Source organism: Clostridium sp. 1001271st1 H5 (assembly GCF_005845215.1).
Taxonomy (GTDB): Bacteria; Bacillota; Clostridia; order Lachnospirales; family Lachnospiraceae; genus Enterocloster.
The window spans coordinates 115344-173014 of sequence record NZ_SPHO01000008.1; the positions used below are offsets into that span (position 1 = coordinate 115344).

Sequence of the window (57671 nt, forward strand, 5' to 3'; positions counted from 1 at the left end):
CCCGTTCCTGATTGCGGGTTTTGCGGCCCTTGCAGTCATTACATATGTGGAACCGCTTTCTCTCTGGCTTCCGGGTATCTTGGGAATGTAACTATGCAGCTGGTAATGTAACTGTGTGGCAACTGTTTAATGTATAACTAGAAGGAGGATTAAGGTTTGAAAAAACAATTGATTTCGATGGTTCTTATGGCTGCAATGACAGTATCCATGATGACGGGCTGCGGTTCGTCTGATGGAAAAAAGGCAGAGGAACCATCCTCTGGGAATCAACAAGCTGCAGAGGCAAAGACAGGGGATGAGGGAAAAGCTGCTGAAGGAGGTGCGGATTATTCGTATCACTGGAAACTGGCAACCACGGAGAGCAGTGATTACTACATGACCCAGCTCTCCCAGGAATTCCTGGATATTGTGGAGGAAAAGACAGGCGGCAAAGTGACCGGCGAAGTCTTTGCCTCAGGACAGCTGGGAGGCCTGGTGGATGCGCTGGAAGGCCTGGAAATGGGAAATATTGATATAGTCATGGATGGTGTAAGCTCCCTGAGCGCTGTAAACGATATATTTAACGTGTGGTGTCTTCCGTTCCTGTATGACAACAAGGAACATCAGTACAGGTTCTGGGACAACCATTTTGATGAGGTATCGGATATGGTGGCGGAGCAAAGCGGCTTCCGTCTGGTGTCTGTCATTGACGGCATGAACCGGGAACTGGCATGTACGGTTCCGGTTGAATCCCTGGAGGACCTGAAGGGACTGAAAATACGCGTACCGAATATTCCGGGCTACGTGAGAATCTGGGAATGTCTTGGCGCGGCGCCCATACCAATGTCACTGAGCGAGGTATACACATCCATTCAGACCGGGGTGGTGCAGGGGCAGGAAAATGATATTGCCCTGACGCTGAGCCTGAAGTTCTATGAAGTGGCGCCTTACTGTGTCATGACGGACCACGTTGCCTATGAAGGCTCCTTCTATTTTAATGAGGAAGAGTACCAGTCCTATCCGGATGAACTGAAACAAATCATCCAGGAGGCCGGAGAGGAAATCAAGTTAAAGAGCCGCAGCATGATAAAAGAACAGGAAGCGGAGTGCATGAAGCAGATTGAGGACATGGGTGTCACCATATGCCGCCCGGATCTGGAGGAGTTTAAGAAAGCAACAGCTGTCATGTACGATGAGTATGATATGTGCGCGCCCATCATTGAGCTGGTGGATAAGGCAAGGAACGAATAGGATACGTGTATATAGAGTCCGTGAGCTTACGGGCTCTATATTTAACAGAAACTCTTTGAACGGAGGGATAAATGATGGGGAGAGATTTTTACATTGGCTGTGTTGCGGATGATTTTACGGGAGCCGGTGATGTGGCGTCCTTTTTTGTAAAAGCAGGGCTGGTGACTGTCCTTTACAACGGAGTTCCGGAAGAGGGACAGACCGTGAGGGAGGGAACCCAGGCCGTGGTGATTGCATTGAAATCCAGGACCCAGGACAGGGGCAAGGCGGTTGCTGATTCCCTGCGGGCATTCCGGTGGCTGCTGCAGGAGGGAGCCAGGAAACTGTATTTCAAATACTGTTCCACCTTTGACTCCACCAAAGAGGGGAATATCGGGCCGGTGGCGGATGCCGTGATGGAGGAATTTAATTATCCCTATACAATTCTGTGTCCCGCGCTTCCGGTCAATGGAAGGACGGTACGGGGAGGAAAGCTTTATGTCAACGGTGTCCTTTTGGAGGAAAGCTCCATGCGCAGCCATCCCCTGACACCCATGGAGGAGTCGGAGATTAGCCGGCTCATTGAAATGCAGAGCCGCTATAAGGGAATCAGCATGGCAGGAAAGACCAGGGAACAGTGGAAGCGGGAGCAGGAGAATCTGTGCAGGCAGGAGGGCCATTGCTATCTTATACCGGATTATTATGAGGAGTCCCATGGAGAGGCGATTGCACGGGAGTTTGGCCATATTGCTTTTTACACCGGTGGTTCCGGGTTGGCAGAGCATGTGGGAAGGCTGATGGCGGAAACAGCTGCGGCGGACCGGAGAGAAGGCTTGGACGGGAGCGGGGATGTGCTCAGAGAGAAGGCAGCTGATGGAAAGGAGGAAACATGCAGCAGGCAGGAATCCTTACTGCTGGCGGGAAGCTGTTCCGAGGCAACATTGAGGCAGATTGACAGTTATAAGGAGAAGAATTATCCGTGCTACCGGATAGAGGCCGGGCGCGTCCTTGCAGGTGAGGAGACAGCAGAGCATATATGGGGCTTTGTGGAAATGCATCGGGGGGAGAATGTGCTGGTGTACAGCTCGGACCGTCCGGAGCAGGTGCGAAAGATTCAGGCAGAGGGCAGGGAAAGAGTTTCCTCTATGCTGGAACAGCTGGCAGCAGAGCTGGCAGCAAGGGCGGCTGCCAGCGGGTACCGCAGGATTATCGTGGCAGGAGGGGAGACCTCAGGCGCAGTCATCCAGCGTCTGGGATATCAGGGGTTCTGGATAGGACGCAGCATTGCCCCAGGGGTGCCGGTGATGATTCCGCTGGAGGATACCACTATGCGCCTGGTACTGAAATCAGGAAATTTTGGCCAGGATGATTTCTTTAGCCGGGCAGTAAATGAGTTGGAGGGATAATTATGGATATTAACACAGAACGTCAGTTGGAGGCAGCCGTGGAGATTGCCCATTCTTTGTTTGCCAGGGGCAGAGTGAGCGGTTCAACTGCAAACATCAGCGTCAGGTCAGGAGATTTTATCTATATTTCCGGCAGCGGCACCAGCTTTGGAACCCTGGAAAAGGAACAGTTTTCCACGCTTACGCTGGATGGGGCTTATGTGGAGGGGGTAAAGCCCAGCAAGGAGTATCCGCTTCACGCCATGATTTACCGGCACAGGCCGGAGATGACAGGGGTGGTACACACACATGGTTTTTACTCAGTCCTCTGGTCCTGCCTGGAACATGAAAAGGAGACAGATGTGATACCGTCCTACACGCCGTATCTTAAAATGAAGGTGGGGACCGTAGGGATGATTCCCTATGCAAAGCCGGGAAGCCAGGAGCTTTTCCGGTACATGGAAGAACGGATAATGGACAGTGACGCCTATCTTCTGAAACAGCACGGCCCTGTAGTGGCAGGCAAGACGGTTCTGGATGCCTTTTACGGATTGGAGGAACTGGAGGAAAGCGCAAAGACAGCCTGGTATCTGAGGGGAGAACATGTTCCGGAATGCTGATGGCTGGATTTCCTGATGGGGGACCGGGGGGAAGACAGTCGCCTGGGAGGGCGGGAACCATACGGATATTCCCGCCCAGGCGCGCCTGATTATGAAATACCTACTTCTTTCCGTAAAGGATTCCCAGCCCATTTAAAAGCCATGGGGCGCGGACATAGGCAGGAATGCAGGAAAGCTGTTCCGTGTGCGGTTCATAGTGAACTTCGCTAATCCCTTCCCTGCGCAGCTGTTCTGCAAATTCCTGCATATCTCCATAGATGGCATGCTGTTCAAAGAGGTCGTGGAACGCGAAAACACTGCCTTTTTTCACTACACGGAGCGCTTCACGGACAACCAGGCGTTTATCGGGCTGGGTTTTTACCTCATGGAAAACAAAGTTGCTGACAGCAGCATCAAAGTGCCCCGCTTCAAATGGAAGCCCGGAGGCATCGCCCTGCAGAAAGCAGATGGGTCCGGCCTGCTCCAGCCTGGCGTTTTCTTCGCATTGTTCCCTGGCGTAATTCCATTCCCTGCCCCAATAATCAATTCCCGTGAACGCGGCATCAGGCCATGTCTTTGCACACCGGATTGTCAGGGCTCCGGAGCCGCAGCCGATGTCCAGCAGCCTTCCTTTGCCGTTTCATGAAAGCTTTGAGAGCAGGTATTGGTGAATCTGTCCCATGACCCCTCCGCCTTCAAAGGAAAAGGCCCTTCTGCAGAGCTGCATATAGACGGTTATTCCGCCCATGAGAAGGAAGAGAAGGAAGGCGAACGCGGATATAATCCGGCTTTTCCAGATAAGGGCGGCTGCCAGGGTGAGGCCGGTGATACCCCACAAAACCTGCATCATTGTTTTGGGAATCCAGTTCCCATAGTTTGGTGTCTGATGTTTCATACTATTTCTTACCTCCTGCTTGGTTGTTTTATCCGGTCTGTACATAACAGCGGATATGTTTTGTTATGCAAAAGCCCGAAGGCGTCTGCCTCCGGGCTTTATAATACATCTTTTAAATTGTGAACCAGACTGTTGAAACCTCCGTCTGCATAGTGAGCCATTACATTATTTAAGATAAAGGCCTGTTCCATTGTCTCTGCTCCTTTCAGTATGTCCATGGCGGATGCAATGCGGATTTGCACCAGCATCCGGATTACGTCCGCCCGGGGCTGCCTGCCGATGGCAGCTGCAAAGGCATCATTAAAATATGAGACCATGGTGTCAAACAGCCGGCAGGGAAAATCTTCACGGCTGCTTCCCTGGGATTTTTCCATCAAAACCAGCATTTCCCTGCGGTGCTTCAGCAGGAAATCCATAGTCATAAGGTCGTTCCCACTGAAGCTGGAGGGATTTGACAGCTCTCTTTCACACAGCTGGCTGGTCAGGCCGTTAAGCATCTGAATGACAGGGTCAACAATGGCGCAGAAAAGGGCGTCTTTATTTTCAAAGAAAAAGTAAAATGCTCCTGTGGTGACGCCGCAGTCAGCACAAATCTGCCGCAGGTCAGCGTACCGGTAACCTTTTTGGTCAATCCCATTTGTGCTGCTGTTATGGATTATATTTCTCAAAGCCAATCCTCTATGAAACACAGGCCAGGGTGGGATTGTGTTCCTCTTCCAGTATCCCTATCAGCATGTCCACATCCCTTTGCTGGGTTGCCCAATCCGTGACGAACCGTACCAGGGTGTGGTTGTCATCGTATTTTTCCCATAAGGATATCTCTGCTTTCCGGGCCAGCCGGGCTGCTGCCTCATGTTCCATTATAATAAATATCTGATTCGTGGGGGAATCAAGGAACAGGCGGTATCCGCATTTTGTCAGGGCGTCCCTGATTTGGTCGGCTGCCTCTATAGCTGAAGCACCGATTTTCAGGTAAAGGTCATTTTCAAACAGGGTGTCAAACTGTATGCCCAGCATCCTTCCCTTGGCAAGGAGGGCGCCGTTCTGCTTAATGACAGTGAAGAAATGGGGTATCAGATTCGGCTGTGTTATCACAACCGCTTCTCCAAACAGGGCCCCGCATTTGGTTCCTCCGATGTAGAATACATCGCATAGCCTGGCAATATCCCTGAGCGTTAGTTCATTCCTGGGGCAGGAGAGCGCATAGGCCAGCCGTGCGCCGTCCATGAACAGCGGAAGGCCGTTCTTGCGGCATACACGGCTGATTTCCTGCAGTTCACTGAGCGAGTACAGCGTCCCGTATTCGGTTGGGTGAGAAATATAAACCATGCCGGGCATGACCATATGACCGCTGTTTGTATCCCTTCTGTAATCTGTAACCAGGCCCTCGATGTCCGCTGCCCTGAGTTTTCCGGACGTATGGGGCAGTGTAAGCACCTTATGGCCTCCCAGTTCAATTGCGCCGGCCTCATGGACACTGATATGCCCGGAACCAGCTGCAATTACGCCTTCATAGGAGTGCAGGATTCCGCGTATGACAGTGGCATTGGTCTGGGTGCCTCCGACGAGAAAATGTATTTCGGCCTCCGGGCAGCCGCATACCGCGCGGATTTTTTCACGGGCTGATTGGGAAAAAGGGTCGCTTCCATATCCCTGGGTCTTAAGCATGTTTGTCTCCATGAGACGTGTCAGAATAGCCGGGTGTGCGCCTTCCATATAATCGGAAGCAAAAGATGGTCTGCTGTGCATACAAAGTTCCATTTCGTTATCCTCTTTTCTCAGCTCCGGTGTGTAAAGGCAGCGGTTCTTTGCAGGGAACCGTTTCGTCCGGGAAGAAATCCTTATGGGGAGGTATTTCTTTTACACACCGAAGGCAGTATGTTCTGTTGTGTTTGACATGTCATTAGCACTATTGTACAATGTTTTTATGTATGACACAAAACCTGATTTATCATATTAATCATGATAAACTGTCATGGATGGAGAAAAATATGGATGTTACGAAATGCGAAGCCTTTCTTGCGGCTATTGACCATGGAAGCCTGACTGCTGCAGGTGTTTTCCTGGGATATACACAGTCCGGAATCACCAGGATGGTGAACGCCCTGGAGGAGGAAGTGGGTTTTCCTCTTTTTATACGTACAAAAAAGGGGGTGTCTCCCACGGAAAACGGAAAGGCCATGATTCCGGCCTTCCGGGAGATTGTCCGCGCCCATAACCATGCCCTGGAGATTGGGGCTGATATCCGCGGGATTTTAAGCGGCGCCCTGACCATTGGGAGCTATTACAGTGTTTCGGCCATGTGGCTGCCTCCCATACTGAAGCGGTTCCGGCAGCTGTATCCCAATGTCAGGATTAACATGAAGGAGGGCGGCAACCGCGAGATGACCCGCTGGCTCAATGAGATGTCCGTGGACTGCTGCTTTTTCGCGGAGCCTTCCGCCGGGACAATCTGCGACTGGATTCCCATCCGCCAGGATGAGCTGCTGGCCTGGCTGCCGAAGAATCATCCCAGGGCAGGGGATGGTTCATTTCCGCTGTGCGGGCTGGAAAATGAACCATTTATCATAACCATGCCAAATCAGGACACGGAAATAGACCGCCTTCTTCGGGCCAGGCACCTGACGCCGGACATCCGTTTCTCCACAGCAGATGCATATACAACCTACTGTATGGTGGAGGCCGGGCTGGGCATGAGCCTGAATAACAGACTCATCACCCTCAGCTGGTCCGGGGATGTGGTTACCCTGCCCTTTGACCCGCCGCAGTTTGTCTCCCTTGGAATCGGAGTGCCGTCATTAAAGGAGGCATCCCCTGCCATGAAGAAATTCATTGAATGCGTGAAGGATATGATGGGGGAACTGCCGTAGGAACTATAGGTATTAGGGTCCGATGATGATTTTACGCCGTCCCTTATCCCCCCCATTCCTTGATTTCGCGTTAAGATTTTGTTATAATATGTCTGTATACAAGGTATAAAGCGCTTTCATGCGTGCTGATGGACCGCTTTAAGGGTCGAAAGGAGATAATGTTCTCCATGTTGGATATTCTGTACCGCCCCAAGAAAAACAAGTCCTATAAGAACATAGACGGTAAGGTGAGATTCACGCGTTCCCTTCGGTTTAAGCTAATTGCAATAAATGTAATATGCACCTTGATACCAACTATCATTATAACTCTTTTCTGCATTTCATATTTTAAGCAGCAGACGCAGATTGAAGCAGATGTATTGGTAAGCAATACTCTGAAATCTGTATCTCAGAATATTTATTCTTATATCTCCGAACTAGAAAGATTGATGACAACAGTTGGATATGATAAAAAGGTACTAAACACATTAGAAGAAAATAATCTGGATGATGTCAGAGCCTTTTCCGGTGGAAACGACTGTTTTAAGTCCCATGATATCGAAAACTATTTAAAAACTTCAGGAAAAAATCTGCTGAGTATTATTGTGCAAAACCAGGATGGGGGGCTGCAGTACTTTAATAAAAATGTAAATGTAGACCTGGACCTCAGCCGTATATACCCATCTTCCCCCTATGATGATTTGGTTTCCCAAATCGCGTTTTCCAAGGAACCGTTTACCTTCATTGGTGCTCATGAACCGGATTATTTTACTTACTCTGCTAATAAGCAGGTGTTTTCGGTTGTCCAGTCCATGAAGCATCCGTATAAGGCCGGCAGTAAGATATTTATCATGGCAGATACGGATATTGCTTTTTTTCAGGATTTGTTTACTGATTTGAAGTTTAACGGTCCTTCCATGTCGTTGGTTTTAGATGAAGGCGGTGAAGTTGTCTATTCAGACAGTCCTGTTTCCAGTGAAATACAGGGACTGATTCAGCAGGGTGAACGTGTAATCAGCGTGGAAGGAACAACCTACAGGGTCTTTTTACAGGCCATTATTCCTTCGGGTTGGAAAGTGGTTATTTTGCTCAGTGACAGCACGCTCAGGGAGAAGATACGGTGGATTTGTACCATTAATACCATGGTGGCTGTTCTTGTGATTATAATTACATCATTAATGTTTACGACGCTGTCTAATAGCATAACGAATTCGTTTCGGGAAATGACTCATGTTATGCGGCACGTTAAAAATGGCAATTTAAATATTAGCTGCACCGTGTATGGAGAAGATGAATTATCTGAACTGAAACGTTCCCTGAACAATATGATTCAGAAGTTGAATAATTATATTGATAAAGAATATAAACTTTTATTGAGCCAGCGCAATGCAGAATATCGCGCATTGCAGTCCCAGATTCAGCCGCACTTTTTATATAACGTTCTGAACGGATTTTTATGGCTCAATCGAGAGGGACAGCGGGATGTTCTGGAAAACTCAATTATAAATCTGTCAGGACTTATGAGATATACTTTGGGAAATGATACCATGGTTACCATTGAACAGGAGTTCAACTTTTTGCATAATTACTGTGAGCTTCAAAAACTCCGCTTTGAGGAAAGAATGAATTTTAGTATTTTTTGTGCTGACACTGTATCAGACTTTAAAATTCCCAAATTAATGCTTCAGCCATTAGTTGAAAACTCGGTGATACATGCTGTGGAACCATCAGACAGAACGTGCAGTATCATAATTAATGCCTGTATGGTCAAAGGAGAAGAGGATTCTTATGTACATATCACTATTGCTGATGATGGAGAAGGATTTGATATAAGTCAAGTAAACCAGGGGAACAGTGTTGGTATTTCAAATGTAAGGGAAAGATTAAAGCTGGCATATGCCCGCAGTTCATTTGATATAGACAGCAGGCCGAAGTCAGGTACTTGCATCAGTATTAAAGTATTTATGGACGATATTCATACACTTGATTAAAAAGGGATATATAATTATGAATATTTTGATAGCAGATGATGAAAAGAAAGTAAGATTGACCCTCATAAGTATGCTTCAGGAAATGAATATGTACTTTGAAAAAATTATGGAGGCAGAAAATGGAGAAAAATTAATTAAGGCATTAGACGATTTTAAACCGGATATTGCTTTTGTTGACATTAAAATGCCTAAGCTTAACGGATTGGAGGCAATCAGGAGAGCGAAAGAGATATCTCCAAGCACGAAGTGGATTATATTGTCAGGTTTTCAGGAATTTGATTTCGCTCAGCAGGCCATTGAATTTGGTGTATCAAGATATCTGTTGAAACCCATAAACTGTAAGATTCTTGCGGAAACAATGAATGCTCTGGTAAATGAAAGTCATTTGTTATACATTGATTTGAATAAGAGATTTGAAAGAGACATTATTGCATTATATAATAACTTTGATGTGGCTAAAGATACATCATTGGAGAAAATCATTACATCATCGGTATTTGAAGCAGGGGTAATTTATTTTGATGGAAGGATTCATACGGAAGCATTCATGAATCATAGAAGGTTATTTTGTCATGAGATGAAACAGAATGCCATGGATGAATTATCATCCAATATTCAAATTGCTATGTTTAATATTTCCGATTATAAATTTGCTGTTGTGTGCGCCTGCAAAAAAGATGGCAGGCAGGACTGCGGCCGGGTGGTACATGAATATCTAAGAAAATCGGCTCATTTGGCCCGCAGTATGTCAACTGATGGTTTTTCTGCCACTATTTTTTGGGATAATGACATTTCTTCTTATATGGAAATTAACAATAAAATCAGACAATTAGATGAACTGGGCCCGCTGAGAGTGGTACTTGGAACCGGTTGTAAGCACCATGCTGAGAAGATAGCTGGTCTAAAGGAAGTAAATGATTATTCAGAAATAGGGAGACTGGTTTTAGATGTATGCAGATGTATGCGCGAGAATAAACTTCTTGATTATAACCAAAGTTTAGCGAATTTTGGATTCATACTAACCAGACATAGCCAGCTGCTGAATCAGGCGGTTAAAGACAATATTTTGCAGTTTCTGAATTGTTCTATAAATACAGAATTGACAAACTTTGGCACAGTGGCGAATATGGCGGATGGTTTGAGGAGATACGGGAAGAAAGTACTGCTGGAACGGAGACAGATTAATACCAGTTATATTGAACAGGTGATTGCTTTTACAAAGGACAATTATATGCGCGATATAGGTTTGAATATTATAGCTGACAGTTTAGGAATCACACCTAATTATCTCGGTTCCCTGTTTTATAAGCAGACTAAAACGAAATATGTTGATTTTCTGACAGAAATAAGACTTTTAAAGGCTAAGGAACTGCTTGCTGAAACAAATCTTTCTGTAAATAAAATTTCTGAGATGGTAGGTTATCACAGTGTCAGATATTTTTCCAGGCTGTTTTATAAATCTGAAAATCAATATCCTTCTGATTACCGAAAGATGTCTGACCACAACTGACAGCGGACTCCTTCGAAGAAGATAATGGCTCCTGCCGGAATCTATTCATAATAGGTTCCGGCAGAAGTTTTTGTATGACCATCAATAAGAAGTATTGAAATAAGCCCTTTGATTGGTGATTTATAGCACTAATCAGTCTCATTTTCAAATGTTATTGTTAATATAACCATTTAGTTGAGGAATGGAGGTGTAAAGTTTCATGTTGGATTTGGCTGTTAAAAATGCAAAGGTTGTAACAGAGGATGGCATGTTTTTTGGCGGCATAGGAGTGGGGGGCGGAAAGATAACCATGATGGGAACCAATGCCCAGCTTCCAGCGGCCAGGTCAGTGATTGATGCAGACGGTCAATATTTGCTGCCCGGCTGTATTGACTCTCATGTCCACATAAGATATCCGGGGATTTCCCATAGGGAGGATTTTGCAAGCGGTTCATTAGCTGCCGCGGGAAGCGGCACTACAGTATTGATTGAAATGCCCTTGTCTTCTCCTCCGACTTATTCTGTAGATGAACTTATGGTACGGGTTGGTGCAGCTGAAAGCCAATCAATCATAGATTTTGGTTTTTTGGGAGCTGCGGGTAATAAACTCCAGAATATAATGCCGCTTGCAAAAGCGGGTGTACTGGGCTTTAAAACATTCTTGCAAACGCCTCCTGCAGGCCGTGAACATGAATTTATCGGCCTGACAATGGAAAATGAGTATCAGCTCTATAAAGGGTTTGCAGAAGTTGCAAAAACAGGGCTTCCTCTGGGAGCACATACCGAATCGATTGGATTGGTTACGGGAATAATAAGTGAGTTCAAGGCGGAAGGCAAAATTTCGGCAGAGTATCATGCTAAATCAAGGCCCCCCATAGCCGAAGTTGAGATGGTAGAAAAATTAATACGGTATGCGAGGGAATTCAATGTGCCACTGTACCTTACACATCTGACTACCTCTGAGTCTATCAGGATTGCCAATCAAGCACGAAGGATGGGACAAAGGCTGATTATTGAGACCTGCCCGCATTATCTCTATTTTACGGAAGAAGACATTGCACGGTATGGAACCTACGCTGTATGCAATCCGCCGATGCGGTCAAAAATGGAGTCCGAAGCCCTGTGGACGCACCTGAATAACGGTGATATAGACATTATTTCCAGCGACCATGCCCCATATACAGCGGAGGAAAAGAAGAAAGGTTTGGATAATATCTTTATGTCCCCTCCCGGATTGCCGGGATTGGAAATGCGGGTACCGCTTATCATGAAAGCAGTCAAAGAAAAGCGGCTTACGCTCCAAACAGCAGTGAAGCTTCTGAGTACAAACGCTGCCAAGTCTTTTGGGCTGTATCCAAAAAAGGGGGCAATTAAAATAGGGTCTGATGCTGATTTGGTACTGATGGATTTAGATACTCCTTATAAGATGGACCATAATCAGATGAGGTCAAAGTGTAAAGAATCAGGCGTCATATATGATGGTATTGAACTCTACGGCAAGGTCTTGAAAACCGTAGTGAGAGGTACGGTGGTTTATGACCAGGAAGGACAGGCGGCGGACGCCGGATATGGTGAATGGCTTAGGCCGGGTAAGGCGGAAGAATAAATTAATTTTAAAAGGAAAGGGGTAATTTCATGAAAAAAGCGATAGCATTAATGTCAGCAGCCCTTGTTATCTGCGGCATTGTCCTCACTGGCTGCGGACAGAAGAAACAACAGGACCAGGCAGGACAACAAAATGGGACGCAGCAGCAGAGTAAGATGGAGCAGAAGGGGGAAGCGGAACAGGCTGTGCCTTCAGGTTCCGCTGATAAGAACGAAAAGATTATTATCAAGGCAGCAGATACACAGCCTCTTGACCATCCTATGCATTTGGGGTTTTTGAAATTTAAAGAAATCGTTGAATCCAAAACCGATGAAATCCAAGTTGAAGTTTATGGAAATTCAGTTCTGGGCTCCGACAGTGAAGTGACGGAGGGAGTGCAGATGGGTACCATTCAGATAGGAACGTGCGGGACCTCCAATTTAGCCGAGTTTACGGATGCTTTTCTGGTTTTTGATTTGCCATATATTTTCCCAACTGTAGAGGATGCGGAAAAGGTGCTGGACGGGGAAATCGGCCAGGATATGCTGAAGAAGCTGGAGGATAAAGGGCTGATGGGACTGGCATATACTGAACTTGGTTATAGGAATGTATTTAATTCCATTAAGCCCATTGAGAAGTTGGATGACATGAAAGGCCTGAAGCTCAGGTCCACATCCAGTCCGATTCATATTGCCATTCTTGAAGCTCTGGGAGCGAATCCTACTCCCCTCAGCTTTGGTGAGGTATATACTGCATTGCAGCAGGGGGCCCTGGATGGTGTTGACCAGGATTTGAACCTGGCATGGGCCAGCAGATTTCAGGAAGTGCAGAAGTACCTGACACTGACACAATCCAGCTATTTTCCTCATGTTTTTCTTATCAATAAAGACTTCTTTGAGGGGTTGTCTCTTGAAAATCAAAAAATCATCACAGATGCTGCAAAAGAGATGGCTAAATATGAGCGTGAGCTTGTAAGGGAAAATGAGAAGACCATGATTGAAAAGATGAAATCCGATGGGATTCAAATTATCGAATTAAGTGATGATGAAAAGGCACGCTGGGTTGAGGCAGTTCAGCCAGTCTATAAACAGTTTGAGGAACAGATAGGTGCTGATGTGATTAAGCAGGTACAGGATGCAATAGCGCAATAGACATGAAAGGGGAATGGACCATGTCCAAGTACAAATTTATAAGTGTCAAAACGGCAGAAAAAATACATGCAGCGGCCATGTCTGTTCTCCTTGCCGCCATGGTGGTAACCATTTTTTATCAGGTTGTCAGCAGATACATTTTTAATTTCTCGCTGGTATGGGCGGAGGAGCTTGCAAGAGGATGCTTTATCTGGATGGTATTTATGGGACTGAGCTACGTTGAACGGAATGATGAACCTATAAAAATCACAATCTTAAGGGATTTGATGCCTTGCAGAGTTCAAAGCCTGATGAATCAGATATCCATGATTTTATCATTGGTATTCTGTCTCATATGTACATTTTATGGTTTTGAAAGGGTGGCTTTTTTGGCTGAGAGCAAACAGATTGCTCCGGGTCTGCAGATAAATATGGTCTGGTTTTATCTTGCAATACCTGTTGGATTTTTACTTACAAGCATAGCCTATATAATAAAAATCATCGTGCAGATTAATAGTCTGAAAACAGAAGGAATTCCTGACAGGAAGGGGGAGAGCTAGAATATGGCGACCGGAGTATTGTTCATATCATTGGCGGTATTTCTATTATTATCTGTTCCCATTGGCTATTCTCTGGGACTGTCAGTAGTCTGTACCATGATATTTACAGGCGATTTTCCCATGACATTCTTGGTACAAAAGATGTTTGGAGCCCTTAATTCATTTACACTGCTGGCGGTCCCGTTTTTTGTTCTGGCTGGAGAACTGATGCAGCGGGGACTCATTGCCAAAAAGCTTTTGAATCTGTCAAAAAGTCTGATTGGCCATCTGCCGGGTGGACTGGCATTGATTTCCATCATTACGTCCCTGTTCTACGGAGCTTTGAGCGGCGCAGCTGCAGCTACTGTTTCAGCTGTAGGGGGCCTTATGATTCCTGCTATGAAGGATGATGGGTACGACGCTCCGTTTGCAACAGCAGTCTGTACATCTGCCGGCTGTCTGGGAGTAATGATTCCGCCAAGTGTTTCTTTTATTATGTATGGAATAGCGACAAATACATCAGTTGGGGATTTGTTTATTGCTGGTATAGGTGCAGGTTTTGTGTTTGCCGGAGGTTTGATTATTGTAAGTCTGATTATATCCATGAAGAGGGGATATCGGGGGGTGGAAAAACGCGCATCTATCAAAGATGTGGGCATGGCAGTCTGGGATGCTAAATGGTCTCTTATGGTTCCCGTAATTGTTCTGGGCGGAATTTACGGAGGATTTGTCACCCCAACAGAGGCCTCAGTTATTGCTGTGGTATGGACTCTGGTGGTAGAGTGTTTTATACATAGGGAACTTAACATTACCGGTATCGTTGAATCACTTCAGCAGACAGTGCTTACATCTGCCAGGATTTTTATTGTCATAGCTACCGCCATAGCCCTGGGACAGATTATAACTCTTCAAAATGTACCTGACAGGCTGGTATCATTTATAAGTGGGATATCCTCAAGTCCTGTTATCATTATGTTGATTATTAACGTAATTATGCTGATACTGGGCTGCTTTATGGACGGCCTGGCGGCAATCACCATCATGGCTCCGCTTCTGCTTCCTTTGGCAACGTATTGTGGTATTTCCGCAATCCAATTTGGCGTTATTATGGTTGTGAATACTTCCATTGGATTCCTTACTCCTCCGGTTGGAGTCAGCCTATACATCGGGTCACAGATTGGCAAAGTATCGGTTGAAAAGGTTGCCAGGGCGCTTGTTCCCTTTTATATTGTCTGTATCATATCATTAATGTTTATTACATTTGTTCCTGCTATAAGCCTGTTTCTGCTCAATTGATTTTCTCTCTGATTTGAAGCAGGAGAAAAGGTCCGGTTCCCGCGGCCCGGCCGCCGCTACCGCATATCCGCCGCTACACCACATCCGCCTCCTTCCCCGCATACCGTATGAATGAGGCGAAGAGATAGAGCAGGTCATAGGAATCCATCAGGTTGCGGCCGCAGATTTCCTGGATGCGGCGGATGCGGTAGGGGATGCTGTTGCGGTGGATGTGGAGCTTTTCGCAGATTTTCTGGATATCTCCGTTTAGCCGTATGTAGGTTATGGCTGTCTCTGCCAGCTGGGCGTTTTTGCCCTTTGCCACAAGGAGGGAAAAGGATTCCTCCAGTCCCGGAATATCGGTTTTGGACAGTGCAATGGCCAGCTTCATCTTCTCAAAGCTGTGGAGGTGCTCATCCGGAAATAATATTTTTCCCAGCCTGAGGCTTTCTAAGGCTGCCTGGTAGGCCGTGTGGAGATGAACGCTGCCGGAACACATACCGGTATGGCAGTTATGTCCGGCGGCAACCACACGGTTGAATTTCTTTTTGAAATGCTCGTTCTCTTTCAGGATAATCAGGTTCTGGTCCTGGGAGAGGGGGAGCAGGATATCACGGTCATCTAAAAGATTCTGAATGATGGAGGTGGAGGCAAAAAGGTCGTTTGGTTGGCGCTCCATCAGGATAATGGTCTGTTCCCCCATAATATTAATACCCAGATGTTCCCCGCGTTTTATGAAGTTTTCCGTATAATCGGACTGCAGGTGGAGCCACTCATAAAGAAACTGGTCCCGTTCCTGGGTCCGGTTTTGTTTTTTCTTGGAGAGGATAAGTTCCTCATAAAGCAGTTCAATGGTCTTGCTCAGCAGTTCAGCCATCTGGGAACTGGAGAAACCTGCGCCCTGGATGACCACGGCGCCCAGCCTGCTTTTCTGGAAACAGATTGGCATGGCTGCGCCGGCCTTCTGAATCCTGCTGTCCATGGACGCGGTGGCCTTGGAGTTGATGTTAAGGGCTTCGATGGCAAGCAGATTCATCTCCCCCATGCAGGAAGAATCAGTGGACACAATGACGCGTCCGCTTACATCGCAGATGCTGATGGAAGCGGAAAAGCGTTCGTGCAGTTTTTCTACAATTTCATACATGATTTTGTTGTCAATCACGGGAACCCTCCTTACAGGCTGCAGGGGTGACGCTGCTGCCTGATACCTTTTTCATATATTATAATAAATCCGGAAAAATACGCAATATATCTGCAAAAGATTGTGCATTTGAACAAAAAACAGAAAGAAACTTACATGGTTTAAACAATAGTTTTTCACTAGCCTAAATGATAAAATGGTATCACTTGTTTAAGTGACTTGCAGAAAAAAAGACGGAAGGAGGGAGAAACGTAGACAGGACCGTTTCGCGATTCATTCGTTATGCGGAGTGCGCAAGCGAATCCCATAATGAGAAAGCATTTTGTGAATATATGGAGCAGGAGCTTGACGGAATGGGGATTCCGTTTGAGCGTCAGGAGCTGGGCAATGAGGTGGTGACTGACGGCTGGAATATCCTGGCCAGGGTTCCGGGCAGGTCCGGCAAAAAGCCCTTTTTGTTTGTGTTCCACCTGGATACGGCCGCCCCCAGCAATCATGTGGAGGTCCGCATTGAAGACGGCTGCGTCAGGAGCATAGGAAACAGCGTCCTGGGGGCTGACGGCAAGCTGGCCATTGCAGTGGTTATGGAGGCTGTAGGGCGTCTTATGCAGGAGGGGGAACTAAACCGTCCGATTGAGCTTTTGTTTACCGTATGCCAGGAGCTGGGACTCCATGGGGCAAAGTATGCGGATTATTCCAGGATTGAGAGTGAGGAGGCAATTGTCATTGACCACTACGTGACAGGGGAGGTATTGATGCGCACTCCCGCCAGACTCTATCTGAATGTGGAACTGATTGGGCGGGCCGCCCATGTAATCCGTAATGAGGAGCCGGGAATCAATGCCCTTCTGACTGCTGTGGAGATTATTCACCAGATACCTGTGGGGAGAATCAGTGATAACCTGAGCATCAATGTATTTGACCTGGTATCCCTCTCGCCGTCCAATGCAGTGCCCAAGTACGCGCGGTTTGACGTGGAAATCCGCTGTTTTGGCAATGACATCAAGAAGAAAATCAGGAATGAGATTCGTCAGAAGACGGAAGAGACAGCAGAGCGCATGGGATGTAAATGCAATATCCGGGAAGAGGAGGATGTTCCGGAAACAGATTTCAGTGAAAATAAGGATATGCTGGAACGGTTGGATTCCATCTACAGGAAGTCCGGGCTTTCCATGACACCGGCCAGGTCCTTTGGCGTTCTGGACGCCACCTGCACCAACCAGCTGGGAATCAGGACCGTGCCCATAGGCTTTAATATCTATCATTCACACAGTGCGAGAGAGTATGTTGTAATTGAGGACGTAAAGAAAATGTTGGAACTGGTGGAGAATATCATTCGCTATTTTTAAATTCCGCCAGGGGAAGGGGAAAACAATGACAAAAGAAAAGCAGAAAGCAAACAAGCCTTTAAATCCCTTTGTGCCGCTTGTACTGATGGTACTTGCCTGCGCAATTGTATCTTATTTTGTAATACCGGGAGCCTATGACCGTGAAACAGTAGACGGGGTTACCCGGGTACTGGCAGACAGCTACCACGCCACGGAACGCACTCCTGTATCGTTTTTTAACATATTCCGTTCCATTCCGGAAGGACTGACAGCTTCAGCCAACATGATGTTCTGCGTTATGCTGATTGGCGGTATTGTGGAGATTTATAAGAGAACCGATACGGTGGGAGCTGCAATCAACAGCGTATTAAAGGCGTCTGAGCGGATGAGCAGCCAGGTTATCATAGCGGTTGTAATGATTGTATTTTTCATTTTTGGAGGTATTCTGGGTTGGAGTGAGCACATCATTCCCTTCGTTCCTATTATCGTATCCCTGGCCCTCTCGCTGGGGTATGATTCACTGGTTGGTATGGCCATCTCCGGCTTTGCCTGTCTGATTAGCTTTGCAGTTGCACCATTTAATGTGTACACAGTAGGAATTTCCCATACGATTGCGGAACTGCCCATGTTCTCAGGATGGGAGCTGAGGATTGCGGCTCTGGTATGCGTGTGGATACTTAGTTTGATATGGGTTATGCGGTATGCCAAAAAGGTGAAGGCAGACCCTTCCAAGAGCCTTGTGAAGGATGTGGACACATCTTCCCTGAGGATTCCTGTGGACCCGGGCCTTAAGTTTGACCTTCCGAAGAAGATTTCCGCCGTTGCACTGACTGTCTCCATTCTTGTTACGATTTACGGCATCCTGAATCTGAAGTGGTCCTACACGGAAATGGCCGCCACCTTTATGATTGGCGGAATTGTATCAGCTATATTTAACCGTGTGAACCTGGACGACGGAATCAATATGGTCCTTGACGGAGCAAGAGGAGCATTCAGCGGCGCCTTAATCATCGGCGTGGCCAGGGCGGTCCAGTGGACCATGACAAACGGCGGCCTGGTGGACCCACTGGTACACGGGCTTTCCAATCTGATGCGCAGCGCCTCGGCCTATGTGAGCACAGTCGGTATGTTCATTGTGAATTTCTTTGTGAATGCACTGATTCCATCGGGCTCAGGACAGGCAACTGCAGTTATGCCCATTATGGTCCCACTGGCAGACATGCTGCATATTACAAGGCAGACAGCCGTTTTGGCCTTCCAGTTTGGCGACGGTATATCCAATACCTTCTGGTTTACCAACGGAACACTGCTGATTTATCTGTCCTTAGGCAAGGTACCGTTAAAGAGCTGGTATAAGTTTATTCTGCCTTTGCATGGACTCTTCCTGATTCTGCAGTTAATCTTTCTGTTCGTGGCCGTGCAGATTGGATACGGGCCGTTTTAACAGGAGAGGAATTTATCAGGAATAAATATATCAGGAAAGGATTCAAGCTGTGAACGTTAGAGAAGAAGTAGAAAAATATCATGATTATGCCGTCCGTATGAGGCGGGAATTCCATAAACATCCGGAATTGAGCTGGAAGGAAGTGGAAACAGCAGGACGTATCCGCGCTGAGCTTACCGGGATGGGGATTCCCTATGAGGAGGTGGCGGGAACCGGCACCATTGCCACCATTACAGGGAAAGAGGAACAGCCGGTCATTGGCCTGCGCTGCGACATTGACGCGCTTCCAATCAGGGAAGTGAAGGAGCTGCCGTTTTGTTCTCAGAATCCGGGCGTCATGCATGCCTGCGGCCATGACGGCCACATCAGTATGCTGCTGACAGCTGCTAAGGTTTTGTCGGAACACCGGGATGAACTTAAATGCACGGTAAAGCTCATTTTCCAGCCGGCGGAGGAGCTGACCAACGGGGCAGTGAAGGTGCTGGAGTCAGGAAAGGTGGGCAGGCTGGATACAGTGGCGGGCATGCATATTTTCCCGTATCTGGAGAGCGGAACCATTTCCGTAGACCCTGGCCCCCGCTATACATCGGCCTCCTTTATGAATATTAAAATTATCGGAAAAAGCGGACATGGCGCCATGCCCCAGTACGCGGTGGACCCCATCTATGTGGGGGCAAAGGTGGTGGATGCCCTCCAAAGTATTGCCAGCCGGGAGACCAGCCCCATGGATACAGTGGTGGTCAGTATCTGTACCTTCCATTCCGGGACCATGGCCAATGTTTTTGCCGAGACAGCGGAGCTCAGCGGTACGGTGCGCACCTTTAACCCTCAGCTTCAGAAGGAACTGCCGGGAATGATTGAGCGCATTATAAAGAACACATGCGAAGCTTACCGGGCGGATTATGAGTTTGACTATTATTCTGATATCCCGGCAACGATTAACGACGAGTACTGCAGTGAAATTGCGGCGGAATCTGTCAGGAAAATCCTGGGCGAAAAGGGGCTGGTTAGATACGCGGGCACGCCTGGCGGTGAGGATTTTTCCTACTTCCTGGAAAAGTATCCGGGCGTTTATGCCTTTATAGGCTGCCGCAATGAGTCAAAGGACTGCTGTTATTCGCTTCACAATGAGCGTTTTGATTTGGATGAGGATGCGCTGGTGAACGGTGCGGCTTTCTATGTACAGTATGTGCTGGATGCACAGGATAAGTTCTAGGCCGGAGAGGTTCAGGGTGTTATTGTCCCACCCGCTGTTCACATCAGTATGTCTCTCAAACGTCTGACGCCTTCTTCCAAATCTTCCATGGACGGCGGGGTGATGACGGAAATACGGACTGCTGGTTTTGCCGGTTTGTTGCCCACTGAAAACCGCTCCGCCCCATAGACCTGCACACCGGCCTGTCTTGCGCAGATTTCAAAGCTTTTGCCGGTAAAATAATCCGGCAGACGCAGGTACCTCATGGGGCTGGTAGGCTGGCTGTCCAGCACAAAGTCCTCTAAGGTCTGGCTGATTACCTGATTCCGCCTGCGCAGTTCCTGTTTCCGGCTGTTTACGATATCGTCGGCAGCTCCGTCTGCAATGAGCCCTGCGGATATGGATGCAAGCAGCGGGGAAATGGAAATATTCATGGAATAAAGGGTGGTGGCCAGGCTGCGGTGATACTGGTCCGGCACATGGATGTAGGCGGTTCTCAGCCCGGCGGCAATTGTTTTGGACAGGCTTGACAGATAGATGACCTGTTCCGGGGCAAAGGCCGCAATGGGAGGCAGGGGATTCTCCGCCAGCAGGTTGTTGATGCCATCCTCAATCACAAGGATATTTTTCTCCCGTGCCAGTCTTCCAATCATTTTTCTTGTCTCCAGAGACATGATATGCGAGGTGGGATTGTGGTAATCCGGAATCACATAGATTCCTTTTATCTTTTCATTCTGGATTCCGTAGCGGATTCCCTCCTCTGTCATTTCAGAATTATCATTCTGGATGGGTATCAGATGGATTCCCAGCAGTTTTGCAGCGGTTTTGACTCCGGGATAGGTCAGGGGGTCTGTTCCCAGCTTATCTCCGCGTTCCAGCAATGCGCCCAGCGCTGCGGTCAGCCCGTTCTGACCGCCTGCTGCCAGCAGAATATGGTCCCTGTCTGTATGAAAACCGGATTTCTGAAGCCAGGCCGCGCCGGCTTCACGCTGCAGGGCGGTTCCCTCCGGGTCCTCGTAGGAAAACAGGTTCAGTGCATCCGGACGTTTCAGCAGCTGTTCCGCATATGATTTGACCAGCCGGTTTCCGGTCACCTGGGGCACCAATGCGCCCATTTCAATCATCCGGGGATTTTCCCGCCCGCATAGCAGGATGGTTTCCGCCGTAACATCCGCGGAAACATAGGTCCCGTTACCCACGCAAGCAGACAGAAGCCCTTTCTGGCTGCATAACTTGAATGCCCTGGATATGGTGCTCAGGTTTACATTCAGATAATCTGCCAGCTCTCTCTGGGGCGGCAGCTTTGTGCCGGCCTTCAGCGTACCGTTTTTAATATCCTCCTCCATCCGCCTTACCAGCGCCAGGTATTTGGGGCCTGGTGCGCTGCTTAAATCCGGTTTCCAGCTCATGGGATAATTGTCAAATGAATTAATGGACATAATTTGTTTCCTCTGCAGGTTTTTATATGGTTTGTTTGTATGGATATTCGTAAAATTGTCCTGCATACAATTCTACTATTGTTCGTGTCCTTTTACAAGTTTATAATAATACAAAACCAGACAAGGAGGAAACGTATGGAACATCTATTATCTGAGCGGATTAAATCCACGCCGCCGTCATTTATCAGAAGTATTTTAAAGACCGCGGCTGACCCGGAAATCATTTCATTTGCAGGAGGACTGCCCAACCCTGTATCATTTCCCCAGGAAGAGCTTCTGGTATCCATGGAACGCATTGTAAAGGACTATGGGAGCAGCCTGTTTCAGTATTCCATCACTGCCGGACTCCCTGAACTGCGCCAGTATATTGCGGACCGCTACAACCGTACATTCGGACTGCAGCTCGGCATTGAGAATATCCTTATTACCACAGGGTCCCAGCAGGCCCTTGACCTTATATCAAAGGTCCTGTTAAATACAGGGGACGGGGTGATTGTGGAGAAGCCCAGTTATCTGGGGGCCATACAGGCATTTTCCCAATATCAGCCGGTCTTTTATCCGATTGAGCTGACAGAGGAAGGGATGGATATTGGCCGGTTAAAGGAGGCCCTGGAGCATGACGTCAAATTCATTTATGCCATTCCGGATTTCCAGAATCCCACAGGACTCAGTTATTCAGCTGAAAACAGGGAGGGTATCCGGGAAATCCTGAGGGAGCGTGAAATCGTATTGGTGGAGGATGACCCCTATGGGGAACTGCGTTTTGACGGGGGCGGGCGCCTTCCTTATATCGGGGCCGGCAAACTGCCGGGCAGTATCCTGCTGGGGACATTTTCAAAGACAGTGACTCCGGGGATGCGCACCGGGTTCATGATTTGCTCTGACACGGAATTGTTAAAACATATATCCGTTGCAAAGGAAGCCAGTGATTTGCATACGAATATTTTCTCCCAGTACCTGATATGGGACTATCTGATGCACAATGACTATGACGCCCATATTGCACAAATCAGGCAGCTGTATAAAAAACAGGCCCGGGCCATGACCGATGCCATGGACCGGTATTTTCCAAAAACAGTCAGGTACACCCGGCCCCATGGGGGCATGTTTTTGTGGGTGACCCTGCCGGAAGGCGTCAGCGCATTATCGCTGTTTCCCAGAGCACTGGAGAGAAAGGTTGCATTTGTGCCCGGGGACCCATTTTACATCAATACAAGCAATACCAACACCATGCGTCTTAACTACACCAACGCGGACTGCCGGATGATTGACGAGGGAATTCACAGGCTGGGGGATTTGCTGAGGGAGCTGGCTTGATGCCAGCTCTTGCCTGTAGTCCGTAACCGGGTCAAAGGCCTCTGCCCGGATTGGGGTTATATTGATTCTGTTTTTGCCAGGGGAAGCCGCACCGTGAACATGCTGCCCTGTCCTTCCGGAATAGAACCGTTCAAAGATATGGGGAAGATGCTCAGGCCCGATTCCCATTCCCGTGTCCCGCACCTGTATCACCACATTTGTCTGGTCCAGGGAGGGAGAGAGTGTGATGACGCCGTCCTCCAGCTTTTCCACACGCAGCTCTATGCCGGATATACATGCCTCAGGTTCATTATTACGGCTGACCTGGGTCAGAAGGGCGTTTATTTCAATCAGTTCCCTTGGCTCCGTAATCCGGTCAAAGGCATTTAAGTCTCCCAACACGTACATACGTCTGCAAAGTTCTTCATTTTTACTGCTGATTTTATCCAGATATTCCCTCAAATCATCATCCACATACAGATTTCCCCTGAGAATCAAATCCGTGAATCCGTGAATCCGTGAATGGCCACCACCGGCGCTTTCAGGTTGTGGGCCAGGTCGGAGAAAAAGGCCTTGCGCTCGTCCAGCACCGCGTGCAGCTCCCTGGTGCGCTGCTGGACCTGGTCCTCCGGCATGGTCCCTTCCTCCGGGCAGTCATGTTGTTTATCTAAAAGTACTCTATAACAGTATTGCATATATCAGGGAAGCAGGTTCGGAAAAAGGTTACGTTTTGGTTAAGAGTGGCCGGGATTCCACATGAAAGGTTATCTTTCTGATAAAATCGGCATTGTAGTAAACCTGGCTGCTGCACAGGTTATGGCAGGATAGTGACAGAATATGCCATTTATCCCTAAAATCCTGTCATTTATCCCATAATCAGGGAAAGCGCCCATATTATGCTAAAATACAACGTTAAGATACTGACAGAGGACTACAGCTGTCCGCATTTTACCGGGACCAGCCGGAGCATGCCTGCTGTGCGGGAGTGCTGGTACTGCAAATATGCCGACTTCCGTAAATCCACAAAGGTCCATATATGCAGCAGCATCTGCCGGTGCATGGAAAACAGGGTGGATACCAGATTTGGTTTTATGAAAAATGAAGAATGACAGGGAGGATATTATTATGACTATCACGACAACAAGAAACAGCGGCAGCCTGACCCTGGCCCTTGAGGGGCGTCTGGACACCACCACGGCGCCGGAACTGGAGGCCGTGATAAAGAACGGTCTGGAAGGGGTGGATTCCCTGGTGCTTGATATGGAAGGCCTGGCATATCTGTCATCTGCGGGCCTGCGTGTGATACTGGCCGCCCAGAAGCAGATGAACAGGCAGGGGTCCATGGTGGTCCGCCATGTGTGCGAGACAATCATGGAGGTGTTTGAGGTCACAGGATTTACGGATATCCTGACCATTGAATGAGAAGCAGGATAATGAATCATTGGAAAATGAAAAACAGGGACCCCTTTACAGTCAGGATATTCAGGCGCATGTGGGGACCGGCTATCATTTCCTCGGCGGGATGGGCACTCAGCGATATAGCCGATGCAGTGGTGGTGGGCCAGAGAATGGGCGCCGTGGGCCTGGCCGCCATTGCCCTGATTCTTCCGGTCTACATGATTAACTGTATGTTTGCCCACGGGCTGGGGCTGGGAGGTTCCGTCAGGTATTCCAGGCTTCTGGGAGAGGGAAAACCCGGTGAAGCAGTGGAAAGCTTTAACCGGGTGGTGTCGGGTGCGCTGGCACTGAGCATCCTGACAGGAATCCTGGGCAATGTTTTTATGACCCCTCTGCTGGCTGTTCTGGGCACGGTGCCGGCCGACGGGGCGCTGTTTGAAGCCACCAGAAGCTATCTGGCGGTGCTGGTCTCTGCCACGCCTCTTTTTTATATGTCCAACATCCTCAATTATTATCTGCGAAACGATGACAGCGAGAAGATAGCCGGTGTTGGTTCGGTTGCAGGCAACCTTACCGATATCGGCTTCAATATCCTGTTGGTGCTGGTTCTGGGATATGGGACAGCGGGAGCAGCCCTGTCCACCATGATTGGCCAGACAGTGGCTGTCCTGTGCTATCTGCCCGGTATCTTCGGAGGAAACCATATACTTAAGGTGCGGCCGGGCAGGCCTGCGCCGAGTGCTGCGGCCCGGGCCTTCCGGGAGGGTTTTTCCAGTTCGGTCCAGTATCTGTACCAGCTTATCTTCCTCCTGCTGTGCAACAACATTTTAATCCGCGCCGGGAATGAGGCGTCGGTTGCCGTGTTTGACATGCTCCAGAATGCCTCCTACCTGATTCTCTATCTCTACGAGGGAACCGCCAGGGCCATGCAGCCCATGGTGAGTACCTACTGCGGCGAGCACCGCGGGCAGGGGATGAGGAATGTGCGCAGATACGCTTTTGTATACGGCTGCGGCGTGGGATGTACGGCAGCCCTTTTGATTTTCCTGTATCCCCAGTCCATATGCGCCCTGTTCGGGCTGCATGGAGGGCAGGCCGCCGGGATGGGCCGGGGTGCCCTCAGGCTTTACTGCGCAGGCACTGTATTTGCCGGGATATCCATTCTCTTGGCAGGATATTTCCAGTCCTGCGGACAGGAGAGGGAAAGCCTCATTATTTCGTCGCTGCGGGGCGTGATTGTGCTGATACCCTGTGTGCTGTTTTTCTCATTTCTGAGAACAGGGCTGTTCTGGTGGATGTTCCCGGCTGTTGAGATTCTTTCCCTGGGAATGTGGACGATACGGTTTCTCTCGGGCCGGTGCAGGGGGAAGGACTTTGACGTCTCCAGGGTATATACCTGTACGGTCAGCCGGGAGGACCGGGATATGACCATGGTTACAGGGGAGGCGGAGGCGTTTTGTGAGAAATGGGAGGCCAGCCCCAGACAGATTTATTTTGTGACCATGACCATTGAGGAACTGTGCCTTGTCATCCTGCGGGACGGAGGCGGGGATGATGTGTGCATTGAGATTACCCTGGTGGCCGGTGAACAGGGGGAATTCATTCTCCATATCCGGGACACAGCAAGGTATTTTGACCCCTTTGCCCTTGAAACGGGGCGGGTCAGCCGGGATGGCGGTTTTGATATGGATGCCATGGGCGTGAGGGTTATAAAGAGTAAGGCCAAGGAGTTCTTTTACCGGCGTTACGGCGGTTTTAATTCGCTGGTGGTGAAAATATAGGTTTTGGCGGAAAGGAAAGACAAAGGTGAAGATTGTTTATTTTGGCTCGGATGTGTTTCTGGATGTGTTCCGGTATCTGCACAGGCACCATGAAATCCTTGCGCTGTATACATACCACATGGAGGAAGATTATTTCAACGAGCATAATATCGTACAGCTGGCTCATATGTCCGGCATTCCTGTCCGCTATGGACAGATTACCCAAGGGGAGATGGAATCGTATATGGCAGATGGATGCGGGCTGTTTTTTGCAGCTGAGTACAGCCATAAGCTGCCGGTGCCAGAGGACAGCCGTTTTCGCGGTGCCAACCTCCACAGCTCCCTTCTGCCGGAGGGACGCAGCTACTACCCTATTGAATGCGCCATGGAGCGCGGGCTTACGTCCGGCGGCGTGACCCTGCACAAGATAGCAGAGTCCCTGGACCGCGGAGATATCCTGGGACAGGACAGGTACGGGATAGAGCCAGAGGATGACAGCGTGGATATTTACCTGAAAAGCGGACGTCAGGCTCTTTCACTGGTAAAGGAGCTGATGGAGGATTTTGACCGGATTTGGGCGTGGGCAAAGCCCCAGACAGAGCTACTTCCTTATTGGAACCGTCCGGAGCAGGCGTCCATGACACTGGACCATTCCATGACCGTTAAGGAGGCCGGGCACATTTACCGCTGCTTTAATAAGATGACCACGGTATGGATTGACGGGCGCCCTTACTATGTGGATGGTCTTGCCGCTGGACGGGTGATGCTGGGAGTCTCCGATGACTGCAACCTGTTTGTACGGGACAACAGGGTGCTGTACGGGGTGGCGGACGGGCATCTGAGGCTGGATTTGGTTCCGGTTTGGGAGGAATAGCAATATGAGAGACAGGGGCTGGAAAGCGGGCGGAATAAAGGACAGGAAAAAGGGAAAGCTGCAGCTGAAATTCCTTATGGGGCTTATGGCAATGACGGCAGTCCTGATGGTTGCCCTGGGCTGTGTCATCACGCGGCAGTACCGCCAGAGCATGGAGACGTATTATAAAAAGCTGGCCTTTGACGAGGCAAAGATTGCAGCGGAATACATTGACGGGGATACCATTAAAAGCTACGCCGCCACCCTTACAGAGGACAGCTACTATGACCAGGTAAGCCGTTATCTTCTTTACATGAAGGAAACCATAGGCATTAAGTACTTTTATGTGGTTATTCCTTATGAGGACCATATGTACTATATATGGGACGTGGGAAAAGAGGGGGAGGAGGGCGTGTGCAGCCTGGGGGATGTGGATGATTATTACCAGGGAGGCAGGGAAATCATGCGGGGCGCCTATCTGAATCCGGACGGGGAGGATACCATCCTCATTACCAATAACGAGGAGTATGGATATCTGGCTTCCGCTTATGTGGCTATCCTGGATTCCTCAGGACAGTCAGCGGCCCTTTCCTGTGTGGACATTTCCATGGACATGATTGACAGGCAGATAGAGGGGTTTGTGGCCGCTGTGGCTCTGGTGATTCTGCTGGTGCTGATTGTGTTTATTGTGGGATATTTCTTTTTCATCCGCCACTCGGTCTTAAGGCCCTTAAGCCGTCTGAGCCAGGCTGCCCGGACCATTGTCAGCGAACAGATGGACGACCTGTCCAGCTTCCGCGTGGATGTAAAGACAGGGGATGAGATTGAGGAGCTGGGGGATGCTTTCAACCGCATGGCCCATGAGCTTCACAGTTACATTGAGAACCTGTCCGCTGTCACGGCGGAAAAGGAACGCATTGGCGCGGAGCTGGACGTGGCCACCCACATCCAGGCCAGTATGCTGCCGGGGATTTTTCCGGCCTTTCCCAACCGGTCGGAATTCGACATCTATGCGACCATGGAGCCGGCCAAGGAGGTGGGTGGTGACTTTTACGACTTCTTTCTGGTGGATGAAGGGCATCTGGCGGTGGTGATTGCCGACGTGTCGGGAAAAGGAGTGCCGGCGGCCCTGTTCATGGTAATTGCAAAGACACTGATTAAGGACCACACCCAGGCGGGCACCACTCCGGCTGAGGTTTTCAGCGAGGTAAATGCCCAGCTCTGTGAGAGCAACGAGGAGGGATTGTTCGTCACTGCATGGATGGGAGTCCTGGAAATTGCCACAGGGCACATGGTCTTTGTCAACGCAGGCCACAACCCGCCGCTGGTGCGCCAGGCCGGGGGAAGGTTTGAGTATATGAAACTGAGGCCGGGATTTGTGCTGGCCGGCATGGAGGGAATCCGTTACCGGTCCGGTGAAATGGACCTGGCTCCGGGCAGCACGCTGTATCTCTACACGGACGGCGTTACCGAGGCTGCCAATGGGGAAAATGAACTTTACGGCGAAGAGCGGCTTCTGTCTGTGCTTGGCGCACATGAGGATGCTGCTCCGGAGGAGCTGCTTCCTGCTGTAAAGGCAGACATAGACGCTTTTGCGGGGGATGCACCCCAGTTTGATGATATAACCATGCTTGCATTAAAGCTTTCAGGGAAAGGGAACCCGTGGAAAAAGGAGGGAGAGCTAAGATGGAGCTGACTGTGCCGGCTACCCTGGAGGAGCTGGAACATGTACAGGAGTTTGTGGAACAGGAGCTGGAGGCACAGGGGATATCCATGAAGATTCAGATGCAGATTTCCATTGCTGTGGAGGAAATCTATGTCAATATTGCCCGGTATGCATACCACCCTGAAGTGGGGCAGGCCACGGTGCGGTGCGCCGTGGGAGGGAATCCCCTGCAGGTGACCATCCAGTTTTTAGACAGCGGCAAGCCCTTTGACCCCCTGGCCAGGCCGGATGCAGATACCAGTCTTTCCGCTGAAGAACGTGACATTGGCGGCCTGGGAATCCTCATGGTGAAAAAGTCAATGGATGATGTTGGCTATGAATACAGGGACGGCTGTAATATATTGACTCTGAAGAAAAGCCTGTGACTGTCTGGTACAAAAAACGGAAGAAGTATAATGTGCGCTATGTGCAGTTCGGGATATCTGCATGTGGTTTCATGAATTCAATCTTTATTTAATTGGATGTTGACATGTGTTCATATTGATGCTAAAATGAATATGAACACATGTTAACATCCGGCGTTCAGGATAACACAAAAATAAAACAGCAGTAAGATATTATAATAAAAAAGAGGAAGCCTATGAAAGAAAAGCCATACCATCACGGAAACCTGCAGACAGAGTTAATAGAGGAGGGATTAGCGCTCATACATGAGGAGGGGCGGGGGAATTTTTCACTGAGAAAGCTGGCAAAGAGAATAGGGGTATCTCCCACTGCATGTTACAATCACTATGCCACCGCAGAAATGCTGCTGGGCGAGATGAAGCGGTATGTCACGGATAAGTTCTGCGGCATCCTGCTAAAGAAAGCGCAGGAAGGCAGCAGGGAATATGCATTAATCAATATGGGAGTGGGGTACGTGAATTTTTTTGCGGAGAATCCACACTATTTTACCTTTATTTATGACAGCCAGGATTACAGCATTGAATTGACAGACAGCACCTTTGAGGGAGACTTTGAACCCTTCCGCATATTTAAGGAGACAGCGTTAAGATGCATGGAATTAAAATGCATCCCCGAGGAAACATACCGCGATAATCTGGTCATCATGTGGGCGGCCGTGCATGGAATGGCAGCCATGGCAAACATGGGGGGATTCCATTATCAGGGAGACTGGGGGGCGCTGGCAGAGAAGCTTTTAATTTCAAAGGTCAGATTGGCGGACTGAGGCGTGTTTGGAAATTTGTTCGTGGTTATTATGCCGCAGCCGGAGCGTTCAGCAATTCAATAAACTGCATCTGTACAGGTGCGGAAATGAGGAGAAGATGGATATAAACAAAAAGATGGATATAAACAAAAAGATAGACATAAACAAAGAGATGGACGCACAGGAAGCAGCGGACTTATACAAAGTAATGGAAGCCCGCCACGCAGTGCGGAGCTATCAGGATAAAAAAATAGCCCGGGAGACCGAGAAACAGCTGAGGGAGGAAATTCGCACATGCAACCGTGAAGGCGGATTATCCATACAGCTCATTCTAAATGACAAAGCTGCATTCAACGGTCTGATGGCCCGCTTCGGAGGTTTCCGGGGAGTCTCCAATTATATTGCCCTTGTGGGGCCGGATAATGACTGTTCGGAGGAAAAGCTGGGGTATTATGGGGAACGTATTGCCTTAAAAGCCCAGCAGCTGGGGCTTAATACCTGCTGGGTAGCGGCAACATATAAGAAGGGAAAATGCAGCGCAGCTGTTGGGAACCATGAGAAAATGGCCGGAGTGCTGGCCCTTGGCTATGGAACCACACAGGGCGCGCCCCACAGGTCAAAGGAAATGGAGCAGCTGTGCAAGGCTGACAGGGATATGCCCCAGTGGTTCGTCAGCGGAATGAAGGCAGCCATGCTGGCGCCCACGGCCATGAATAAACAGGACTTTTTAATTGAATTAAGGGGGGATGACGTTGCCTTCCAGGTAAAGGATGACAAGTATGGCAGGATAAATATGGGCATTATCAAATACCATTTCCATCTGGGCGCTGCGCTGGCCGGCAGGCCATGAGGCTTTATATCCCGGCGGAGGAATGACAGGGACAGGCCCCGCATCCCAGAGCCTTCCCCGCAGGCGTGGCAGCGCATCCGCCCAGCGCTGTTTCACGCAGGTCAGGGGGCAGCTGTCTTCCCACACGGTACATGGCCATCAGCATTTCATCAAAGGGAATCAGCTGGCGGACCCCGCTCAGGGCCAGTTCGGCAGCGGTCAGTGCAACTGCGGCGCCTGCGGCATTCCTGCCCTGGCAGGGACATTCCACCAGACCGCCGATGGGGTCGCACACCAGACCCAGCAGGTTCATGAGGACAGACGAGGCTGCATTGAGGCACTGGTCCGCAGTTCCTCCCATAAGCTCCACGGCAGCCGAGGCAGCCATGGCCGAGGCAACCCCTACTTCCGCCTGGCAGCCCCCAACTGCACCTGCAACGGTGGCATTTCTCATAGCCAGATAACCGATGGCGCTGGAGTTGAATAGGGCGTCAATCACCCTGATGTCAGGAAGGCTGTATTCCTCCTGAAGGGACAGAAGAAGCCCCGGCACAATGCCGGAGGAACCGGCTGTGGGGGCTGCCACAATCAGCCCCATGGATGTGTTTGTCTCCAGGACCGCCATGGAATAGGCGATTGCCCTGGAAAGCACACTGCCGCATATGGATGCCCCGCTGGCCCGGTGACGGTTAACCAGTCTGGCCTCACCGCCGATGAGTCCTCCTATGGATTTCTTCGGCTCACGGATAGGGGAGGCGGCTGACTCACGCATAATGGTAAGGGCATGGCCCATTTTTGCATATAAATCTTCCCGGCTGGTCCCAGCCAATGTACATTCCCTCTGTTTCATAATATCTGAGATAGGACAGCTGAGCTTTTGGCAGAGTTCCAGAAGCTCTTTTGCATTTTTAAAGTCCATTTTCATTTCCTCCCTTCAATGGTATGAACATCACATCCTGCACATCCGGATTTTCATAAATCTGCGGTATCATACGGTCCGGCAGACAGCCGTCAAACTCAATGATGCTGTAAGCCCTGTCTCCCTTTGTCTCCCGGAACAGCTTCATAAAGGCAATGTTTACATATCCTTCGCTGAGACAGCGGGTGATATGGGCCAGGACGCCCAGGCGGTCGTGGTGGATGATAATGAGCGTGCTGTATTCGCCGGAAAAGTCCACGTCAATATGGTCAATACGGCTGATTCGCACCTTACCTCCTCCCAGGGATTCGCCCCGCACCGAGAAGGTGCGTCCGTTTAAACAGGTCATGCGGATATCCACTGTGTTGGGGTGGGTGTCCGTATCCGTGTCATCGGTGGTAAAAACATAGGAAAGTCCCCTTTCTCCGGCTATGGAATATGCACGGGGTATCCGCTTGTCGTCCGTGGAAAAGCCCATGATGCCTCCCAGAAGGGCCAGGTCCGTGCCGTGGCCTTTATGGGTTTTTGCAAAGGACTGGTAGAGGGTAAATTCCACATGAGTAATGGGACTGTCCGCCATTTTTCCTGCCAGCAGGGCAATGGAGCATGCTCCGGCCGTATGGGAGCTGGAGGGCCCTATCATTTCAGGGCCTAACACATCAAACATACTGATAAATGCCATATGTAATCTCATCCTTTTCTTTTTTTTGCAGACATATTCCGTGTCTGAATCAGGGAATTGACATCTGCGTAAGTGCATTGTATCATAAAGAATAAATAAATCAAATTCATGGATTTTATAGATATAATAAATTAAATTCATAGATTAGCAGGAGGTGGAGAAATGGAACTGAGACAGCTGCAGACCTTTGTGACCATTACCCAGACAGAAAGCTTTTCCAGGGCAGCAGAGATTCTGGGCTATACCCAGTCAGCCCTGACCGTCCAGATACGCCTGCTGGAAAATGAGCTGGGGGTAAAGCTCTTTGACCGTATGGGAAAAAAGGTTTACCTGACAGCATCCGGCAGGCAGTTTACGGACCACGCCAACCAAATCATCCGGGATATAAAACGCGCCAGGGAATTTGCCAAAAACGAGGAGGAACTGTGCAGCCCCCTTCATGTGGGAACCCTGGAATCCCTGTGTTTTTCAAAGCTTCCCCAGATACTGAATGACTTTCGCAGCAGCCATCCCAGGGTTCCGGTCAAGGTTACTGCCTCCACGCCCAACCAGCTGATTGATATGATGGAAAGGAACCAGCTGGATTTGATATATATACTGGACCGGCCAAGGTATAATGATAATTGGAATAAGGTTATGGAAGTCAGGGAACCCATTGTGTTTGTGGCTTCCCCTTCCTGCGGACTGGATGGGAACAGGGAAATCCGCCTGGAAGAAATTATGGATGAGCCGTTTTTCCTGACGGAAAAGAATGAAAACTACAGGCGGGAGCTGGATTGCTTCCTGGAATCCCAGGGCAGGGAGCTGACTCCCTTTTTGGAAATCAGCAATACGGAATTCATCATACGGATGATAGGGAAAAACCGGGGCATATCATATCTTCCCCTGTTAGCGGTCCGGGAATATGTGGAAAAGGGGGAGCTGACCCTTCTTAATGTGGCTGATTTCAGACTGACCATGTGCCAGCAGGTCATCTACCACAAAAATAAGTGGAGGTCAAAAGAGATGGATGCGTTTATCCGTATCACAGCCCATAACTCCGGCGCAGATTAGCCGGTACTTCTGCAGCAGGGAGGTTTTTTCAGAAAAACCGGGTGATTTTTAAGGTCTTTCCCGCCCTCCATTGTAACGTCTGCGGACCTTATGTTAGAGTGTGCCTGTAAGAGATGGGCAGACATCAGCGTGAACATAGGAAAGCAGTGTGAAGTTAAAAGCAAATACAGAGCAAGGGAGAATCAGAATGAGCGGAAAGAAAATTATTTTAGTGTCACATGGGAAACTGTCGGAAGGTATGCTTCACTCCGTACAGATGATTATAGGGAAAAATGAGGACCTGTCCTGTATGGGAATGATGCCGGGCGCACACTATCAGCCCATGGTGGATGAGGTGGAGGGAATGCTTAAGGAACATCCGGATACACAGTATATCATAGTGGCCGACCTGCTGGGCGGCAGTGTATGCAATGGCATGACGACCCTGCTGCGCTACCCCAATCTGCGTCTGGTGGCGGGGATGAACATGGGGTTGGTTATTAACCTGCTGCTGGCTCCTGGCGTGCTGGGCGATGAGGAGATTGACACAAAGGTGGAGGAAGCCAATGCCGTCAGCCACAGGGTCAGGCCGGAGGCCCTGGAAGCGGACAACAGCGATGAGGATTTTTTCTAAGGAGGCAGGAATGGGCAGTCAGATGAAAAAGGAAGATTTGGCGTGGGCAGAGCAGGTATATGAAAAAATACGGTTAAAGATGTCCGCGGAGTGCAGCCGTATTGGCAGCCGTATACCGTATATTGCTGAAAATGGAGTTTATAAGGAAGACAAAGCAGCGACAGACATTGTCTGGTGGACCAACGGGTTCTGGCCGGGGCTTATGTGGCAGATGTACCATGCCGAGGGAGACGACGCGTATAGGAGGACCGCAGCGGAGGTAGAGGAAAAGCTGGACCGGGCATTTGACATATATACGGGACTCCATCACGATGTAGGATTTATGTGGCTTCATTCCGCGGTGGCGGATTACCGGATTACGGGAAATGAGCGCTCTCTGGCAAGGGGACTCCATGCAGCCCATCTGCTTGCAGGCAGATACAATCCCAGAGGAAAATTCCTCCGTTCCTGGAACAGGGACAGGGCCGGCTGGGTCATTGTGGACAGCATGATGAATATTCCCCTCCTCTACTGGGCATCGGATGCCATTGGGGACCCCAGGTTCACCTATATCGCCATGGACCACGCAGACACGGTGATGCGGCATACGGTCCGGGGGGACGGCTCCTGCAATCATATAATTGTACTGGACCCGGAGAGCGGGGAGCTTAAGGAAACACCGGGGGGACAGGGGTATGCCGCCGGTTCGTCCTGGTCCAGGGGACAATCCTGGGCAATATACGGGTTTGCATTGAGCTACCGCTATACCGGGAAGACGGAATATCTGGATACGGCAAAGAAGGTGGCCCACTATTTCATGGCTGAAACAAACCGTACCGATGATGTGCCGCTCATTGATTTCAGGGCGCCTGCAGAGCCTGTTTACCGGGATACCACAGCCGGTGTGTGCGGGGCCTGCGGACTGCTGGAGATTGCGGAGCATGTGCCGGAATGCGAAAAGGAGTTTTACAGGGCAGGCGCCCTCAGGCTGCTGAAAGCCGTGGAAAGCAGATACTGCAACTGGGACACAGGGTATGACTCCATTGTGGCTATGGGCTCCGGCTCCTATGGAACGGAACATGACCGGCATGTGCCAATTATCTATGGGGATTACTTCCTGGTGGAGGCAGTTCTCAGGCTTTTGGGAAAGGATGTATTGATTTGGTAGATTCTCCTTGCAAATACCCGGAAAAGGGCTTATAAGAAATATAGGCACACCCGAGAGGAGGAATGGCGGATGCTGCGTGCAATTCTGGCTGATGACGAGGCAGTTATATTAAAAGGTCTCAGGAAGCTGATTGACTGGGAAAAGATGGGCATACAGATTGTGGGCGAGGCCAGGGACGGAAAGGAAGCCCTGGAACTGATTGAACGGGTCAAGCCGGACCTGGCTGTATCGGACATTGCCATGCCGGAACTGGACGGGCTGGATATGCTGAAGCGGATTGGAGAGATGGGGCTTTATACCAAGGTAATCTTTGTCAGCGGCTACCAGGAATTTTCTTATGCAAAAAGGGCGGTTAAATACGGCGCTGTGGATTATATCCTGAAGCCCGTGGAACAGGAAGAACTGGAGGCAGCCCTTAAGAAGGCAGTGGGTCTGGTGGATGAGCAGAGCCGCCTTAAGCTTCTCGCCACGGAACAGGATGAAAGTGAACTGGCCCGTATTTTCCATAAAATAAACGGGAACCAGGAGTATGCCAGGCAGGATTTATATGAGCAGTTCGAGGCACTGCACATTGACGTGGCCTGTAAGGAGTTTGTGGGGGCGGCCTTCCGCCTGTATTTTACAAAGTCAGGTCCCTCCAATATCAAGATGCAGGAGCTGCAGAAGTTTTCCGCCTACAACCGCCTTCAGAAAAAGCTGGAGGAGGAAAAATGGGGTTTTGTCATCAGGAAGGACCTGAACAACTGCTATGTGATATTTACCCTGGACCCCTCTGAGGATGCTAGGACTGTCCGAATCCGTACCCATAAACTGGCGGAAGTAATGACAAGCGGACAGCCCATTGTGGTCAAGACCGGAGTGGGAGAGCGGATTGGGGAGATTGGAGCCCTGCAGCTGGCCTATAAGACCAGCCGGTTTGCCCTGGAGCTTTACTATTTTACGGAAGAGGATGAGATATGGTATGATGATGTGGAACGCAGCTTCCTGGATTCCTTTGAGGATTACCAGAACTGTTATAAAAAGCTGATGGAAGGATTCCTGTCCAGGAAACCGTCCATTGACATGGAATTGAACCGGATTCTTATGGTTATCCGCAACCTGCATTTCGGGAACCGGTTTGCCGCCGTGAACCGCTGCATTCTCCTGATTACCGATGTCACAAAGGAGCTGATGGACAATTACCTGATTGACGGCTCCTACCGGCAGAAGGCGGAACAGGCTGCTGAGGAAATCCGTCTGAAGCCATTGTACCGGCAGGCCTGCCAGGTGATTACAGCCTGCCTTACAGACCTGTTTGAAACCGTAAAGGACGGGACGGGAAATACCAGCCAGAGCGAGGTGGCCAGAATCAAGCAGTATATCGGAGCGCATTACAGGGAGAATCTTACCCTGGAATCCATGGCGGCCTTTGCCAATATGAATCTCTATTATTTCAGCAGTTATTTTAAAAAGAACACAGGACAAAACTTTAAAAACTATCTGACAGACATCCGCATGAAAGAGGCGGGCCGGCTTCTGGCCAATACGGACTGCAAGGCTTACGAGGCAGCGGAGGCAGTGGGATATAAGAATGTCCGGCAGTTCAATGAAAATTTTAAGGGGAAATATGGGAAGAGTCCGAATGAGTACAGAAGGGAATACCGGCCAAAGGGCCAGGGACAGAAAATATAAGAAACGGCGGGAAAACGGCATGGAAGCCAGAGAACCCCACAGCAGACCGGCCGGAGGGAGGATGTTCGCCAGCATCCTTCTTTCGGCTGTTTTCCTGCTTCTGATGACAGGATGCAGTCCCGGGGGGCCCTCTGCGCCCGGAGTCCGTCCGGAGGCAGAGGTAAAAATACGGGTGGTCTGTTCCGCAGGGGACCTTAAATGGAAGAGCGGAATGGAGGACGTGGCAGAGGCTTTCATGGAGTCCAATGAAGATATCCAGGTGGAGCTGTATTTTATGCCGGAAGTAAAGAACCAGACGTATGCGGAACGTCTTAAGGTGCTGGCTGCCCAGGAAGAATTAAATGATATCGTGGAACTGAGGGAGACAGGAACCCTTGTGCAGGCAGGGCTTCTGGCACCCATGCCTGAGGAAGTGTATTCGCTGGTGGAGAACCCCCAGACCTTTGACGGCATATGCTATGGCGTTCCCAGGTACAGCACCACCCTGGGAATGATTTATAATGTGGATATATTTGAGAGGCTGGGACTTTCCGTGCCCAGTACATATGAGGAATTCCTCCAGGTATGCGGCACCCTTAAGGCTTCAGGATATGACGCCGTTGCTCTTGGGGCTGCCGATATCTGGCATATGAAGTTCTGGGGAAATTACCTGTTCTGCAATTACATTGTGACAGAGGAGGGGCAGGTCTGCTGGACCAAAGAGAGGGTAATGGAGATGCTGGGGGATTTCCGCGGCCTGGCCAGCCGGGGTTACATTCATTCACGTTACAGGGCAGTGTCGGACAGTGAAACAGCCCAGGCCATATCCGCCAGACAGGCGGTTATGGTGTATACAGGGCCGTGGATGCTGTCGCAGATAGAGAACCTGAATCCCCAGATTCGCCTGGGCTTCTTTTTCCTTCCGGGAAGGGACGGGACAGCCTATGCAATGGATGACAGCAATGTGGAATGGGGTATCTCGTCCGTGACCGCGGGGGACGAAAAAAAGATGGACGCGGCTGTCCGGTTCCTGCAGTTTTATTATTCCGAAGGCATCTATGAAACCATATTGGAAATCATGAACGGGGACTCCGTGACAGTCCGCCAGGTGTATATGCCGGATACGCCAAACCAGAGAATCATGAAAGCTGCTTATGAGAGAGAACCTGTGCATACGGAGCTTCTGGTGGAGGATGCCAGCTCGCCTGACGGTTTCATCACCTATTATGACCAGATGCTGATTGAGACCTTATGGGGCGGAAAATCAATTTCATCCCTGGCAGAAAATCTGTTGGAACGATGGGAGGAGCCATGATACAGAGAAGAAAAAGCATATTTTTCCGCCTGACCATATCCTTTGTACTGCTTGGACTGGCGCCTCTTCTGATTGCCGGCACAGTGCTGTTTGGCCGTTTCAGGGACAATATGGAACGGGTTGTTTTGGACGATATGGGGCGCATGGTGAGCTATGCAGGCAACAATGCAGAAGAAATGGTGGAGGAATGCAGCGGCCTGACTAAGTATATCTATGATATTTCCACGGACGACGGGATGTTCCTGTACCAGATATTAAAATCCCCGGGCCTTCGCCAGGAAGAAAAGAAGATGAAAATCATTCTCCTTCTCAGCCAGATGCTGGACAAGGACAGCAGGCTGCGCACCGCTTATTTTAAGGACCAGAAAGGCAGGATTTATTACGCTACCAGGAACACCCAGAAGGTACTGGATGAAGATGCATTCCGTTTTTGGACGGGAGAAGAGGACCAGGAGGAGAATTTCTCTGTTCTGTCCACCCATGTGGATGACTATTTCCCGGATTCCAGAAATCAGGTCATCACGTTCCGGCGCAGTTATCAGGATATTACATCCTTTAAGACCATAGGCAGCTGTCTGGGCTATTTTTATATGGACATGGATATAAGCAAGCTGTCCTCCGTACTTTCGGACATTGATATGGGGCTAAATGAGTTTTTCTACATTATGGATGATAAGGGAATGTGTATTTACAGTGCTGATTCTGCCATGACAGGAAAACCGGCGGAAGGGATGGCATCCCTCCTTCCCTCCATGAACCAGGGGATGGGAAGCCTGCTTAAGGACGGAAAATACGTGGTCTATGACCGTCTGGAGCCGTGCGCCTGGACCGTGGCCGTGGAGGCCGGACGGGACCGGGTGCTGATGAATATGGAAAGTACAAAACAGTATATCACGGTATTCCTGGGCGCGGCCTTTCTGGTGCTCCTGTGTCTGTACTCTTATTTTCTGGAGCGGATTCGCAGGCCGGTGGAGCTTTTGGAGAGCGGGATGGCTGAGATTCAAAAGGGCAACCTGGAGACACGGATTGACGTGGGTGACAGGGAGGATGAAATCGGAGTCCTGGCAGGCGGGCTGAACGAAATGGCAAAAGAGCTGGAAGCCTATATCAAAAAGGTATATGTGGCCGAAATCCGGCAGAGGGATGCGGAGCTTACGGCCCTTAAGTCGCAGATAAAGCCCCATTATCTCTACAATACCCTGGAGGTCATCCGTATGACAGCCCTGGAACATGAGGATAAGGAGACAGCCAGGATGGTGGAAAGCCTGTCAAAGCAGCTCAAATACCTGATTGGCGTCAGCGGCGACATGGTTCCCCTGAAGCGTGAGATTGAAAATATAAGGGAATATTTCTATATCATGCGCATCCGCTATGAGAACAGGATTCAGTTGGAGGTAAGTGTGGATGAGGATGTGATGGAGGCGTCCATCATCAAGCTGAGCCTTCAGCCCATTGTGGAAAATGCAGTCAAACACGGGCTCAGGCCCAAGAAGGGGAACGGAACCGTGCGCATTGAGGCCCACAGGCAGGAAGGGCATCTGGAAGTGACCGTGATGGACGACGGGGCCGGCATGGGAGAGGAGACGCTTAAGAACCTGAATGACAGCCTGGGCCAGGAGGAAATGGGAGTACTGACAACAGACGGCTGGGAACATGTGGGCATCAAGAATGCCTATGACAGAATCCGGAAGAACTTTGGACCGGAATACGGGCTGGAAATCATGAGCACAGAGGGGACGGGCACCATTGTGGTGTATACCCTGCCCCTGGTGTCTGATGAGAGTGCAGGTAATGAGGGAGAGCAGGTTGAAATAGGGACATCCTAGAACCGGACAATCAAATATAGAGAGGATTTTTAGGGAAAACAGGCGGTCTTTTTAGATGGTAGGGCCAGGACGTTGAGACTGGAAAATCCTTGTGGTACCATGGGTTCATCTTAAGGAAATACCTTTAAGATGGGCCCGTTTTGTGTATGAAAATGATGTTTCAGGAGGGAGAAAAAATGATAAAGATGATGCGTGTGGATGACCGTCTGATTCACGGTCAGGTGGCAGTTATGTGGTCAAAGGAACTGGGGATACAGAGAATCATTGTTGCCAGCGATACCATTGCGGCCAATACCATACAGGTGAATGCGCTGAAGATGGCTGCCCCGGCAGGAGTAAAGGCAGCTATTCTGCCCATTGAAAAGGCAGTGGAGATATTAAAGGACCCCAGGGCGTCCCAGATGAAAATCCTTGTGATTTCCAATCAGCCCGAAGATTTGTTAAGGGTTGCAGAGCAGATTGGGGAACGCCCGGTACTCAACGTTGCAAATTACGGAAGGATTGGGGGCGGAGCCCTTTCTTCCAAGACAAAGGTGTCGGAATCCGTATACGTGACGGATGCGGACCGGAATGTATTTGAGAGAATAGGGAATCTGGGGATTGAAATCATCCACCAGCCCCTGCCGGGAGACGGAAGACAGGATTTTATGAAGCTGTTAGGAGGGAGATAAGCCATGTTTATGAATGCATTGATTGTCGGACTTGTACTTATGTTTACCAAGTTTTTTGACTGGTGGGGCAACACCATGTTCCAAAGACCCATTTTCTGCGTGGCCATTCTGGGCGCCCTGCTGGGACATCCGGGGGAGGGAATTATCCTGGCTGCCCAGCTGGAGCTGGTGTTCCTGGGCAATGTCAGCCTGGGCGGCGTAATGCCCTCGGATTTTACCCTGGGCTCCATTTTCGGAGCTGCATTTGCCATTCTGCTGGGCAAGGACCTGGCCACGGCCGTTACCCTGGCCCTGCCCCTGGCTGCGCTGGGAACACTGCTCTATTCATCCATGAAGATTGTAGTCACTTCCCTTGTGCCCAGGTTTGAGAAGCTGGTTGAGGGCCGGAACATCAGGGGATTTAAGAGATTGTGGATGTTTCAGTTCGCTGGTTTCCATCTCTGCTATTTCCTGCTGGGCTTCATCTGTATCTTTGCAGGTACGGATGCGGTAAAGGCATTTGTGGAAATCATACCGGCATGGGTGCAGAAGTCCATGACGGTTGCATCCACCATGCTTCCCGCCCTTGGTATGGCGCTGCTGCTTAAATCGCTGTGGAGCAGGGAAATATGCCCGTATTACTTTCTTGGGTTCGGCCTTGGGGCATTTTTCTTCTACAATAACGTGACAGGCGCGGCTGTGGCGGACGGGACTGTGAAGCTTGCCAGTTCCTCCGTAAAGATACTGTCCCTGGTGCAGATTTCCTTTATCGGGGCAGCCATTGCGGCTCTGGTTATTTTCCGGGAACTGCAGAGGATCAAGGATGAGCAGAGGATGCAGAATGCATCGGCCAATCCGGTATTAGATGAAAGGGAGGACTTCTTCAATGATTAATACAATGACGACAGGAGCGGATGCAGCCGTTACCATGAAGACAAAACTTACCCGCCGGCAGAGAAAACTTGTGGGCTCCATCTTCTGGAGGTCTATGTGGCTGATGTTCTGCACCTCTTATACGAAACAGCAGGGAACCACGTTTGGATGGACCATGATTCCGTATCTGGAGGATATTTACGGAAAGGAGACGGACGCCTTTTACGAGGCAATGTCCAGACATCAGGACTTCTTTAACACAACGCCCGGCATGTCCCCCTTTATTTTCTCTCTTGTGATTTCCATGGAGCAGGAGAGAAAGGCTGCCATGGATGCCGGAAGGGAGTTTGACGATTCCTCTATCGAAGCCCTTAAGGTTGCGCTGATGGGACCCTTTGCAGGAATTGGAGATTCCGTTTATTCAGGAGCTTTGAGAATCATTGCAACGGGAATCGGTCTTGGATTCGCACAGATTGGCTCCTGGATGGGACCTGTATTATTTGCACTGATTTATAATATTCCCAATGTGCTGATTCGCTATTTCGGAGCTGAATATGGTTTGAAGCTGGGAAGTACTTATATTGCAAATGCGCTGAGCTCAGGGGCGCTGAAGGCATTTACAAAAGGCTTTGCTGTTCTGGGGCTGATTATGACAGGAGCGATGACCGCCCAGTATGTGAGCTTTAAGACGACCTTTGTAGCTGACTTTGGCGGAGCTGCCTTCAATCTGCAGGGCGTTCTGGACCAGATTATGCCGGGACTGCTGCCGCTGGCCATTACCATGGGTTCCTTCTTTTACCTGAGGAAGAAGAATAAGCCGGTCACCGTGCTGTTAGTCATGTTTGCGGCGGCAGTGGTGCTGACAGTGCTGGGAATTTGCGGCTAAAGGAATGCATTGAATGACGGATGGTGTTGGTAAGTTAAAATGTGATGTCGGGGTAATGTGGAAATATGGTTGATTTACTGTGTATTGATATAGATGGGACACTGCTTGACAGCCGTAAGGAGCTGCCCAGGGAGAATGTGGAGGCGGTGCGGTATGCGCTGGATAAGGGCGTGATTGTGGCTATTGCGTCCGGGCGTTCGGTTTCCGGGATAGAGCCGCTGCTTTTACAGCTGGGGATTGGCAGGTATGGGGTCTGCCTGAACGGAGGTCTGGTGCTGTGCGGGGAGGTTATTTACAGGGATACCATGGAGGAAGGCCTGGTCATGAAAATCATTGAGCAGGCGGAACGGTATGAAAGCCAGATTTTTCTTTCAGCGGCAGAATTTAATATTACCAATGGGGCTCTGTCGGGACATCTGATGGAATTGGTTGATAAGGGAAGCCTGCGTTCGGATTACCGTTACTGCCGGGATTATGATGAAATGCGGGCTGAAGCCCGCCGCCATAAGGATGAGATTATTAAGGTGGCTGTGAAAGAGATTGATGAAGCGGATTTTGAGGGTCTTAAGAAGGCGCTTGTGGATATGGATTTGTTTCATGTGGCCAAATCAGATACCTATTTTGTGGATATTAACCCTAAGGATGGGAATAAGGGAAAGGGCGTGGCCGTGCTGGCCGCGCACCTGGGCATACCCATGGACAGGGTGATGTGTATTGGCGATAATGAGAATGATTTGGAGATGGTGGGCATGGCTGGTATTGGCGTGGCCATGGGGAATGGAGTGGAGGAAGTCAGGTCGGCGTCCGTGTTCGTGACAGGGGATAATGACCATAAGGGGGTTGCCCAGGCAATTTACCGGTTTATCTGAAAGTGCCGGTTTATTTGAAATGGAAGGAGAATTTGTATGAGAGAGAATCGGATTCAGACAGGCGCGCCCGGAAGGATTGGGATTCACAATCCGGTTTTAAGGGGATTTCACCCGGACCCTTGTATATGCAGGGCCGGGGGCAGGTTTTATTTGATTACATCCACTTTTGAATGGCTCCCCGGGGTGTCCCTTTATGAGTCGGAGGATTTGGTGAATTGGACTTCCAGGGGCGGGATACTTGATAATCTGGACTTGAGGGGGATTCCTGATTCCGCGGGGATTTGGGCTCCGGCGCTGTCCTATGACAATGGATTATTCTATCTGATTTATACTGTCAGCAGGCAAATAGACGGATATTTCAAAGACGTGGAGAATTATGTGGTCACTTCCCCGTCCATAGACGGGCCGTGGAGCGCGCCTGTATTTGTAAATGCTTCCGGGTTTGACCCTTCGATGTTCCACGAAGAAGGCAGGCATTATGTGATTAATCCGCAGTGGGACGCCAGGCCGCTGCCGGGACACCAGAAGTTTAATGGTCTGGTGCTGCAGGAGTTTGATATGGAAAAGGGGATGAAAGGGCAATCCAAAGTTATATTTGAGGGAAGCGGCACCGGCGGTACCGAGGGGCCGCACCTGATGAAACGGGATGGGTTTTATTATATGATTGCCGCCGAGGGAGGAACCGGAAGACACCATTCCATTTGTGTGGCCCGGTCTGCGGATATATGGGGACCCTATGAGGTTTCACCCTATCATCCTCTGATTACGGCCTGGGAAAAGGATACGGTCCTTAAAAAGTCAGGTCATGGCAATTTCGTGGAGACAGGGCAGGGGGAATGGTATATGACCCATCTCTGCGCCCGGTATCTGGAGGGAAAGGAGGCCTGCGTCCTGGGCAGGGAGACTGCCCTTCAGAAAATAGAGTGGATTGACGGGTGGCCCAGGATGGTGCAGGGGAACAGCACGCCGCTGGTTGAGGTGGAGGCGCCGAAGGTGGAGGCGCTAAAGGTGGAGGCGCCGGAGGAAGCCCCAAAGGAGACGGCCGGCAGCCGGAATAAGGGCAGGGAATACAGGACGGATTTTCGCAGGGGAACCTGTCTGGAGCAGGAGGAATGGTTATCCCTGCGGCGTCCCATGGGAGACAAGGCAGAGCTGACAGAACAGGGCCTTCTGTTAAAGGGAAATGATTCCCTTACATCCCTGTTTGAACAGTCTCTGATTGCACGCAGGTGGGAAAGTTTCTGCTTTAAGGCGGGTACGGTCCTTAAGTTCCGCCCGTATCATTACGCCCAGACAGCCGGTCTTGTGTGCTATTACAATACAAAGGTATTTCACTATCTTTATGTGGGATATGATGAGGTGAAGCAGCTTCCCATGGTCAGTATTCTGACAAATGACAACTATGAATTTTGTGAACCGTTGAGGGGGCAGTATGCATACCTGCCTGTTCATACAGAGTCTGTCCGGCTGGAGGTGCATGTGGACCGGGAGCAGATGCAGTTTTACTATGCTGTGGACAATGGGCTCCCGGAGAAAATAGGTCCTGTGCTGGATGCTTCCATACTGAGCGATGAGCATGCTGCGGGCTGGGCCTATACCGGGGCTGTGGTAGGTATAACGGCAGTGGATAATTTTAATAAGGACACAGCCGCATTGTTTACAGAGTTTTACCAGGCTGACCAGGAGGCGGAACAATGATTCAGGTACTGGAACAGGGAAGGACATTCCACCTTATCACAGCACATACATCCATGATTCTCCATGCCATGCCCAGCGGCCATCTCATGAGCCTGTACTGGGGCAGCAGGGTGGAGGGGGATTCCTTCAGCTATATTGTCCGGGACATGAAAAAGGCCAGTTATCTGTGCGGAACAGACGGAATCAATGATTTCAGGCTGGAACAATATCCGGTGCTGTACCCGTCCTGGGGAAATCCGGATTTGAGAATGCCGGCTGTTCAGTTTTGCTATGAGGATGGTTCCGTTATGACGGATTTGCGGTTTAAGGGATACCGGGTATACCGGGGAAAGGAAACGCTTCCGGGGCTGCCGGCCGTCATTAGCAGGGAAGCAGAATGTCTGGAACTGACTTTGGGGGACAGCATATCCAATCTGGAAATCCGGCTTACATATGGGGTATTTGAAAGGTATGACGCCATTACAGGAAGCGTGATGGCCGCAAACCGGGGAGAAAAGGCCGTGACAGTGGAGCGCCTGATGTCAGGCTGCTTTTCTTTCCCGGATGACAGGTATGAGCTGATGACCCTGACCGGGGCATGGGGAAGGGAATGTCATGTTAACCGGCAGGAAATCCGCCAGGGGAGGTTTGCGGTGGAGAGTACCAGGGGAGCCGGCGGACACGGGCAGAATCCCTTTCTGGCCCTGGCAGAGCCTGGGGCAGACGAGGACCGGGGAAATATATGGTCCATGAATCTGGTGTATAGCGGAAGCTTTGAGGGAAGCGTGGAGGTTGATATGCACCAAAATACGAGAATGATGATGGGAATACAGCCCTTTGGATTTTCATGGCTGCTGGAAAAGGGGGAGAAATTTGCCAGTCCTGAGGTGGTGATGGTGCACTCCGGAGAGGGGATGGGAGCCATGTCCAGGATATACCACTGCCTGTACAGGGAATGTCTCATGGGGAGAAACTATCAGGGCGGACCGGGAAAATACAGGCCTGTGCTGTTTAATAACTGGGAGGCAACCTACTTTGATTTTAACAGGGACAGGCTGCTGGAGCTGGCAGACCAGGCTGCAGCCCTTGGAGTCGAATGCTTTGTGCTGGATGACGGATGGTTTGGAAACAGGGACAGCGCCGACCGGTCCCTGGGAGACTGGACTGAGAACCGGAATAAGCTGGGAGGAAGCCTGGCCGGACTGGCAGAGGCCGTAAGGAAGAGGGGAATGGAATTCGGGCTGTGGTTTGAGCCGGAAATGGTATCGCCGGACAGCCGGCTGTTCAGAAGCCATCCGGACTGGGCAATCCAGGTGAAAGGGCGTCCGAAGCAGCTGGCCAGGAATCAGCTCGTACTGGATCTGAGCCGGGAGGAGGTCCAGGATTATATTGTGGAGTCTGTTGACCGGGTGCTGAGGGAGGCGCCCATAACCTATGTAAAATGGGATATGAACCGGAATATAACAGACTGGGGGTCAGGCCATCTGGCTGCAGGCCGCCAGAAGGAACTGGGGCACCGGTATATACTGGGGCTTTACCGCATTCTGGAGAGACTGACCGGAATGCACCCGGATGTGCTGTTTGAAGGATGCGCAGGGGGAGGCGGGCGCTTTGACCCCGGAATGCTGTACTATATGCCCCAGATATGGGCCAGTGATGACACCGATGCAGCGGAGCGTCTTGCCATCCAGCACGGCACAGCCTGTGTGTATCCGCCTGTATCCATGGGCTGCCATGTGTCTGCCTGTCCCAACCATATCGTGGGGAGGGAGACTCCGCTTTTTACCAGAGGCGTGGTGGCCATGGAGGGAAATCTGGGATATGAGCTGGACCTGACAGCCATGGAAGAAAAGGATAAGGATGAGGTGAAACGCCAGATTGGATTTTATAAGGATATAAGGGAAATTGTACAGAAGGGCCGGTATTACAGACTGAAGCATGATGGGGACCAACGGGCGTGGATGTATGTTTCAGAGAAGGGAGACAGGGCGGTGGTGAGTTTTGTACAGATTCTGGCAAAAGCCAATACGGTTCCCAAGCGGCTGCGCCTTAAGGGTCTGGAACGTGAGGCGTTTTACCGGGCAGAACAGGTGATGGAGGCTGGGGAGGAGGCGGGTACGCCCGGCATCAGGGATGTCTGCCTGCTCCGCGGCAGCTCCCTTATGAACATCGGTCTGGGTCTTAACAGGCCCAGCGGTGATTTTCAGGCCCAGCAGTGGGTGATGTACAGGGAAGGCTGAGGGACAGGCCGTGTTCTGGGTTATTGTAAGAATTATAAATCCTTTTGGTTGAGGCGGAAGCTGGAGCGTCAATCAGAAGGATTTTTGTGTTTTGAACACCACATTGCCTCCCAAAATAACTGCAGTTATATTTCTTTGCATTTGAACCGGTATGCTGTATAATGGAAAAAAACAGCAGATGTGCAGGATAAATACAATCTCAGCACACAGGGAACCGTAAATGCCCTGCATGCCTGAAACGGGAGGTTTCATATGAAAAAAAGGAAGAGAGTCATGCTTGCATGGGCGGCAGCGGCGGTCCTGATGCTGGTTATGACGGGCGGCTGTTCCCGCAGCGAGGATGCCAGGTACCAGCTGGACCCCAGGCAGCCTGTGATGATAACGGTGTGGAATTATTATAACGGGCAGACAAAGCAGGCCTTTGACAGCCTGGTGTCCAGGTTCAATGAAACAGTGGGCATGGAAAAGGGAATCATTGTGGACAGTGTCAGCCACGGGGATGTGAACCAGCTGGCAGAGGAGACATATAATTCAGCCAGCGGAAGGCTGGGAGCTGACTCCATGCCCAATCTGTTTGCCGCGTATCCGGAAAATGCCTACCGCATTGATGTATTGGGCAAGCTTGTGGATTTGAACCAATATTTTACAGAGGATGAGCTGAAGGTATACCGGGAGGATTTTCTCCAGGATTGCAGCTTTGGCGGAAATCAGGGACTTAAGATTCTTCCTGTTGTGCGGTCCACGGAAAATCTGTACTTAAATAAGACGGACTGGGATAAGTTTGCAGGGGAGACAGGAGCGGATTTGGAGGGACTGTCCACCTGGGAGGGCGTGGCTGAGACAGCCGGTACCTATTATGAGTGGTCAGGAGGCAAGGCATTTCTGGGAATCGACAGCCTGGCAAACTATATCATTGTTGCGTCCGTGCAGACGGGAAATGATATTTATGAGTTTCACGACGGCCGGGTAACCTTTTCATTTGACCAGGACCTGGCCAGGCTTTTATGGGATGAATTGTATGTGCCCTATGTAAAAGGTTATTATGCAAATCTGGGTAAATTCCGTTCTGATGACGAAAAGACAGGGGATATACTGGCTTATATAGGCTCCAGCGCAGGCGCGGTCTATTTTCCGAAGGAAGTGACCCTGAATCAAAATGAAATATACCGGATTGAGAGCAGTGTTCTTCCATATCCCTGTTTCAGGGGCGGGGAATTATGCGCCATGGTCCAGGGGGCGGGATTTTCCGTTGCACAGAGCGACAGCACCCACGAATATGCGTCGGCCGTCTTTTTGAAATGGCTTGCCCAGGAGGAATAGAATCTGGATTTTGCCGTAAACAGCGGTTATCTGCCGGTGGAGAACAGCTCCCTGAATCAGGGGTATGCCAAGGCCATGGAAGCTTATTCCGGTTCGCCGGAGTATAATTCCACGGTAAGCCAGTCCGCTGAAGCCACAATGCAAATGCTGTCAGAGTACCGCTTTTATTCCAACCCTCCGTTTGAGGGGAGCTATGAGATGAGGCAGTTTTACGGTGAATATATGGAGACAACCGTGAACAATGCCCGTCTGGAAGCTGAGGATAAGATGAAGGAAGGTCTTACAAAGAAAGAGGCCCTGGACCAGGTCACGAATGAGGCCCATTTCCAGACATGGTATAAGGGCTGGCAGGAACATGCCGCCAAACTATTAGGGAGCTGATGAGGAATATGAATAAAAAGCAGTCCATTGCATCCAAATGCTCTGCCTTTACTGCGGGGCTGGTGATTCTCCAGTCCCTGCTGGTACTGGGGATGCTCATAGCAGGCGGTATATTGAAGCAGGCCAGGGACACGGCATACCAGTCCTTTGCCTCTACCGTGACACTCAGAGCCAGTTCCATCCAGGACCAGATTGACAACCGGTGGACCAACATTCATCCCTATGTCCAGGAATTGTCCGACCAGCTGTCCGATGCCGGTTATGGGGAGGGGAGAACGGATGCAGAAGCATTTTTAACCGGTTCCGCAGATACCTTAATATCCATGCTGCATGTCAGCGGTACCACGGGCACGTTTCTGATTCTGAATGGACCGGGACAGGGCAAAAGCCTGCCGGCGCTCTATTTCAGGGACTATGACCCGGAAACATACAGCGCGGACAACAGTGATTTGTTCCAGGTCATGGGACCGGCGGAGGTTTCCAGGAAGTACCGGATTCCGCTGGACAGCGTGTGGCATTACGGGCTGTCGCTGAATGACGGGAACAGGAAGTTTTTTGAGATGCCGTATCAGGCAGCCGGCCAGTCCCAGGATTATAAGAAGCTGGGATATTGGAGCCAGCCTTTCTGCATGACGCCGGAGGATGTGCCTGTCATAACTTACACCGTGCCTCTTTTTGACCGCAGCGGCCAGGTCCACGGCGTGGTGGGAGTGGAGATATCCCTGGAATATATCAGGAAACTGCTGCCTGCCAATGAGCTGTCTGCCCAGGATTCTCCGGGGTATATGATTGCCGCGAAACAGGAAAACCCGCAGGAGCTGCTGCCGCTGGTTAAGAAGGGAGAATACCAGAACCGGCTTTTTGGGAATGAGCCGTTGTTTAGGATAAAAGCAGAGGATGACAAGTATTCCGTCTGTCAGGTGTCAAATCTTACAGGGGAAAAGATATATGGCTGCATTAAGAGCCTGGACCTGTACGGAACAAAGAATGTTCCCTATGACAGCGGAAACTGGGTGGTTCTGGGGTTGATGAGAGGGGACGCCCTGTTTGGTTTCCTCCACAGAATCATAAATATATTTGCAGTTACCCTGATGGCATCCCTGCTGCTGGGAGCAGGGGCCGCCGGATTCATCAGCCGTAAAATCACGGACCCTGTTGCAAAGCTGGCAGCCAAGGTAAGGGATTTTGACTATACCAGAAAGATAAGACTGGAGAGGACCGGGATTGAGGAGTTGGACCTGCTGTCCAGTGCCGTGGAGATATCCAATCAGAACCTGCTGGATAACACTCTTAAGATGTCTGAAATCATGGACCTTCTGGGCCTTCCCATAGGAGCCTTTGAGTACAGTCCGGGCGGATATGGGGTCCAGGTCACTAAACAGATATTTTCCCTTATGGAGCTTCCCCATGAGGACGAGGACCATCTGTATGTGGATGAGGAGGTATTTCTCTCCAGGCTGAGGGATATGCAGAAACGTCCGGTGCCCGAGGAAAACGGAATCTACAGAATCAGCGGGAAAACAGAGCGATGGATGCGGATTACCCTGTCCCTGCGCCACGGCCATTCTCTGGGAATCATTGAGGATGTGACCGGGGACATGATGAAAAAACAGCGGATGCAATATGAGAGGGACCATGACAGCCTGACCCGGATTTACAGCCGGGCAGCTTTCCAGCGGGAGGCAGAAGCCATGCTGGCCCAGGCCGGGGCCATGTCCGGCCGTGCCGGGGAGATGTCCGGCCGTACCGGGGAGAGGACAGACCATGCTGGCCCCGGGAGACTGGGGACTGCAGCCATGGTCATGCTGGATTTAGACGGCCTTAAGTCAGTCAACGACACACACGGCCATGAGAGCGGCGATATCTATATCAGGGAGACCGCGGTGTGTATGAAACAGATACCGGAGGAACATGCCATTGTAGGCAGGCGTTCCGGGGATGAGTTTTTCATGCTTTTGTTCGGTTATGAGAACAGGGATGCGGTCAGAAAACAATTAAAGGATTTCTACGATATCCTGGATAACCATCCGGCCGTGCTGCCTGACGGAGTACAGCTGGAGATTCATATTTCGTCAGGCATTGCCTGGTATGGGGAGGAACTTTGTACGTTTGAGGAACTGGTAAGGTGCGCGGACATTGCCCTGTATGAGGCCAAGGAGAACAGGAAAGGACGGACCGTGGAGTATGGGACGGTGTGAAACCGCTCCGGTTCGTATCCGTCTTACCATTCCAGACCATATTTCTTTATTTTCCGCCATAAGGTAGAACGGCTCATGTTTAAGAGCTGTGCTGCCTTTGTTTTATTTTTGCGGCGTTGATTAAGGAGTCCTGCAATCTGTTCCGCCTCTGTGCAGGAGGAAGCATCCATACATATCCGGGAAAGGACTGGATGCAGATGTATAAGAACTGGATGTATGACAACTGCACCAATCAGGAAATCAAGGATTTGGGCAGGGAGTCCTTTGACGTGTTCCAGGATTTGTGCCAGTCTTTCCTTCTGTTTTACGTCCAGGCGTATCTGACCGGCACCCAGGACCGGGAAGACATTACGGATACATTTAAACAAAAGCTTCATCCAGCAGCCGGATGAACTCTTTCAGTATTACATTTCCATGTATTCCCTTGTGATACAGCCCGAACACAAGGGGAGGTATGTCTGTTACCGGGATATAGCAGAGTCCCTTTTTATCGCTGCCCGGATAGAAGGGGAGAAGGGTGTATCCAAGGCCTGCCCTTACCATAGCCAGTATGCTTTCATAGGTATCCACGAAGAAAAGCTCCGAAGGATGGCAGGAGGAGGATGACACGCGGATTTGGGACTGGAGCACGGACTGAGGCAGCCTGTGGGGCTCCCCCAGGACCATGGGGCCTTTGAGCTCCTTCACGTTCAGGGAGGCGCGTCCGGCGTAAGGATGTGCGGTACTGCACACACAGGCCATCGGTGTCCGGGCCAGTTCATGGAATATGCCGATGGATTTCTTCTGGTCGTCCTGCCGGAAACCGAACATGACATGGATGCGTTCTTCCTCCAGAAGGTTGGCCATGGACTTAAAAGGAATCAGCTTCACAGAAGGATGAAGAGTGGGAAACTGTCCCGCCAGCCTGTGTATGACAGGAGGCAGAAGGTCCAGCTCCGACTGGTTATGGCATCCCACGGTCAGGGACAGAAAATCACCGATTCCCATGCCCAGCCGTTTCTTGGCGCCGGAAGCAATCTTAAGAATGCTGGATGCGTCCTCCATGAACATGAGCCCGGCTTCGGTCAGGTTTACATTTTTGCTGGTACGGACAAAGAGCCTGATGCCCAGCTCGTCCTCCAGGGATGTAATCTGATGGCTCACAGCCGGCTGTGTAATTTTTAAAAATTCAGCTGCCCTGGAAAAATTCAGATATTCCGCTACGGCCAGAAAACATTCTAACTGCACTGTATTCATAAGAATCTCCTTCCGAATGTCCTTATAATTTCTTGTGAATCCCCTTAAATCTGGTGTTGGCCTGTTTGCACTAAAAAGAATACTAATAGCAAACAATAAAAGAATTTTATAGATTATAACATATTTGAATTTCACATTCAACAAAAAATGATGTATAAATATAGGAAGCTAATTATTAGCTAGTTAACTATTCTTGTGTACGGCCGTACCGGCAGACAGAATGAGGTGATATCATGTGGGAACCGGATGAACAACTGCTCTGGGTTTTGAAAAAGCTGAATATGGATGCGGAACTCCTGATGAACCGCGTGTATGAGGATATGGGGCTCACTGCCGCCCAGGGAGCCGTCCTTTTGTTTATCCTGGAGTACCCTGACGGCACACTCTGTTCCACCAATATCCACAGGATACTGGGAGTGGCAAGGCCCACGGTTTCCGGTCTTTTAAAAAGGCTCAGGGAAAAGGGATACATTGAATTCAGGCCGGGACCAAAGGATGACAGGCAGAAAATCATCCTTGTCACCCCCAGGGCAAGACTTCTGAAGGAGGCTCTGGATTTGAGAATGCTGGAAATGGAGCACAGGGTGCTTAATGGAATCACGCCCCGGGATGAACAGACCCTCAGGTCCTGTTTCAGGCAGATGGACAGAAATCTGAGAGCATGCAGGAACATTTACGGCTGATGGCACAGATAGTTGCAGAACCTGAAAAATAAGGAAACAGAATACAAGGAGACAGAATATGAGGACTATTTTAGCGCAGCTTAAACAGTATAAAAAGGATACCATTCTGACCCCTCTCTTTACCGCGCTGGAGGTAATCATGGAGGTTATGCTTCCCTTTATCACCGCGCTGATTATTGATGAGGGAATCCAGGAAGGAAACATGAAAAAAGTATATACCTATGGAGGAATCATGATTGTCATGGCCTTTATCAGCCTGATATCCGGGGCAATGGCGGGAAAGTACGCGGCCAGCGCATCTTCCGGTCTGGCCTGTAATCTGAGAAAGGGAATTTATGACAAGGTACAGACATTTTCCTTTGCAAACATTGATAAGTTCAGCACGGCAGGTCTGGTGACCCGTATGACCACGGATGTAACCAATATCCAGAATGCGTACCAGATGGTTATCCGGGTGGCTGTCAGGGCGCCCCTTATGCTGGTATGCAGCATGGCAATGTCTTTCATGATTAGCCCCCGGTTAAGCATGATTTTCCTGGGAGCCATCCTGTTTCTGGCCTGTATCCTGGGAGTCATCATGATGGCGGCCAGAAAGATATTTGACGTTGTTTTCACTAAATATGACGACCTGAATGCAGGGGTACAGGAAAATGTATCCGGCATCCGCGTGGTAAAGGCTTATGTGCGGGAGGATTACGAGAACCGGAAATTCACCGGGGCAGCAGAGCACCTCTGCTCTTTGTTTGTAAAGGCAGAGGGTACCCTGGCATTTAACAATCCTGCCATGATGCTGGTGGTTTACGCCTGTATTCTGGCCGTATCCTGGTTTGGGGCCCAGTTCATCGTGAGCGGCACCATGAGCAGCGGCGAACTGACCTCCCTGTTCAGCTATATCATGTCAATCATGATGTCCCTCATGATGCTGTCCATGATATTTGTCATGATTACCATGAGCGCTGCCAGTATAAGGAGGATTGAGGAAGTATTTAAGGAGGAGCCCGGCATCCGAAACCCGGAGCGTCCTGTCATGGATGTGACGGGCGGAAGCGTTGATTTTAACAATGTATGCTTTTCTTACGGGAAGGGCAGTACGGAAGTTGAATGCACGGATAAGGACGGCAGTGGGAAAGACAGAGATACATGGGGAGATAAAGGCAGTGGCAGGCAGGCTCTGTCAAATATTGACCTCCATATCCGGTCCGGCGAGACAGTGGGCGTCATAGGAGGCACAGGAAGCGGCAAGTCCAGCCTGGTGAATCTGATTAGCCGCCTCTATGACGTGGACAGCGGCAGTGTGTGCGTGGGAGGCAGGGATGTGCGGGAATATGATTTGGATGCGCTCAGGGACTCCGTGGCAGTGGTGCTGCAGAAAAATGTCCTGTTTTCCGGCACAATTTTGGAGAACCTGCGGTGGGGAAATCCGGATGCCACAGAGGAAGAATGCCGTGCAGCCTGCCGTGCGGCCTGTGCTGACGAATTCATAGAATGTCTTCCCGACGGGTACGGCACCTTTCTTGAACGGGGCGGTACCAATGTGTCAGGAGGCCAGAAGCAGAGACTGTGTATTGCCAGGGCGCTGTTAAAGAAACCAAGGATACTTATTCTGGACGATTCCACCAGCGCAGTGGATACGGCTACAGATGCCAGAATCAGGGAAGCCTTTGCAGCGGCAATACCGGGAACCACAAAAATCATCATTGCCCAGCGCATATCCAGCGTGCAGCATGCGGACCACATACTGGTGATGGAGGATGGGCGTATAAACGGATACGGAACCCACGACCAGCTGGTCAGGTCCAATGAGATATACCGCGAGATTTACGAGTCACAGAGCAGGGGCGGCGGAGACTTTGACCAGGCCCGGACAGAAAAGGCAGGAAGGGAGAGTGTTGCATGATGGGAAAAAGACAGAGCGGCAGGCATGAGCGGCCCGGCAGGCAGGTACAGAGCGGCAGGCAAAAGCAGCCCGGGAAACAGGAGCAAGACAGGGAAACCAGGGAATCCATCCGGGTTCTGGGCCGTGTCATCCGGTACATGGCTGCCAACTATAAATTTGCAGTAACTGGGGTGCTGGCATGCATCATACTGTCCGCGGCAGCCACCCTGAAGGGTATGGTGTTCATACAATCCCTGGTGGATGATTATATCCAGCCCCTGCTGGAGCAGGTGTCAATGGGAAATCCGTCACCTGATTTTTCATCTCTGGCAGGGGCGCTGTGCAAGCTGGCAGCCCTATATCTCATAGGTATCCTGGCAGCCTATGCATATAACAGAATTATGGTTACGGTAAGCCAGGGTACTATGAGGCGGCTGAGAGTGGAATTGTTTACCAGGATGGAATCCCTGCCCATCAGGTATTTTGACACCCATGCCCACGGCGACATCATGTCGGTGTATACCAATGATGTGGATACCCTGCGGCAGCTTATGAGCCAGAGTGTTCCCCAGGTGGCCAATTCAGCGGTCACCCTGGTGGCCACCGCTGTCTCCATGCTGGTTTTAAATGTACCCCTGTCCATACTTACCTTTGCCATGGCCTGTGTCATGCTGTTTGCCACCAAATGTCTGTCAGGCAGGTCTGCCTCCCATTTCGGGAAACAGCAGAGCGCCCTGGGAGAGGTGGACGGATATATAGAGGAAATGATGGACGGACAGAAGGTGGTGAAGGTATTCTGTCATGAGGAACAGGCAAAACAGGATTTTGAAGTGCTGAATGAACGGCTCCGGGACAATGCGGATAAAGCCAACCGGTATGCCAATCTCCTTATGCCGGTCAATGCCAATATCGGCAACCTGAGCTATGTACTGTGCGCGGTAGCAGGCGGAATCCTGGCATTAAACGGTATAGGCGGAATTACCATTGGCACCATTATTGCATTTGTGGGACTCAATAAAAATTTCACCCAGCCCATTACCCAAATCAGCCAGCAGATGAATTCCGTGGTCATGGCTGCGGCAGGCGCCGCAAGAGTGTTTGAGCTTCTGGACGAGAAGCCGGAGGAGGACCAGGGCTATGTGGAATTCGTGAATGTCCGGGAACAGGAGGACGGCACCCTGGAAGAGACAAAAGAGCGCACCGGTGTCTGGGCCTGGAAGCATCCCCATAAGGCGGAGGGGACCGTCACCTATAAGAAAATGGAAGGCGGCATTGTCTTTGACGGCGTGGATTTTGGCTATGACCAATCCAAGATGGTGCTCCACGATATTAAGATGTTTGCCGAACCCGGCCAGAAGATTGCTTTTGTAGGTTCCACCGGAGCGGGCAAGACCACCATCACCAACCTGATTAACCGTTTTTATGACATACAGGACGGCAAAATCCGCTATGACGGAATCAATATCAATAAAATAAAGAAACCAGCCCTCCGGCGTTCCCTTGGCATCGTGCTCCAGGACACACATCTGTTCACAGGGACTGTCATGGACAATATCCGCTACGGAAAACTGGATGCCACAGATGAGGAATGCATCAATGCGGCCAAACTGGCCAATGCAGACAGCTTCATAAACCGTCTGCCGGATGGCTATGAAACTGTCCTTACAGGGGATGGAGGCAGTCTGAGCCAGGGACAGAGGCAGCTTCTGGCCATAGCCAGGGCAGCTGTGGCAGACCCGCCTGTACTGATTCTCGACGAGGCCACCTCATCCATAGATACCAGGACGGAATCCCTGGTGCAGGCCGGTATGGATGCCCTGATGAAAGGACGGACCACCTTCGTCATTGCCCACAGGCTGTCCACTATACGCAATTCAGACTGTATCATGGTCATGGAACAGGGAAGAATCATTGAGCGGGGGTCCCATGATGAGCTCATTGGAAGGAGGGGGAAATATTATCAGCTGTATACAGGGAATTTTGAGGAAGCAGGTTAAGGATTAGGAAGAAACTTTAAGATTTGTTCCGGGACAGGAGGCGGAATCAGATGAAAATAAGACACAGATTAGCTGCTTTTGCAGCCATGGCATCTATACTGGGCTGTACATTTCCGGCCTGGGCAGGGGAGTGGATTCAGGAGGAAAACGGACAGTGGGTCTATGAAGAAAATGAGGAGCTCTTAAAAGGCTGGAACCGGATTGACGGAACCTGGGGCCATAAGGAGTTTTCACTGTGGTAGCGGAGAACGACCATATAAAGTAAGAAAATAGAAACATCTTCCTGGCAATAATCTGGTACAATAAAATCAGATGCAAATGGTTCTGGTTTTCCAGTCATTACAGGGGGAATGAATTATGAAACGGACTATAATATCCATTGCCGCCGCAGGCGTCCTGGCCACTGCCGTATCCGTATTGGCAGCAGGAAGTCCTGCGGCCTTTGCTGCGCCTTTTAACGGTGTATCCGGGGAAGGCTGCCAGTGTGAATCCGGTTCCAGGGACCCGGACCCCATACCTTACAACGATTTAGGCAGTATGCGCGCCGTGGCGCAGAATAACACGGTGAATCCGGACTTTACAGATGGTATATCCGGGTTTTCTTATAAGGTGTTCCTGCCGCTGCTGCGGGACAGCCGGGAAAACATGAATTTTTCACCGGTAAGCCTGTACTATGCTCTGGCGCAGGCATCGGAAGGAGCCGGGGGAAACACCAGGGCGCAGATGCTGGCGCTTATGGGCAGCGGCAGCCGGACGCCGGACACAGCCCTCCCTCCGGCAGACCTGGCAGCTTCCTGCGGCCGCCTGTACCGCCAGATGTTCCGGAACAATGAAAAGACAAAACTGAAGCTGGTGAACTCCATGTGGCTGAAGGAGGGGGAGCCGCTGAACGGCTCTTTTAAGAGAACATCGGAAAGCCAGTATTATGCATCTGTTTTCCGGGTGGACTTTGGGAACCAGGACCTGCCTGCCATTGTGAGGCAGTGGATTGGATGGCAGACAGACCAGGCCATATCCATGGACATGTCATCTGCGTCCGGCGAAACCATGAAGCTTGTGAACGCAGTGAATTACCATG

Annotated in this window: 55 protein-coding genes and 1 pseudogene (2 of these 56 cut by a window edge); 45 read left to right on the forward strand and 11 right to left on the reverse strand. The window is 50.2% G+C overall.

What is annotated here, in order from left to right; genetic code table 11:
* The 4 genes from FGS84_RS13830 to FGS84_RS13845 form a co-directional block, all read left to right on the forward strand.
* Nucleotides 1-91, forward strand: the 3' end of a protein-coding gene (locus FGS84_RS13830; RefSeq protein WP_138309135.1) for a TRAP transporter large permease. It extends 1199 nt beyond the left edge of the window; only the last 91 of its 1290 coding nucleotides appear in the window; its start codon lies beyond the left edge, outside the window; the stop codon is at nt 89-91.
* Between the two features lie 65 nt (nt 92-156).
* Nucleotides 157-1230: a TRAP transporter substrate-binding protein gene (gene dctP, locus FGS84_RS13835; RefSeq protein ID WP_138309136.1), complete on the forward strand. Its 1074-nt coding sequence runs from the start codon at nt 157-159 to the stop codon at nt 1228-1230.
* 71 nt (nt 1231-1301) lie between these two features.
* Complete coding sequence (gene otnK / locus FGS84_RS13840; RefSeq protein WP_347563835.1) at nt 1302-2615, forward strand: 3-oxo-tetronate kinase; 1314 nt, start codon at nt 1302-1304, stop codon at nt 2613-2615.
* A gap of 2 nt (nt 2616-2617) precedes the next feature.
* Entirely contained in the window at nt 2618-3214 is a 597-nt protein-coding gene (locus FGS84_RS13845) for a class II aldolase/adducin family protein (RefSeq protein WP_138309137.1), read from the forward strand.
* Between the two features lie 100 nt (nt 3215-3314).
* Here FGS84_RS13845 and FGS84_RS31515 read toward each other — a convergent pair whose 3' ends face one another.
* Nucleotides 3315-3461, reverse strand: coding sequence for a hypothetical protein (locus tag FGS84_RS31515; RefSeq protein WP_243129972.1), 147 nt, complete (start codon nt 3459-3461; stop codon nt 3315-3317).
* A gap of 15 nt (nt 3462-3476) precedes the next feature.
* Here FGS84_RS31515 and FGS84_RS31520 point away from each other — a divergent pair, with 15 nt between their 5' ends.
* Nucleotides 3477-3839 (forward strand): hypothetical protein, encoded by a 363-nt coding sequence (locus FGS84_RS31520; RefSeq protein ID WP_243129973.1) that lies wholly within the window; start codon nt 3477-3479, stop codon nt 3837-3839.
* Here the strand turns inward: FGS84_RS31520 and FGS84_RS31210 are convergent.
* The 3 genes from FGS84_RS31210 to FGS84_RS13860 all read right to left on the reverse strand — a co-directional run bounded on the left by FGS84_RS31210 (nt 3834) and on the right by FGS84_RS13860 (nt 5837).
* Nucleotides 3834-4088: a hypothetical protein gene (locus tag FGS84_RS31210; protein WP_207671122.1), complete on the reverse strand. Its 255-nt coding sequence runs from the start codon at nt 4086-4088 to the stop codon at nt 3834-3836. The two genes, FGS84_RS31520 and FGS84_RS31210, sit on opposite strands and share 6 nt — an antisense overlap.
* A gap of 98 nt (nt 4089-4186) precedes the next feature.
* Nucleotides 4187-4756 (reverse strand): TetR/AcrR family transcriptional regulator, encoded by a 570-nt coding sequence (locus FGS84_RS13855; RefSeq protein WP_171042631.1) that lies wholly within the window; start codon nt 4754-4756, stop codon nt 4187-4189.
* 10 nt (nt 4757-4766) lie between these two features.
* Nucleotides 4767-5837 carry an aminotransferase class I/II-fold pyridoxal phosphate-dependent enzyme gene (locus tag FGS84_RS13860; RefSeq protein WP_347563837.1) on the reverse strand — a complete coding sequence of 357 codons (1071 nt, stop codon included), beginning with the start codon at nt 5835-5837 and terminating at the stop codon, nt 4767-4769.
* Nucleotides 5838-6079: 242 nt separating this feature from the next.
* On the opposite strand from FGS84_RS13860, the gene FGS84_RS13865 reads away from it, so the two are divergent.
* The 7 genes from FGS84_RS13865 (at nt 6080) to FGS84_RS13895 (ending at nt 14967) form a co-directional block, all read left to right on the forward strand.
* Nucleotides 6080-6958, forward strand: a complete 879-nt coding sequence (locus tag FGS84_RS13865; RefSeq protein ID WP_138309140.1) for a LysR family transcriptional regulator — start codon at nt 6080-6082, stop codon at nt 6956-6958.
* 428 nt (nt 6959-7386) lie between these two features.
* Nucleotides 7387-8928: a sensor histidine kinase gene (locus tag FGS84_RS13870; RefSeq protein ID WP_243129983.1), complete on the forward strand. Its 1542-nt coding sequence runs from the start codon at nt 7387-7389 to the stop codon at nt 8926-8928.
* A gap of 16 nt (nt 8929-8944) precedes the next feature.
* The gene (locus tag FGS84_RS13875; protein ID WP_138309142.1) at nt 8945-10438 is read left to right on the forward strand and encodes a response regulator; all 1494 of its coding nucleotides are present in this window, start codon (nt 8945-8947) and stop codon (nt 10436-10438) included.
* A gap of 208 nt (nt 10439-10646) precedes the next feature.
* On the forward strand, nt 10647-12023 hold the full coding sequence (gene allB, locus FGS84_RS13880) for an allantoinase AllB (RefSeq protein ID WP_171042633.1): 1377 nt from the start codon (nt 10647-10649) through the stop codon (nt 12021-12023).
* 29 nt (nt 12024-12052) lie between these two features.
* Nucleotides 12053-13153, forward strand: a complete 1101-nt coding sequence (locus FGS84_RS13885; protein ID WP_138309144.1) for a TRAP transporter substrate-binding protein — start codon at nt 12053-12055, stop codon at nt 13151-13153.
* A gap of 98 nt (nt 13154-13251) precedes the next feature.
* Nucleotides 13252-13692, forward strand: coding sequence for a TRAP transporter small permease (locus FGS84_RS13890; RefSeq protein WP_243129984.1), 441 nt, complete (start codon nt 13252-13254; stop codon nt 13690-13692).
* 3 nt (nt 13693-13695) lie between these two features.
* Nucleotides 13696-14967: a TRAP transporter large permease gene (locus FGS84_RS13895; protein ID WP_138309146.1), complete on the forward strand. Its 1272-nt coding sequence runs from the start codon at nt 13696-13698 to the stop codon at nt 14965-14967.
* A 73-nt stretch (nt 14968-15040) separates the two neighbouring features.
* Here FGS84_RS13895 and FGS84_RS13900 read toward each other — a convergent pair whose 3' ends face one another.
* A complete protein-coding gene (locus FGS84_RS13900) occupies nt 15041-16108 on the reverse strand; it encodes a sugar diacid recognition domain-containing protein (protein ID WP_138309147.1) in 1068 nt (355 codons plus the stop codon).
* A 311-nt stretch (nt 16109-16419) separates the two neighbouring features.
* On the opposite strand from FGS84_RS13900, the gene FGS84_RS13905 reads away from it, so the two are divergent.
* From FGS84_RS13905 to FGS84_RS13915, 3 genes are read left to right on the forward strand one after another with little or no spacing between them, the layout of a single operon-like run.
* Nucleotides 16420-17436: a M20/M25/M40 family metallo-hydrolase gene (locus FGS84_RS13905; RefSeq protein WP_243129974.1), complete on the forward strand. Its 1017-nt coding sequence runs from the start codon at nt 16420-16422 to the stop codon at nt 17434-17436.
* Nucleotides 17437-17461: 25 nt separating this feature from the next.
* On the forward strand, nt 17462-18859 hold the full coding sequence (locus FGS84_RS13910) for a YfcC family protein (RefSeq protein WP_138309149.1): 1398 nt from the start codon (nt 17462-17464) through the stop codon (nt 18857-18859).
* Between the two features lie 49 nt (nt 18860-18908).
* Nucleotides 18909-20075, forward strand: coding sequence for an amidohydrolase (locus FGS84_RS13915; protein WP_138309150.1), 1167 nt, complete (start codon nt 18909-18911; stop codon nt 20073-20075).
* Nucleotides 20076-20113: 38 nt separating this feature from the next.
* Here the strand turns inward: FGS84_RS13915 and FGS84_RS13920 are convergent, their stop codons facing one another.
* On the reverse strand, nt 20114-21493 hold the full coding sequence (locus FGS84_RS13920) for a PLP-dependent aminotransferase family protein (protein ID WP_138309151.1): 1380 nt from the start codon (nt 21491-21493) through the stop codon (nt 20114-20116).
* Between the two features lie 135 nt (nt 21494-21628).
* Here FGS84_RS13920 and FGS84_RS13925 point away from each other — a divergent pair, with 135 nt between their 5' ends.
* Nucleotides 21629-22810 (forward strand): PLP-dependent aminotransferase family protein, encoded by a 1182-nt coding sequence (locus FGS84_RS13925; RefSeq protein WP_138309152.1) that lies wholly within the window; start codon nt 21629-21631, stop codon nt 22808-22810.
* Nucleotides 22811-22927: 117 nt separating this feature from the next.
* Here the strand turns inward: FGS84_RS13925 and FGS84_RS31525 are convergent.
* Both FGS84_RS31525 and FGS84_RS31530 read right to left on the reverse strand, forming a co-directional pair.
* A pseudogene (locus tag FGS84_RS31525) lies at nt 22928-23197 on the reverse strand (ATP-binding protein); the annotation flags it as partial.
* A gap of 86 nt (nt 23198-23283) precedes the next feature.
* A complete protein-coding gene (locus FGS84_RS31530; RefSeq protein WP_243129975.1) occupies nt 23284-23424 on the reverse strand; it encodes a hypothetical protein in 141 nt (46 codons plus the stop codon).
* Between the two features lie 261 nt (nt 23425-23685).
* On the opposite strand from FGS84_RS31530, the gene FGS84_RS13935 reads away from it, so the two are divergent.
* The 8 genes from FGS84_RS13935 to FGS84_RS13970 all read left to right on the forward strand — a co-directional run bounded on the left by FGS84_RS13935 (nt 23686) and on the right by FGS84_RS13970 (nt 30523).
* On the forward strand, nt 23686-23898 hold the full coding sequence (locus FGS84_RS13935) for a hypothetical protein (protein ID WP_243129976.1): 213 nt from the start codon (nt 23686-23688) through the stop codon (nt 23896-23898).
* A gap of 16 nt (nt 23899-23914) precedes the next feature.
* Nucleotides 23915-24211, forward strand: a complete 297-nt coding sequence (locus FGS84_RS13940; protein WP_138309153.1) for an STAS domain-containing protein — start codon at nt 23915-23917, stop codon at nt 24209-24211.
* A 26-nt stretch (nt 24212-24237) separates the two neighbouring features.
* Entirely contained in the window at nt 24238-25968 is a 1731-nt protein-coding gene (locus FGS84_RS13945; RefSeq protein ID WP_138309282.1) for an MATE family efflux transporter, read from the forward strand.
* Between the two features lie 25 nt (nt 25969-25993).
* The gene (locus FGS84_RS13950) at nt 25994-26821 is read left to right on the forward strand and encodes a formyltransferase family protein (RefSeq protein WP_138309154.1); all 828 of its coding nucleotides are present in this window, start codon (nt 25994-25996) and stop codon (nt 26819-26821) included.
* A gap of 4 nt (nt 26822-26825) precedes the next feature.
* Nucleotides 26826-28496, forward strand: coding sequence for a PP2C family protein-serine/threonine phosphatase (locus tag FGS84_RS13955; protein ID WP_207739920.1), 1671 nt, complete (start codon nt 26826-26828; stop codon nt 28494-28496).
* The gene (locus tag FGS84_RS13960) at nt 28487-28891 is read left to right on the forward strand and encodes an ATP-binding protein (protein WP_138309155.1); all 405 of its coding nucleotides are present in this window, start codon (nt 28487-28489) and stop codon (nt 28889-28891) included. The genes FGS84_RS13955 and FGS84_RS13960 overlap by 10 nt, the downstream gene beginning before the upstream one ends.
* 215 nt (nt 28892-29106) lie before the next feature.
* Nucleotides 29107-29694, forward strand: coding sequence for a TetR/AcrR family transcriptional regulator (locus FGS84_RS13965; protein ID WP_138309156.1), 588 nt, complete (start codon nt 29107-29109; stop codon nt 29692-29694).
* 115 nt (nt 29695-29809) lie between these two features.
* The gene (locus FGS84_RS13970; RefSeq protein ID WP_240305581.1) at nt 29810-30523 is read left to right on the forward strand and encodes a nitroreductase family protein; all 714 of its coding nucleotides are present in this window, start codon (nt 29810-29812) and stop codon (nt 30521-30523) included.
* A 4-nt stretch (nt 30524-30527) separates the two neighbouring features.
* Here the strand turns inward: FGS84_RS13970 and sdaAA are convergent, their stop codons facing one another.
* On the reverse strand, nt 30528-31421 hold the full coding sequence (gene sdaAA, locus FGS84_RS13975) for an L-serine ammonia-lyase, iron-sulfur-dependent, subunit alpha (protein WP_138309157.1): 894 nt from the start codon (nt 31419-31421) through the stop codon (nt 30528-30530).
* Complete coding sequence (sdaAB, locus tag FGS84_RS13980) at nt 31411-32103, reverse strand: L-serine ammonia-lyase, iron-sulfur-dependent subunit beta (RefSeq protein ID WP_138309158.1); 693 nt, start codon at nt 32101-32103, stop codon at nt 31411-31413. Before sdaAB ends, sdaAA begins: the two co-directional genes overlap by 11 nt.
* 162 nt (nt 32104-32265) lie before the next feature.
* On the opposite strand from sdaAB, the gene FGS84_RS13985 reads away from it, so the two are divergent.
* From FGS84_RS13985 to FGS84_RS31220, 16 genes are all read left to right on the forward strand, one after another.
* On the forward strand, nt 32266-33156 hold the full coding sequence (locus FGS84_RS13985; protein WP_138309159.1) for a LysR family transcriptional regulator: 891 nt from the start codon (nt 32266-32268) through the stop codon (nt 33154-33156).
* 187 nt (nt 33157-33343) lie between these two features.
* Nucleotides 33344-33769 (forward strand): PTS mannose transporter subunit IIC, encoded by a 426-nt coding sequence (locus FGS84_RS13990; RefSeq protein ID WP_138309160.1) that lies wholly within the window; start codon nt 33344-33346, stop codon nt 33767-33769.
* Between the two features lie 10 nt (nt 33770-33779).
* The gene (locus tag FGS84_RS13995; protein ID WP_138309161.1) at nt 33780-34916 is read left to right on the forward strand and encodes a glycoside hydrolase family 88 protein; all 1137 of its coding nucleotides are present in this window, start codon (nt 33780-33782) and stop codon (nt 34914-34916) included.
* Nucleotides 34917-34985: 69 nt separating this feature from the next.
* On the forward strand, nt 34986-36587 hold the full coding sequence (locus FGS84_RS14000) for a response regulator (RefSeq protein WP_138309162.1): 1602 nt from the start codon (nt 34986-34988) through the stop codon (nt 36585-36587).
* Nucleotides 36538-37881, forward strand: coding sequence for an extracellular solute-binding protein (locus FGS84_RS14005; protein ID WP_227147050.1), 1344 nt, complete (start codon nt 36538-36540; stop codon nt 37879-37881). Before FGS84_RS14000 ends, FGS84_RS14005 begins: the two co-directional genes overlap by 50 nt.
* On the forward strand, nt 37878-39707 hold the full coding sequence (locus tag FGS84_RS14010) for a sensor histidine kinase (RefSeq protein ID WP_138309164.1): 1830 nt from the start codon (nt 37878-37880) through the stop codon (nt 39705-39707). The genes FGS84_RS14005 and FGS84_RS14010 overlap by 4 nt, the downstream gene beginning before the upstream one ends.
* A 176-nt stretch (nt 39708-39883) precedes the next feature.
* Entirely contained in the window at nt 39884-40378 is a 495-nt protein-coding gene (locus FGS84_RS14015; RefSeq protein WP_138309165.1) for a PTS sugar transporter subunit IIB, read from the forward strand.
* 3 nt (nt 40379-40381) lie between these two features.
* Nucleotides 40382-41251: a PTS sugar transporter subunit IIC gene (locus tag FGS84_RS14020; protein ID WP_138309166.1), complete on the forward strand. Its 870-nt coding sequence runs from the start codon at nt 40382-40384 to the stop codon at nt 41249-41251.
* Nucleotides 41244-42116 (forward strand): PTS system mannose/fructose/sorbose family transporter subunit IID, encoded by an 873-nt coding sequence (locus FGS84_RS14025; protein WP_138309167.1) that lies wholly within the window; start codon nt 41244-41246, stop codon nt 42114-42116. The genes FGS84_RS14020 and FGS84_RS14025 overlap by 8 nt, the downstream gene beginning before the upstream one ends.
* 65 nt (nt 42117-42181) lie before the next feature.
* On the forward strand, nt 42182-42985 hold the full coding sequence (locus tag FGS84_RS14030; protein ID WP_138309168.1) for a Cof-type HAD-IIB family hydrolase: 804 nt from the start codon (nt 42182-42184) through the stop codon (nt 42983-42985).
* Between the two features lie 36 nt (nt 42986-43021).
* Nucleotides 43022-44683, forward strand: a complete 1662-nt coding sequence (locus tag FGS84_RS14035) for a glycoside hydrolase family 43 protein (RefSeq protein ID WP_138309169.1) — start codon at nt 43022-43024, stop codon at nt 44681-44683.
* Entirely contained in the window at nt 44680-46902 is a 2223-nt protein-coding gene (locus FGS84_RS14040) for an alpha-galactosidase (RefSeq protein WP_138309170.1), read from the forward strand. The genes FGS84_RS14035 and FGS84_RS14040 overlap by 4 nt, the downstream gene beginning before the upstream one ends.
* A 252-nt stretch (nt 46903-47154) precedes the next feature.
* Nucleotides 47155-48222 carry an extracellular solute-binding protein gene (locus tag FGS84_RS14045; RefSeq protein ID WP_243129977.1) on the forward strand — a complete coding sequence of 356 codons (1068 nt, stop codon included), beginning with the start codon at nt 47155-47157 and terminating at the stop codon, nt 48220-48222.
* 36 nt (nt 48223-48258) lie between these two features.
* Complete coding sequence (locus tag FGS84_RS31535; RefSeq protein WP_243129978.1) at nt 48259-48603, forward strand: hypothetical protein; 345 nt, start codon at nt 48259-48261, stop codon at nt 48601-48603.
* Between the two features lie 8 nt (nt 48604-48611).
* Nucleotides 48612-50801, forward strand: coding sequence for a diguanylate cyclase (locus FGS84_RS14050; RefSeq protein WP_138309171.1), 2190 nt, complete (start codon nt 48612-48614; stop codon nt 50799-50801).
* 116 nt (nt 50802-50917) lie between these two features.
* Complete coding sequence (locus tag FGS84_RS31220) at nt 50918-51193, forward strand: hypothetical protein (protein ID WP_207671126.1); 276 nt, start codon at nt 50918-50920, stop codon at nt 51191-51193.
* On the opposite strand, the gene FGS84_RS14060 is transcribed toward FGS84_RS31220, so the two are convergent.
* A complete protein-coding gene (locus FGS84_RS14060) occupies nt 51162-52037 on the reverse strand; it encodes a LysR family transcriptional regulator (protein WP_138309173.1) in 876 nt (291 codons plus the stop codon). The two genes, FGS84_RS31220 and FGS84_RS14060, sit on opposite strands and share 32 nt — an antisense overlap.
* Before the next feature lie 233 nt (nt 52038-52270).
* Here FGS84_RS14060 and FGS84_RS14065 point away from each other — a divergent pair, with 233 nt between their 5' ends.
* The 5 genes from FGS84_RS14065 to FGS84_RS14085 all read left to right on the forward strand — a co-directional run.
* Nucleotides 52271-52720, forward strand: coding sequence for a MarR family transcriptional regulator (locus tag FGS84_RS14065; protein ID WP_138309174.1), 450 nt, complete (start codon nt 52271-52273; stop codon nt 52718-52720).
* 58 nt (nt 52721-52778) lie between these two features.
* Complete coding sequence (locus tag FGS84_RS14070; RefSeq protein ID WP_138309175.1) at nt 52779-54617, forward strand: ABC transporter ATP-binding protein; 1839 nt, start codon at nt 52779-52781, stop codon at nt 54615-54617.
* A gap of 137 nt (nt 54618-54754) precedes the next feature.
* Nucleotides 54755-56593 carry an ABC transporter ATP-binding protein gene (locus FGS84_RS14075; protein WP_347563838.1) on the forward strand — a complete coding sequence of 613 codons (1839 nt, stop codon included), beginning with the start codon at nt 54755-54757 and terminating at the stop codon, nt 56591-56593.
* A 50-nt stretch (nt 56594-56643) separates the two neighbouring features.
* Nucleotides 56644-56835 (forward strand): hypothetical protein, encoded by a 192-nt coding sequence (locus tag FGS84_RS14080; protein ID WP_138309176.1) that lies wholly within the window; start codon nt 56644-56646, stop codon nt 56833-56835.
* A gap of 115 nt (nt 56836-56950) precedes the next feature.
* A protein-coding gene (locus FGS84_RS14085) for a serpin family protein (protein ID WP_138309177.1) crosses the window boundary here: on the forward strand, nt 56951-57671 show its 5' portion. 620 nt of this gene lie beyond the right edge of the window; 721 of the gene's 1341 nt are visible here — the first part of the coding sequence; the start codon lies at nt 56951-56953; its stop codon lies off the right edge, out of view.

What these genes read in the sequence shown, in the direction of transcription:
- otnK (WP_347563835.1), top strand. Translation starts at nt 1,302, where the DNA reads ATGATGGGGAGAGATTTTTACATTGGCTGTGTTGCGGATGATTTTACG.
- FGS84_RS13845 (WP_138309137.1), top strand. Translation starts at nt 2,618, where the DNA reads ATGGATATTAACACAGAACGTCAGTTGGAGGCAGCCGTGGAGATTGCC.
- FGS84_RS31515 (WP_243129972.1), bottom strand. Translation starts at nt 3,461, where the DNA reads ATGCAGGAATTTGCAGAACAGCTGCGCAGGGAAGGGATTAGCGAAGTT.
- FGS84_RS31520 (WP_243129973.1), top strand. Translation starts at nt 3,477, where the DNA reads ATGCTGTTCAAAGAGGTCGTGGAACGCGAAAACACTGCCTTTTTTCAC.
- FGS84_RS31210 (WP_207671122.1), bottom strand. Translation starts at nt 4,088, where the DNA reads ATGAAACATCAGACACCAAACTATGGGAACTGGATTCCCAAAACAATG.
- FGS84_RS13860 (WP_347563837.1), bottom strand. Translation starts at nt 5,837, where the DNA reads ATGCACAGCAGACCATCTTTTGCTTCCGATTATATGGAAGGCGCACAC.
- FGS84_RS13865 (WP_138309140.1), top strand. Translation starts at nt 6,080, where the DNA reads ATGGATGTTACGAAATGCGAAGCCTTTCTTGCGGCTATTGACCATGGA.
- FGS84_RS13870 (WP_243129983.1), top strand. Translation starts at nt 7,387, where the DNA reads ATGACAACAGTTGGATATGATAAAAAGGTACTAAACACATTAGAAGAA.
- FGS84_RS13875 (WP_138309142.1), top strand. Translation starts at nt 8,945, where the DNA reads ATGAATATTTTGATAGCAGATGATGAAAAGAAAGTAAGATTGACCCTC.
- FGS84_RS13885 (WP_138309144.1), top strand. Translation starts at nt 12,053, where the DNA reads ATGAAAAAAGCGATAGCATTAATGTCAGCAGCCCTTGTTATCTGCGGC.
- FGS84_RS13890 (WP_243129984.1), top strand. Translation starts at nt 13,252, where the DNA reads ATGGTGGTAACCATTTTTTATCAGGTTGTCAGCAGATACATTTTTAAT.
- FGS84_RS13895 (WP_138309146.1), top strand. Translation starts at nt 13,696, where the DNA reads ATGGCGACCGGAGTATTGTTCATATCATTGGCGGTATTTCTATTATTA.
- FGS84_RS13905 (WP_243129974.1), top strand. Translation starts at nt 16,420, where the DNA reads ATGGAGCAGGAGCTTGACGGAATGGGGATTCCGTTTGAGCGTCAGGAG.
- FGS84_RS13910 (WP_138309149.1), top strand. Translation starts at nt 17,462, where the DNA reads ATGACAAAAGAAAAGCAGAAAGCAAACAAGCCTTTAAATCCCTTTGTG.
- FGS84_RS13920 (WP_138309151.1), bottom strand. Translation starts at nt 21,493, where the DNA reads ATGTCCATTAATTCATTTGACAATTATCCCATGAGCTGGAAACCGGAT.
- FGS84_RS13925 (WP_138309152.1), top strand. Translation starts at nt 21,629, where the DNA reads ATGGAACATCTATTATCTGAGCGGATTAAATCCACGCCGCCGTCATTT.
- FGS84_RS31530 (WP_243129975.1), bottom strand. Translation starts at nt 23,424, where the DNA reads ATGCCGGAGGACCAGGTCCAGCAGCGCACCAGGGAGCTGCACGCGGTG.
- FGS84_RS13935 (WP_243129976.1), top strand. Translation starts at nt 23,686, where the DNA reads ATGCTAAAATACAACGTTAAGATACTGACAGAGGACTACAGCTGTCCG.
- FGS84_RS13940 (WP_138309153.1), top strand. Translation starts at nt 23,915, where the DNA reads ATGACTATCACGACAACAAGAAACAGCGGCAGCCTGACCCTGGCCCTT.
- FGS84_RS13945 (WP_138309282.1), top strand. Translation starts at nt 24,238, where the DNA reads ATGAAAAACAGGGACCCCTTTACAGTCAGGATATTCAGGCGCATGTGG.
- FGS84_RS13955 (WP_207739920.1), top strand. Translation starts at nt 26,826, where the DNA reads ATGAGAGACAGGGGCTGGAAAGCGGGCGGAATAAAGGACAGGAAAAAG.
- FGS84_RS13960 (WP_138309155.1), top strand. Translation starts at nt 28,487, where the DNA reads ATGGAGCTGACTGTGCCGGCTACCCTGGAGGAGCTGGAACATGTACAG.
- FGS84_RS13965 (WP_138309156.1), top strand. Translation starts at nt 29,107, where the DNA reads ATGAAAGAAAAGCCATACCATCACGGAAACCTGCAGACAGAGTTAATA.
- FGS84_RS13970 (WP_240305581.1), top strand. Translation starts at nt 29,810, where the DNA reads ATGGATATAAACAAAAAGATAGACATAAACAAAGAGATGGACGCACAG.
- sdaAA (WP_138309157.1), bottom strand. Translation starts at nt 31,421, where the DNA reads ATGGACTTTAAAAATGCAAAAGAGCTTCTGGAACTCTGCCAAAAGCTC.
- sdaAB (WP_138309158.1), bottom strand. Translation starts at nt 32,103, where the DNA reads ATGGCATTTATCAGTATGTTTGATGTGTTAGGCCCTGAAATGATAGGG.
- FGS84_RS13985 (WP_138309159.1), top strand. Translation starts at nt 32,266, where the DNA reads ATGGAACTGAGACAGCTGCAGACCTTTGTGACCATTACCCAGACAGAA.
- FGS84_RS13990 (WP_138309160.1), top strand. Translation starts at nt 33,344, where the DNA reads ATGAGCGGAAAGAAAATTATTTTAGTGTCACATGGGAAACTGTCGGAA.
- FGS84_RS13995 (WP_138309161.1), top strand. Translation starts at nt 33,780, where the DNA reads ATGGGCAGTCAGATGAAAAAGGAAGATTTGGCGTGGGCAGAGCAGGTA.
- FGS84_RS14000 (WP_138309162.1), top strand. Translation starts at nt 34,986, where the DNA reads ATGCTGCGTGCAATTCTGGCTGATGACGAGGCAGTTATATTAAAAGGT.
- FGS84_RS14005 (WP_227147050.1), top strand. Translation starts at nt 36,538, where the DNA reads ATGAGTACAGAAGGGAATACCGGCCAAAGGGCCAGGGACAGAAAATAT.
- FGS84_RS14010 (WP_138309164.1), top strand. Translation starts at nt 37,878, where the DNA reads ATGATACAGAGAAGAAAAAGCATATTTTTCCGCCTGACCATATCCTTT.
- FGS84_RS14015 (WP_138309165.1), top strand. Translation starts at nt 39,884, where the DNA reads ATGATAAAGATGATGCGTGTGGATGACCGTCTGATTCACGGTCAGGTG.
- FGS84_RS14020 (WP_138309166.1), top strand. Translation starts at nt 40,382, where the DNA reads ATGTTTATGAATGCATTGATTGTCGGACTTGTACTTATGTTTACCAAG.
- FGS84_RS14025 (WP_138309167.1), top strand. Translation starts at nt 41,244, where the DNA reads ATGATTAATACAATGACGACAGGAGCGGATGCAGCCGTTACCATGAAG.
- FGS84_RS14030 (WP_138309168.1), top strand. Translation starts at nt 42,182, where the DNA reads ATGGTTGATTTACTGTGTATTGATATAGATGGGACACTGCTTGACAGC.
- FGS84_RS14035 (WP_138309169.1), top strand. Translation starts at nt 43,022, where the DNA reads ATGAGAGAGAATCGGATTCAGACAGGCGCGCCCGGAAGGATTGGGATT.
- FGS84_RS14040 (WP_138309170.1), top strand. Translation starts at nt 44,680, where the DNA reads ATGATTCAGGTACTGGAACAGGGAAGGACATTCCACCTTATCACAGCA.
- FGS84_RS14045 (WP_243129977.1), top strand. Translation starts at nt 47,155, where the DNA reads ATGAAAAAAAGGAAGAGAGTCATGCTTGCATGGGCGGCAGCGGCGGTC.
- FGS84_RS14050 (WP_138309171.1), top strand. Translation starts at nt 48,612, where the DNA reads ATGAATAAAAAGCAGTCCATTGCATCCAAATGCTCTGCCTTTACTGCG.
- FGS84_RS14060 (WP_138309173.1), bottom strand. Translation starts at nt 52,037, where the DNA reads ATGAATACAGTGCAGTTAGAATGTTTTCTGGCCGTAGCGGAATATCTG.
- FGS84_RS14065 (WP_138309174.1), top strand. Translation starts at nt 52,271, where the DNA reads ATGTGGGAACCGGATGAACAACTGCTCTGGGTTTTGAAAAAGCTGAAT.
- FGS84_RS14070 (WP_138309175.1), top strand. Translation starts at nt 52,779, where the DNA reads ATGAGGACTATTTTAGCGCAGCTTAAACAGTATAAAAAGGATACCATT.
- FGS84_RS14075 (WP_347563838.1), top strand. Translation starts at nt 54,755, where the DNA reads ATGGCTGCCAACTATAAATTTGCAGTAACTGGGGTGCTGGCATGCATC.
- FGS84_RS14080 (WP_138309176.1), top strand. Translation starts at nt 56,644, where the DNA reads ATGAAAATAAGACACAGATTAGCTGCTTTTGCAGCCATGGCATCTATA.